A 57671-nucleotide genomic window follows, 5' to 3' on the forward strand; every position below is an offset into this window, starting at 1 on the left:
AAGGGGCTTGTCATCTCCTTCCGGAAGACTGGCAATCATCATGTTCAGGTGTGCGCCTGTGTCAAATTCTGCAGGGCAGACAAGGTTGCCAACATTTTCAATAAAAATAATATTCAGCTTTTCAAGATTCATTTCATCCAGACCGGATATCACCATGGAAGCATCCAGATGACAGAAACCACCAGTACGGAGCTGTATCACAGGGAGACCTGCAGCAGCCATTTTTTCTCCGTCCACACTCGATTCTATGTCAGCCTCAAGAACGCCCATTTCAAACTTTTCAGAAAGCAGGGCCGCCGTTTTAAGGAGAAAACTGGTTTTTCCTGCTCCCGGTGAAGCCATCAGGTTGACAAGAAAAAGGCCCTGTTTTTTTAAACGGGAGCGAAGTTCATCGGCCATGGCCCCATTGTCTGCCAGAATATCCTCTTTTACATCAATGATACGTACCTGATCCATAGGTCTCCTCTTAATTTCAGGAATTGTTATCTGTTTTTCATGGTAAAACATCAAAAACATGACATAATAACAAAGTAATGTCGATAAAAGAAGTATACAAACTATTATGGAGAATTATTTTTGAGACTGCGTCGAAGCCTTCAAAACACCATGCTTGTCATGCTTGTTTCCGTAACAGCTCTGGTGATTTCTTTTTTTCTTTACATCCGCTGGTTCATGGAAGTCAGGGCAGGGCTGATGGATCTGGCAGGTAACCTGAATCTTGATCTGGACCGGGTTATGGCCCCTGAAACCTTCAGTGTCATCCTGACACTTTCTGTATTGGTGGGGCTTATTCTTGTGGGCTTAAGTGTGATTTATCTCTATTACAGGCGAGCCATGTCTCTGTATCGTATGCAGCGCCGTTTTATCCGCAGCTTCACCCATGAGCTGAAAACACCCGTGGCATCTATCCGGCTTTATCTGGATACTTTTTTAAGGCATGAGCTCCCTAGGAGTGAAGAACTTAAATATCTTACATTCATGAAAAAAGATGCCGAACGTCTTTCTGAGCAGATTGAAAGAATCTTAAACCTTGCCCGAATAGAGGGGGGAATGACACCGCTCTCTTTGGAATGTACCGACCTTGGAGCAAAAATTCTATCCGTTTACCATGCAAATCCTCAGGTGGCAAAACTTGCCCTCGAGCTTCACCCTGAAGATAAAAAAATTTATTATCCGCTGGATCCGGGACTTTTTTCCATGGTTCTGGGCAATCTTATGGAAAATGCTTTTAAATATAATGATTCAGAGAAACCTTCCATGACCGTTCATATGGAAAAAACAAAAAATAAACTGATTTTAAGTTTTCGTGATAATGGCCACGGTCTGGATAAAAAAAACAGGAAACGGATTTTCAGAAGATTTTTCAGGATAAACCCCAGGGGGCCAGTGCCGGGTACAGGGCTTGGTCTGCACCTTGTCCACCATGTGGTTCGTATGCACAAAGGACGCATATGGGCTGAAAGCGAGGGGCCCGGAAAGGGCAGTACCTTCATTATCAACCTGCCCCTGCGGACTGGAGAGCTTTGCTATGACAAATAAAATTTTAGTAATAGAAGATGATCCCCACCTTCTTGAGGGTATTCGCCTGAACCTTTACCTTGGAGGTTATGAGATTCTCTGTGCGGTTTCAGGAAAAGAAGGTATTGCTATATGGGAAGAAGGTTCTGTGGATTTTGTGATCCTTGACCGAATGCTTCCGGACATGGACGGGCTTAAAGTCCTTGAGCGGATAAGAAAAACCGACAACAATCTGCCAGTTCTGATTTTATCGGCCAAAGGGGAGGTGGAAGACCGCAAAGCAGGTCTCAGGCGAGGGTGTGATGATTACATGGCCAAGCCCTTTGATCTGCAGGAACTTGAATTGCGCATGGAAAGGCTTCTTCTGCGGGGGAAAAACATAAAGCAGACAGGTTCCGGGGATTTTTTTTTCGGAGATCACCGCATCGACTGGGAACGGAGGGTTGCGGTTGTTGACGGTGAGGATGTCCCCCTGACGGATCAGGAATTCCGCATTTTAAAATATTTTGCGGAAAACCCCGGCAAACCCGTCAGCAGAGAAGCCATCCTTACCCGAGCCCTTGGATACGCAGCCCCCGTTGCCACCCGCACTGTAGATAATTTTCTTGTGCGTTTTCGTCGCTATTTTGAAAAGAACCCCAGAAAGCCAAAATTTTTTAAAAGCATACGCTCCGTAGGATATCTGTTTGATCCTTCGGGTCAAACAAAGGAAAGCAGACAGAAAAAAGATGAAGAAAACAGTGATACCTGATCAGATCTATCCGTGAAGCCCCTGACCTATACCCTTGAATGCCATTTCTGAAAAAATTTCACTGAATGTAGGATGAGCATGAATGGTTTCTGCTATATCCTTTAACAGAAGCTTTCTGTTTACGGCCAGGGTGGCTTCGGCCAGAAGCTCCGTAGCATGTCCTCCCACTATATGGCATCCCAGTATTCTGTCACTTTTTTCTTCCGTTACAAAAACAGCCTCGCCACCAAGCAGACCTGTGGCATGGGCTTTTCCGAGGCTTCGCATCAATACGGTTGTGGTTTTAACTAAAAAACCCTTTTCCCTTGCCTTTTCAGCACTCAAACCCACAAAGGCCACTTCAGGTTCAGTAAAAATTGCCGAAGGGATGGCATTATAGTACATGGTCTTCTTCTGGCCCATGGCGTTTGCCGCTGCCACCTCTGCTTCTGCTGAAGCCACATGGGCCAGCATGATTCTTTCAGGACCTGTGACATCACCTATGGCAAAAACGCCGGAACAGGCAGTTTCCATGGCATCATTAACTGCCAGATAACCCCGGTCATCCGTTTTCAGGCCCAGCTTATCAAGGCCCAGATGCATGGTATTCGGGCTGCGGCCCACACAGAGAATAAGGCAGGTGGCCTTGAGGGATTCCGGTTTTTCCAGGCATTGTGTTCCTGAAGGTATCTTTTCAAGCTTCACAAGAATACCATCTTCATCTTTTTCCAGATGTACGATTTTTCTGGATGTATGGATGCCGATTTTCTGTTTTTTAAATTCCCTTGCAAGAAGCTTCGATGCCGAAACATCCAGATCCGGCAGGGGAAGAATCCTGTCTGCCATCTCAACAAGATCTATCTTTGCACCAAAGCCTGAAAGGATGGAGGCAAACTCACATCCAACAACGCCCGCTCCAATGATAAGGGCCGATGATGGCAGAGATTCCATGCGCAGAAAATCGTTGGAAGAAAGGCAGCTTATTCCATCGGGGAAAATACCGGGAAGACTTGCAGGGGCTGTGCCTGTGGCAATGATCAGACGATCCCATTTTAAGGAGGTTTTTTCTTCATCCGGAGTTGTTACTGAAAGAAGGCCTTTTTCTTCAATGCGGGCTGATCCGCAAATTACCTTAACCCTGTTTTGCCTGAGCAGAGCATCAATGCCTTTTTGCTGGGTGGCAATCACAGTCTGTTGTCTTTTCTGCAAAGTCTTCATATCTAAAACAGGTGGAGAGTCCAGATGAATACCGGATAATGAAGCATGGCGTATCTGGCGCATGGTTGCGGCTGCACTGACCATGACTTTCGATGGAATGCACCCCCAGTTAAGACAGGTGCCACCCAAAGCTTCTTTTTCCACAAGGGTAACCTCTGCCCCCAGCTGAGCAGCACGGATGGCAGCCACATAACCACCGGGGCCTGCACCAATAACGGATATTTTAAGGGACATAAGGACTCCGTAAAAAGATTTAAGAATTTTGATGGCAACTTTATTTTCAGTTATGAATGCAGGGGCAGGCCCTGTGTCTGCCCATAGAATCGGCAATAAGAATAGGTTCTGATGGCAAGGAATATCAAGCCCCTTTTATGAAAACCAGCAATAAAAATATAAACTGATCTTTTTATGGAAAAGATATGGCTGCCTTTTTAAAAAGAACATGGTAAAAGGATCCGGGCAGAAGTTGAAAACATTCAAACGGATTGAAGGAGTAAAATAATCATGGATCAGGCTAAAAACTTTTTTATGTCCCGCAAGGACATTGCCATTCGTCTTCTTTACACCATTTTCTTTTTTATAGTTTTAGAATTTCTGAAAACCATCCAGATTTTTCTTTCCTGTGTACAATATATCTGGGTTCTGGTTACGCTCAACCATCTGGAGCCCCTGCGCAGCCTGACGGACCGTCTTGCCGTTTTGAGCTACCGCATTCTGAGGTATATCTCCCTCAATGAAAATAAAAAACCATTTCCTTTTACTGAATTTCCCGAATCCGTAGACGTTTCCGAGTCCGTTCGTTTTTCTGAAAAGGACTGATTTTTTGGTAAAATTGCCGGTCTGATATCACAAATATGATATTCTTCCGGATTCCTTATCCGCTGTTAAAAAAATGTTAATGGACAAGACCGGTTCCGCATGAATTTTTTAGCGGAAATGGTCTTGTCCTTTTTAGTGTATGGATATGAGAAAAGGCCAGTTCCTGCTGAATGCTGTTTCGGGGGAATATCTGGAAAAAAGAGGGGTTATGATGCGTCTTTCCACCTTCGGTGAAAAATTCAGTTCCAAAAGTGGTATACTACAGTTAATGGATGATCTGGGCAATACACTGTCCGGTAAAGGGGATATGGTCATGATGGGAGGCGGCAATCCAGCCCATATTCCAGAAGTGGAAGAAGCCATGGCCAGACGCTTAAAAAAAATCCATGGAGACAGCGAAGAAATCCGTCGGATGATCGGTATTTATGATCCACCCCAGGGAGAAAAAAATTTTATAGCAGGTCTTACAGATCTCCTGAACAAGGAATTCGGATGGAATCTTAGCCCGAAGAATATTGCTCTGACCAATGGATCTCAGTCCGCATTTTTTCTTCTCTTCAACATGTTTGCAGGCCCATGCCCGGACGGCAAAAAAAGAAAAATTCTGCTGCCCCTGGCACCTGAATACATAGGTTATGCCGATGCAGGCCTTGTTCCGGATTTTTTCATTTCCTTCAAACCTAAGATAGATTTCCTTGAAAGGCCATTTTTTAAATACCGGATAGATTTTGAAAATCTCCATATGTCCGATGAAACCGCAGCCATCTGCGTATCCAGACCCACCAATCCCACAGGTAATGTGCTCACCGATGAAGAGGTGATCACTCTGGATCTGATGGCAAAAAAAGCAGGTATTCCACTTATTCTGGACAGTGCCTATGGAACTCCTTTTCCAGATATTATTTTTACCCAAGCCAGACCTTTCTGGAATGAAAACATAGTTTTATGCATGAGTCTTTCCAAACTGGGACTGCCTGCGGCAAGGACGGGTATTGTCATTGCAAGGCAGGAAATTGTCCGTGCCCTTTCCCGGATGAATGCTGTTATGAATCTTGCGACAGGAAGTTTCGGAGCCATGATGGCCATGGATCTTGTCAGAAGCGGTGAGATTATTTCCTTAAGCCGGAATGTCATTAAGCCCTACTACAGAAAGCGGGCCGAAGAAGCTGTGAAACTATTTGAAAAGGCATTGGAAGGTACGGATTTTTTTATCCATAAGCCAGAAGGTGCCATATTTCTCTGGCTCTGGTTCCGCAACCTTCCCATCAGCAGTCAAAAACTTTATGAAAGGCTCAAGGAAAAAGGCGTCCTGGTGGTGCCAGGCCATTATTTTTTCCCCGGAATTGAAGATGAAAACTGGCCCCACCGTCAGGAATGCATACGGGTGAATTACAGCCAGCCTGAAGAGGTGGTAAAAAAGGGAATTGCTATCATTGGTGAAGAGGTAAGGCGGGCATTCAGTCGAGGGATTGAATAAAATCCATAATATCCGGGGAAGGAAAGCCTCTGGAAATAAGAAAACGGTAAAGTTTTGCTTTTTTTTTCAAAGGATTCTTTTCCTGTACCGTGGCAAGTTTACGCAGGGCGGTTCTGGCAAGAATGTTTACGTCTGACTCTTTGAGGGTATTTTCAAGCATTCTTTCTCCGAGATTATCGGGGATACCGCCTTTGCGTAAATCCACATGGATGCGCAAGGGACCATATCCGGATCGCAGTCCGGATTGAATTATCTGAAAAGCCCTTTCCTCTTCATCAATATAGCCCTTTTCCATACAGATTTTAAGGGCTGCTTCAGCAGCATGAACCGCAACACCTTTTTTCAAAAGGCGACGGTGAAGTTCCATGCGACTGAGATTTCTTCTGCTGAGCATGGACAGGGCCATGGCAAGGGCTTTTTTCTGTTCACCCGATAATTCTTCATTCACGGTTTTTTATTGTTCTCAAATAATTCCATATAATAATCAAACTGGGCATTGATGAGTTTTTTTCCTGCACTGCGGCAGGCATTCATGCGAAGACCCAGGTCCTGAACCATATCCTTTACCTCCACGGGAATGGAATTAAAATCCGTGTAGATCAGGGCAAGATTTTTTTCCATTTCCGCCTGCATCATGACAAGGGAATCAATGTATCTGCCATAAATGTTCTTCTGCTGTCGGATGGATGCATGCATACACTGGGCAATGAGTGGGTGAAGCACGGAAACCTCCTTTGGGCGGAGCCCTGAAAATACAGGACTCCTTCTCTGTTTATGCAGAAGCAATATAGTGCTCGATACTTTCCTTCAGAGTTTTCCAGATCCAGGGACGTTTCACATCATCGGTTTCAAGGAGTGTAAACCGAAATCCCTGTTTTTTACAGCAAAAACCAGTAAGAGGTACCACACATATTCCCGTAGCCCCCAGCAGATAGTAGACAAAACGCTTGTCCACCTCTACATTTTTTACCTTTGCTTCCACATAGGCTTTGACTTCAGAATTTTCAATGGGAAGGGTCTGGCCTGCATTCAATACATTATCATCGAAAAGAACGGTCATGTAAAAGGCACCATGGGCAGGTACAAGAGAAATTCCTTTGACACATTTTAAGGCATCATAGGCTTCATTGGCACGCATCTCAAAGGTTTTTGCCCGTGTTGCCAGATGTTCCTTGTAACGGGGATCTCCCATGACAAGGGGAATGGAGAATTGCGGCAGACTGGTTGAACAGACTTCCAGCATCTTCGCGTCCCGTATGGTTTTGATATAGGTGGCAAACATGGGAAAGCGATCCTGATTAAACACTTCAATCCAGCCACACCGGCTGCCCGGCCAAGGATATTCCTTGGAAATACCACGAAGGGCCATCCCTGGAACATCCCGGATAACCTCGCTGAGGTGACAGGTTTCTGAACCATTGTACACAATATGGGCATAAATTTCATCACATATGACAAACAGATCATATCGGTATGCAATATCTACTATTTTTTCAAGAATTTCTCTGGGATAGACAGCGCCCGTGGGATTATCAGGATTGATCAGCAGAATGCCGGCAATGGAATCATTGTATTTGACCTTGTTTTCCAGATCTACCAAGTCCGGCATCCAGCCATTGGATGGGTCCAGCTCATAGGTCAGGTGTTCATATCCTGAGTGGGCGGCTTCCGCCGAAGAGTGCGTTGAATAGGCAGGGGAAGGCCCTATCACACGGGCTTCTCTTTTGAGAAAACCGAAAATCTTGGCAACCGCATCACCAAGGCCGTTAAAAAACAGAATGTCTTTGGCACAGATCTGATATCCGCCCCTTGCATTCACCTGGGCTGCAAGGAACTCACGGGTTTCTTCAACTCCGGGCGTTGCAACATACCCGTATGTGACATCGTCCTTGGTCAGATCATGAACAATGTCCTTGATCCACTGGGGTACCTTTTCCCCCTTCTGAATAGGATCTCCGATATTTTCCCATGTTATTTCAACACCCATCTGCCGAAGCTCATGGGCTACGGCCACAATTTCCCGAATTTCATAGGTGAGTTTCCCCGAACCCACATGAACGATATCTCTGCGCATACTTCCTTCCTTCAAAACTTATAACCTGAAATGATTGTAAACGGATCTGCAACCCAGCCCCCCGCGGGATCAGCCGAAATCCGTTATGGATATATCCCCCGTCCTCCGGTCAGAACATAACAGAGTCCCAGAGTAAAAAAGGCAATTAATTGAATGAGCTTCGTAGCAGAGCAGCAGAATATTGTAAAGAAAAAGGCTTGCGCCTTATTCTTTTTAAGAAAACTTCCTTTAAAAAGAAAGAGGCACAAGCCGGCTTAAATACTATGCCGCTGCTTCCTGCCTTGCGGCATCAATGATTTTCTGGGCAATTTCTCCGGGTACTTCTTCATAGTGTGAGAACTCTGAAGTGAAAGTACCGCGGCCACCGGTCATGGAAGTCAGATCCGGTGCATATTTCTGAATTTCCGCCAGAGGAATCTGGGCATTGATGGTGCCGGATTTACCTTCGGTATCCATGCCCATAACCCGGCCCCTGCGGGAGTTCAGATCTCCCATTATATCTCCCATGTAATCACTGGGAGCCTTGACAAAAACATTGTATATGGGCTCAAGGAGAACAGGCTTTGCTTCTTCCATGCCTTTTTTGTAGGCAAGAGATGCTGCAATTTTAAAGGCCATCTCCGATGAATCCACGGCATGAAAAGAACCGTCATCGGCTATGGCCTTAAAATCCACACAGGGGAAACCAGCCAGCACACCTTTGCTGGTGGCTTCAATAAGACCCTTTTCCACAGCAGGGATATACTGTTTCGGAATCGAACCACCCACAATTTCATCGCCGAACTGGAACCCTTCTCCCCTGGGCAGTGGTTCAAATCGTATCCAGCAGTCACCAAACTGCCCGTGCCCGCCGGTCTGCTTTTTATGGCGACCCTGAACCCGCACCTTGCGGGTAATGGTTTCCTTATAAGGAATCTTAGGTGTTTTAAGATCCACTTCTACCTTAAATTTTCGTTTGAGCTTTTCCACAATGGTTTCTATATGAACCTGTCCCACACCATACACAAGAATTTCACTGGTGGTGGCATTGCGTTCCAGACGTATGGCCTTGTCCTCTTCGGCCAGTCTTGCAAGGGAAGCAAATACTTTATCTTCATCACCTTTTTTTGCAGCATATGCTGCAAAACCCATACAGGGCGCAAGGGGAGATACCTGCGGAAAAATAAGGGGCAGGGATTCATCAGATAAAGAATCAAAGGTGCCTGTGCTTTTCAGCTTGGCAAATGCCACAATATCACCGGGAAATGCTTCTGTAATGGGTTTCTGCTGCTTGCCTGCCATTTGATAAAGCTGGGAATAACGTTCTTTTTCATCCTTGGAAACATTTAAAAATACACCGTCTTTACCCAGAGAACCGGAAACCACCTTGCAGATATTAAGAAGACCTGCAAAGGGGTCCACCACGGTTTTGAATACAAAACCGGAAAAAGGAGCATTTTCATCATAGGAAACAAGAATTTCCTCATTGCCTTTCATGGCCTTGCGAGGCGAATTGTCAAGGGGGCAGGGGGTGGATTGTATAATAAAGTCCATTAGATAATCCATGGCAGCACCGGTAAGGGCAGATCCCATGAGAACCGGAACAAAAATACGATCTGTAACCGCTTTTTTCAAGCCTCCAGCCAGCTCTTCTCCACTTAGCTCATCCCCTTCAAGATATCTTTCAAGGAGCGAATCATCGGCTTCGGCAATGGCTTCCACCAGTGCCATTCTCTCCATTTCCACATCATCCTGAAGATCTGCGGGAATATCTGATTTTTGAGATTTACCGTCTTCTTGGAAAATGTAAGCCTGAAGAGTCATAAGATCCACAAAACCCGTGCAGAGCTCATCACTCATAATGGGTAGCTGTACCTTTACCGGACGGATATTGAGGAGGGATTCGGCCACCTGTATAATATCATTAAAAACAGTTCGTTCCTTATCCATTTTATTGATAAAAAGAACTGTCGGTTTCTGCTGCTCAGCAGCACTTTCCATGGCTTCTTCGGTTTTCACCCGAATACCGTCCACAGCATCTACAACAAGAAAAACGGTTTCTGCAGCCTGCATACAGAGGAGGGTTTCGGAAAAAAAGTTCGCATTCCCCGGAGTATCCAAAAGCATGATTTCATGCTTTTTCCATGAAAAGGCATGAAGTCCTGTAGAAACACTGCCTCCGCGGGCAATTTCTTCAGGCTCAAAATCCATTACGGTATTACCGTCCTCCACACGCCCCATGCGGGACAGGAGTCCGTTATCAAAGAGAAGGCGTTCCGCAAGAACTGTCTTCCCAGATCCGCTATGGCCGACCAGCGCAATATTCCGTTTGAATTTGGCTTTTTCGCTCATTCATTTCCTCCTGAAAATAAAAAGGCTGTTTTCGTTTAAACGTCTCCCTCATGCGAACCGGAAGGAAGGGAGGCTGCAGAGGCTTCACAGAAATTGAAACCTGACACATACTCCATAATATCCGGGTTTTCTTCTTTTTGTTTTGTTTCGGCTTTAGTCCACAAAGGAAGAATAAATTCCTGATTCCCCTTGGGACCCTGTATGGATGAGGCAATTGCTCCTCCCACAAAAAAACCTTCTGAAATGAAAAAATTTTCCAGCTCTTTTAGAACTTTTGCATGAACATCAGGGTTTCTTACCACACCTCCTTTACCCACCTCTCCTTTGCCCACTTCAAACTGCGGTTTAACAAGGGCCAGAATTCGGGCATCTTCCTTTAAAAATTTTCTGCAGGCAGGAATGACCAGCCGCAGGGATATAAAACTTGTATCAATAGTTACAAGATCCACTTTGATATCCATGGCCTCTTCGGAAAGATGGCGGATATTGGTTCTTTCCAATACCTTCACCCTGCTGTCCTGACGAAGGGACCATGCCAGCTGACCATAGCCCACATCCACGGCAACAACCAGGCTGGCACCCTGACGAAGGAGAAGATCCGTAAATCCTCCGGTGGATGCACCTACATCCATACAGACCATACCTTCAGGATTCAGAGAAAGCTGATCCAGAGCAGCTTTAAGTTTCAAGGCACCCCGACTGACATAGGGAAAATCAGGAATATCTGTTTCGATATGCGCATCCTCTGTAATCTGAGCCCCCGCCTTATCCACGCGCAAGCCATTAACCTGAACCTTTCCCGCAAGAATCAGGGCTCTGGCACGCTCCCGGCTTAAAACCAGCCCCTTGTCCACCATAATGGCATCCAGTCTTTTTTTAAGCTTGCCTGCCATTATGACGCCGCCTTTTCCATCAACATCTGAGCCGTTTCAGCAATACTCTGGGCATCCAGACCGCAGGCTTTCCTTAAATCATCTGGATTACCATGGCTCATGAAACGATCCGGAACTCCAAGACGCCGTAGGGGGCATGAAATCCCCTCATCCCCATAAAATTCAAGAACTGCGGAACCAAAACCTCCGGTAAGAATACCTTCTTCAAGGGTAATGACGGGTTTACCTTCCATTCCTATTTCCCGGAGAAGGGATGTATCCAGAGGTTTCAGGAACCGGGCATCCACCACTTGGGCATCAATACCTTGTTCAGCAAGAATTTCTGCGGCACGCAGGGCCTCATACACGGGTCTGCCCAAGGCCAGCAGTGTCAAATTTCTGCCTTTTCGGAGTATTTCTCCTTTTCCCATGGAAAGTGCAGGGCAGTTTATGTCCACATTAACGCCAGTTCCTGCCCCTCTGGGATAGCGGATGGCAGAGGGGCCAGAGTGACTTTCTGCTGTTTTCATCATAGCCGCCAGTTGCGCTTCATCCCTCGGTGCCATAATTGTCATGCCGGGAAGTGTACGTAAGAATGCCAGATCAAAGAGACCATGGTGGGTAGGGCCATCGTCGCCCACAAAACCGCCGCGGTCAATGGCAAAAATGACGGGATGCCCGTCCAGACAGACATCATGGAGAAGCTGATCGTAGGCTCGCTGCAAAAAAGTGGAGTATATGGCCACCACAGGCCTGAAACCTTCCGTGGACATGCCAGCTGCAAAGGTAACAGCATGCTGCTCTGCAATGCCCACATCAAAAAAACGATCTTTAAACTTTTCGGCAAAGGGAGAAAGTCCGGTGCCTTCGGGCATGGCTGCCGTTACGGCCAGAATCTTCTCATTTTTTTCTGCCATGTGACAGAGGGTTCTGCCAAAAATTTCCGTATAGGAAGGTGGGGCAGGGGGGGGGGGAATTTTTTCTCCGCTTCTGATATCAAAGGGAGGCACACCATGGAAGAAAGTGGGATTCTTTTCCGCTGGTGGGTAACCCATGCCTTTTTTTGTAGTAACATGGAGAAGCACAGGCTCTTTAAGCTCCCTGATATTCTGAAGAATATCGATAAGATGATTAAGCCTGTGTCCATTGATGGGACCAAAATAATCAAAATTAAAGGCCTCAAAGAGCATACCCGGCGTAACAAAGGCCTTGAAGGATTCTTCGGAACGCTTGGCCAGCTGATATACATCATCTCCTATTTTAGGAAGAGATTTTAAGAATCTGCCGAATTCCGCCCGCAAATCCTGCAGGTATCTGGCGGAAAAGGTCCGGCTGAGAAAGGATGAAAGGGCTCCCACATTAGGGGATATGGACATGTCGTTATCATTTAAGATCACAAGGAGATTACCCCTGGAATCTCCGGCATGATTTAACCCCTCATAAGCAAGGCCTGCTGTCATGGAACCATCCCCGATGACCGCCACAACCTTATGGGAATCTCCGGCAAGTTTTTTCCCGTGGGCCATCCCCAGACCCGCTGAAATGGATGTGCTGGAGTGACCGGTACTGAAGGCATCAAAGGGGCTTTCACCGATGCGCGGAAAACCTGAAATCCCGCCGGGTTTTCTTAAAGTATCAAAGGCCTGACTGCGACCGGTAATGAGTTTGTGGGCATAGGACTGATGACCCACATCCCATATGAGTTTATCCTGAGGTGTATCAAACACATAATGAATGGCAAGGGTCAGCTCCACAGCCCCGAGACTTGAGGCCAGATGGCCGCCATTGCGGGAGGTGACATCAATAATTCTTGCACGGATTTCACTGGCAAGCCTTGGAAGATCAGACCTGTCCAGTTTTTTCAGATCCGCCGGAGAATGGATGGTATCCAGTAAAGACAAGGCAACAACTCCTTTATCAAAACAAAAAGGTATAAGACTCATTTTTTACGCTCCAGCACATAGGCTGCAAGACTTCGCAGGGGATCTGCCCCGTGGCCAAAATCATCAAGACTGTCAATGGCATTTTTCACAAGACTTTCAGCCAGCTCCGTGGCAGCCTCCACCCCCAGAAGGGAAGGGTAGGTTGCTTTCCCGCTCTGGGCATCGGAGCCTGCGGCTTTTCCCATGACAGCAGGATCTCCTGTTACATCCAGAAGATCATCGGTAACCTGAAAAGCCAGCCCCAGATGACTGCCATAAACGGACAGGGCGACCTGCTGTTTATCATCGGCACCAGCCAGAAGGGCACCGCAGTATATGGAAACTTCTATCAGGGCTCCGGTTTTGAGTCTGTGAAGCCTTTCAAGCATTACATAATCAATGTTTTTGCCTTCGGATACAAGATCAAGCATCTGGCCGCCAACCATACCCGCCGGACCTGCGGCCTTTGCAATGGCACGGATGATATTCAGCCACAGCCCGGGATGCAAAACAGATTTTTGTGATGAAGCAAGACAGTCAAAGGCAAGAGTCAGTAAGGCATCTCCGGCCAGAATAGCCGTTCCTTCATCAAAGGCCTTGTGGCAGGTGGGAATACCCCTGCGGAGATCATCATCATCCATGGCGGGCAGATCGTCGTGGATGAGGGAGTAGGTATGGATCAGCTCCAGAGCACAGGCCACGTCCTGACATAGTTCCATGGCCTGTTCAAGGTTTTCTGATATGGCCTGTGCAGCACCGAGGCAGAGGATTGGACGCAGCCGCTTGCCTCCGGCCATCAAAGAATGGGACATGGCTTCATGAAGAAGGGGGGAAGGGCAGGAGAGGGAATTCAGGCATTCCTTAAGACAGAGATCCACCCAGCGGCGACATACTTCAAGGTGGTCTGCAAGTACAAAGGTCATTTCAGCCTGTCCTCCTTTAAAACTGTCTCCGCTTGAAAGGGTTGCTCTTCGCCTGATTCCGTAAGTTTTGTCAGACGGGCTTCCGCCTCATCAAGGCAGTCATTGCAGTATTTTGAAAGCTTCATTCCTTCTTCAAATCTGCGGATAGCTTTTTCCAGCGGAAGTTCACCGCTTTCCAGTTCTTCCACAATGGCCTGCATTTGCGCAAGTCCTTCTTCAAAGCTTTTTTTTGCCATGATCCATTTCCTCTATGCGACAGCGTATAAAACCTCTTGCCAGCTGAATTTCTATGCTGTCCCCAAGGCTGAGATTTTCAGTTTCTTTGATAATATATTTTTCAGGGAGTTTTCTTGCCACGGCATAGCCCCTTTCCAGAACAGCAAAGGGGCTGAGATTTAGAAGCCGATGCTTCATATTTTCAGAAGCAATCCGTTTTCTGAGAATATCTTCTGACTGGTAAAAATGAAGCATTTTATGCACCTGTGCATGGTAGATGCGTTTTTGCTCCAATCTGTAAAACAGCGGGGCAGGGGAGATGGCTTTTTCCGTCCAGCCCAGTTGCTGCTTTTTCCATGAAATAAGGCGTTTGAAACGACGCATCAATTTTTCTTCCGTCTCATCCAGCCTCATCCGGCTCAAAACCAGACTGCGGCGGGGATGCAGAAGTTTTTCCTGCATATTTTGATTTTTGCTGCGAAGCCGGTTCAGGTGGTTTTTAAATGCAGCACAAAGATGGCTCCGGCTATTGATTATTTCAGTTTTAAGCCTTTCTTTAACCGGTACAGCGGATTCTGCCGCAGCCGTAGGCGTAGATGCCCGGTAATCTGCTGTAAAATCCGCTATGGTAAAATCTGTCTCATGGCCAATTCCTGTAATAACAGGTATTTCTGAATCAAAGACAGCCCTTGCCACATCTTCACTGTTAAAGGCAGCCAGATCTTCCAGGGAACCGCCACCCCTTGCAAGAATAATCAGGTCACTTCTGTTCAAACCATTGATTTTTCTTAAGGCAGCTGCAATCTGCCCCTCAGCACCTTCACCCTGAACAGGTACAGGAGCCACCTCTATATGAAGGTTGGGATATCTGTGTTTAAAAACCTTGAGCATATCATGAAGAGCAGCACCATCTGGAGAAGTAACAAGGGAAATGCGTTGAGGAAGAAAGGGCAGGGGTTTTTTATGAACAGGATCAAAAAGACCTTCGACCTCAAGACGCCGTTTCAGCTGTTCAAAGGCCAACTGAAGGGAGCCAGCACCGGCAGGTTCAAGATATTCCAGTATAATCTGATAGCTGCCCCTGGGAGGATAAACAGTAATGCGGCCAAACCCCGTAACCTTAAGGCCGTTTTCCGGCTGAAAACGAAGCTGACGATTTTGTCCCCGGAACATCAGGGCAGCAATCTGAGAGGTATTGTCTTTGAGGGAGAAATATAGATGCCCGGATGAGGGTCTTGAAAGGTTGGAAATTTCACCTACAATCCAGACAAAGGGATAGGCAGATTCCAGGCGGGACCGGATATCAGAGGTCAACTCGGAAATGGTGTGGATTTTACGGACATCTTTTCCGGAAAATTCTGTCCCCATGGAATTCGCTGTTGCCTTTCCTTAAGGTTAACAGGTGGGATCATAAAAAATTAAAATCCTGATTGTTCAGTTATCCGTCATTGTTTTTTCAGTATTGACGGAAAATGGGCAGATCCTATGCTTTTTTGCAGACTTTGACAAGCGTTTCGCATGAACCTGACAAATATAGAAATATCATAAAGCCCTCATAATGTGCATTATGTAAACTTTTGTGCTGGATAAATATGCAGGGATAAAAAAACACTGCCCCTCTTACGGACTTTACTTGATTATCGCGTCAGCCTTTCTTATAGTACCAAATTGCAGAGACCGCATCTATTGCGGCAGTTTTTCTGAAAATGGGAACGCCTCTTTCAGGAGTTTCCGCTCAGTCAGGCTTTTCATAAACTTGAAAAAATAATTTTAGGGAGGAAAAAACAGCATGGAAATGGAAAAAGTCCTTGCATCCAAAGCAAAAACTCAGGCCCACGTCAATGGTTTTATCCAGAGCGTGTATAACTGGATGGCCATAGGCCTTGCTGTCACTGGCGTACTGGCTTATCTGGTATCGGAAATGTTTATCGTACCAAGGGGACTCTTTTTTCTGCTGGTCATTGCCCAGTTGGGTATGGTTTTTGTTCTGGCCAGTAAAATTCAGTCCCTTTCCGCACCTATGGCTACAGGGCTTTTTGTACTTTATGCGGCCCTCAACGGTGTAACTCTATCCTGGATTTTTCTGGTTTATACCAGCGCATCCATTACTTCCACCTTCTTTATCTGTGCTCTGACCTTTGCAGCTGCCAGCGCCTACGGTATGGTCACAAAAAAGGATCTGACCAGTGTTGGTGGTTTTCTGATGATGGGCCTTATTGGCATAATCATTGCCACTGTTGTCAATATCTTTTTCAGAAGCCCCATGGTCACAATGATTGTCAGTTATATTGGTGTCTTTGTATTCATAGGACTTACGGCATGGGATACCCAGAAAATTAAACAGATGGCCCTTTCCCAGCCTGCGGATCTGGATAACGCCACCCTTAGAAAAGGTGCTATTTTCGGAGCCTTATCCCTTTATCTTGATTTTATTAATCTCTTTATCATGATGCTGCACATCTTTGGAGACAGGGATTAAGCATCTGGTTTTAGTCAGAATTATTTCAATATAATATAAGTATTGACGAGGCGGTCTCCGGATTAAAACAGGACCGCCTCACTTTTTTTTAATGCTCAGGAAACTTCAGGCACCCTTCCATAAACATCGTCAAAACGCACGATATCATCTTCCCCGAGGTAACTGCCAGACTGCACCTCAATGAGATCCAAAGGAATTTTTCCTGGGTTTTCAAGTCTGTGGGTTGCGCCCAGAGGGATATAGATGGATTCATCTTCCCTAAGAAGAATGCTTTCTCCATTCCTTTCCACCACCGCTGTCCCGCTTACCACCACCCAGTGTTCCGCCCTGTGGTAGTGTTTTTGTGCAGAAAGCTTGGCACCGGGTTTCACGGTAATTCTTTTCACCTGAAAACGCTTATCCATGGCAACGGTTTCATAACTCCCCCATGGACGGTAGACCCGTCTGTGGGAAATGGCTTCTTGCCTACCGACCAGACGCATATACTCAACCATCTTGCGGACGTCCTGCACCCGGTCTCTGGGAGAAACCAGCACCGCATCGGGGGTTTCCACCACAATATGATTTTCAAGACCAACGGCTGCAATCATACGGCTTTCAGCATGCAAAAATGAATTATGCACGTCATGGGTAAGTACATCCCCATGGGTTACATTGGATTTAAGATCCTTTTCTCCCACCTGCCAGAGAGCTTCCCATGATCCAAGATCACTCCATCCGGCTTCCATGGGAACCATAAGCCCTTTTTCTGTTTTTTCCATTATGGCGTAATCAATGGAATCCGATGGAGAGACATGAAAGCTTTGTGCGTCCAGACGAATAAAATCTAAATCCACACTGGCCTTTTTTCGGGCTGCTTCACAGGCAGACAGAATTTCCGGTACAAGGGAGTGGAATTCTTTTAAAATTGCCGATGCTTTAAATAAAAACATACCGGAATTCCAAAGATAATCTTTGGATGCCACATAACTTTCTGCCGTTTCAAGATCAGGCTTTTCCACAAATCTTTTAATTTCAAAGGCTCCGGAATCAAGGGCATTACCTTTTTGAATATATCCATAGCCGGTTTCCGGTCCGTCCGGCACAATTCCAAAGGTAATGAGTTTATCCATCTCAGCCTCCCCTGCCCCTTTTCTTACCGCTTCTATAAAAGCTGCAGGGTCTGCTATAAAATGATCTGCCGGAAGTATTAGTAAAATCGGATCAGCATATCTGGAAGCTGCTTCTATGCTGCATACACCTATGGCAGGTGCTGTATTGCGACCTTCCGGTTCAAGAAGAATGGCACCAGGTTTTACACCCACTTCCCGAAGTTGTTCAGCAACCATAAATCGATGATCGTCATTGCAGATAACTATAGGGTCTGCGGCCTCGGAAAGACGGCTTAAGCGCAGTACCGTCTCCTGAAGCATGGTATGGGAACTGTTCAGGGCAATTAGCTGTTTCGGATGCAACTGCCGGGAAAGGGGCCAGAGCCTGGACCCGGATCCCCCCGCAAGAATCACGGGAACAATGATATTTTTTTTCATCATAAACTCCATATTTTAAAAACATTATAATTATTAATACATGCTGTTATCTGATTCGATTGCCAATTGAACCCTCCTGCAGACCTCTTTGGCCTCTTCATCAGATGCAGCCTCCACCATGATGCGGCAAAGAAGTTCCGTTCCGGAATATCGTACAAGAATACGGCCCCTATTCCCGAGGTTTTTCTCGGCGAGCTCAATTTCCCTCTTAACTCCGGGCATTTTTTCAAGGGGATTTTTTTTCTTTACGGGGACATTCACGAGAACCTGAGGGTATGTGCGCATACATTCAGCCAGTTCATGCAGGGGCCTGATTTTACAAAGCCTTGCCAGCATAACTGCAGCAAAGAGACCATCTCCCGTACAATGGGGACCAAGGAAAATAAGATGACCTGAATCCTCGCCTCCGATGGTAGCACCCTTTTCATACATGCACTGCAATACCTGCCTGTCCCCTACTCCGGTTACTTCATGGACAATGCCTGCCTGTTCAAGACTCTCCCTCAGTCCCATATTACTCATGACGGTACTGACCAGCACAGGTGGGTTCAGCTGTCCTTTCTCCATGGCTGACCTTGCAAAAATGGCAAGCAGGGCATCTCCGCTGATTTTTTTGCCGAAAGCATCCACAGCAATCAGGCGGTCACCATCTCCGTCAAAGGCAAGGCCTGCATGGGCTTTTTTTTCAATCACATGATTTGAAAGCAGTTCCGTATGCTGGGACCCAACGCTTGAATTGATATTCATACCATCGGGTTCTGCTGCAAGGACATGAACTTCTGCACCAAGGGCACGAAAAACCTCTGGTGCCGCCTGATACATGGAACCATGGGCTGTGTCCAGTACCAGTTTCATCCCATTAAGAGAATCGCCCTCGCCTGCTTTTGTAAGAATAAAGCTGATGTAATCCTTTAAAATATCAGATGCTGGAAGCATGCTTCCCATGATATTTTTATCTTCATCTTCCCACTTGTGCCTGAAAATAGCGGATATGGTTTTTTCTTCATCATCACTTAGCTTCATTCCACCTTTGGCAAAAAATTTTACACCATTATCATAAAAGGGATTGTGGGATGCGGATATAACAGCACCAGCATCCGCTATTTCACTGCGTACGGCCTGAGCAACCGCAGGTGTCGGGAGAATCCCCCCATCCATTACATCCACCCCGGATTCCATGAGACCGGCAGCCAGGGCAGCACTAAGCATGTCTCCGGAGTTTCTTGTATCCTTTCCAATCAGCACGGAGGGCCGCCCTTTTGTATTTATAACACCGGAGCAGAGCCAGAGACCAAAGGCCTTTCCAAGGCGCAGAACACTGAGGGTATCCATGGGTGATACACCCGCACGGCCACGGATACCGTCGGTTCCAAAAATATTGTCCATCATTTTTCCTTTCAGGATTCATGGTGATGAAGCAGTCAACCTTCAAGCACTGCCCATACCTCCCCTGCCCTTTTTCCCGTAATGGAATAAAGCCATCTGCGCCCAGCATTCCTTTGATCCGAATTCAGTGCGGCAAGGGTTGAAAGATAGTCTTTTTCAAATATAATTGTGTCAAAAAACTGTTTTTTTAAATGAAGCGCTGTCTCATTTCTGCTCTCTATTTCATCTTCTGAAAGAAGAAAACAGATATCTTCACATTTTTTTATCCACAAGCTGTGCAGGCTCTCTTTTTCAAAGGATGAAGCAAGAGATGCTGCTGCAAGCTTTTCTTTAAGCTGTCGAAGGCGTTTTATCCTCTCGGAAATGGCAGACTTCACCTGCTGAAGTAAGGCCTGGTGGAGTTTTTCAGGAAAACTAGGGGAAATATGCTGGCCTCTGAAATAGGTATACCACTGTTCAAGGGCATGTAGATTGGCTATATAGTTAAAATTATGATCAAGAATACGACGCAGCCCCGGATAGTTACCCACAGATCTTTCAACGTTACCTCCCCTAAGACTGGATCCGAAGATAAGACGGTTTTCCCGTAGCTCATCTTTGCGTTGCAGGGTTCCTGCAGCTACTACGGTTCCAAAGGCAAGGCGACATGGGCCCACAAGCCCGCCCTGCCCTCCCAGAAATATGGGAGACTTATCCAGCATGACACCGGAAGGCACATCACCAAGCATGGAAGCCGTTGCCTTGTCCTGATCCGGTGTAAAGTTAAAATGAATATAACTGCTTCCCACCTCTGAATGGTTTTGCGGACCTGTACCACCGCTCATTAAAATATCACAAAAATTGATCAGGCTGCCGAGGGTTACCCATGGAAAGAGGATGGTCTGTTTGAGTCCAACGCTATGGGCAATGGATGCGGATTCTTCCAGAATGCTTCCTTCACGCACATGGCTTCCATTACCTGCTTTGGCACCTTCAAGAAAAACAGCATCTTTAAAAAAGCCACCTTTCAGATACACATGGCGGCCTGTACAAACATTTTCCAGAACCACCGGGCCTTCTTCTCCCATCCTGCTTCCTGAAAGCAAAAGGGTTTTTGAGCCGTAAATCCTGCACCCAGGATAAAGTATAACATCATTTTCTATATTGTCGGGGTTAACATCTTCTGCAATGAAGATCTGGGCCGGGTCGGGTATTCTGACCCCTTTTTCCAAAAGTCTTGCATGAATAGTTTTCATTCTGATATGCTCCGGATTCTTGAAACTTCGGACTTGCATTACTGTTATAAGCTTCTGGGCATTTTCATTCATCCTTCAAAACAGAGGATGATTCTGGCTCAGCAATCCTTTAGCACAAAATCAGGCAGGACGTACAGACCATGCAATTTTCCCATGATTTGTCTTTAAAAGAGCTCGCAGGAAAAATATTAACGGAACCTTCCCTGCATATGCGTTTTCTCCTTGAAGACAAAACCCGCTGTCAGCAGCTTTTTTACCAGGGAGGGGGCATTTCACTGGACCTTTCCCGCCAGCATCTATGGGAAGATGTTATAAATCTACTGCTGAAGAAAGCAAATCAGGCCGGAGTTCAGGAAAAATTTGCAGCAATGATGGCTGGAAAAAGGGTGAATAAGAGTGAAAATCGTGCTGCTCTTCACAGCGCTGCAAGAAATCCCGATATCCCATTGCTGGTAAATAATCAGAACATTGCCCGCATACTTGGCGATATCCACGAAAAGGCCTTTGAATTTTCCAATAAAGTACATGAAAAAAAAATATGCGGATCAAAGGGAGAGCCTTTCAGCGATGTCCTTCTGCTGGGAATCGGAGGTTCCCGCTTAGGTACACAAGCGGTTTATGAAGCCTTAAGTTCGCGACACAAAAACCTTCTTCCTTTACATTTTTTATCCACAGTAGATCCCAATGCCTTTATCGCCCAGACCAGAAAACTGAACCCAGACACTACCCTTGTGCTGGTGGTATCCAAAAGCTTTACAACCCGTGAAGTGGTTGATATTAATTTGAGCCAGATACGCAATTGGCTGGAAAATGCAGGACTCAGAGCCTCTGAGCATATTGTTCATATCACAGGTAAAGGCAGTCCAGGAGACAGGATTTCAGAATCTTTTTGCCTTGAAGTTTTTAATATTTTTGATTTTATTGGCGGCAGGTACAGTGTGACTTCGGCTGTGGGAAGTCTTCCCTTAAGTCTTGCCTTTGGCCCTGATGTGGTTAAAAAGCTGCTTGCGGGTTGCAGGGAGATGGATATCCATGCAGCCAGATCTCCAGCAGACCAAAACCTTCCTCTACTGGCGGCCCTGTGTGATATCTGGAATGGTGATTATCTTGGTTTTCCTGCCTTTGCAATGATTCCCTATTCAGCTCCCCTTCGATACTTTCCTGCACATATGCAGCAGCTTTATATGGAGAGTCTCGGTAAAAGCCTCACGATAACAGGTGAAACCCTTCCCCATGACAAGCTGGCCATGTTCTGTTTTGGAGATACGGGAACCGATGCCCAGCATTCCTTTTTTCAGATGCTTCATCAGGGAAGAGCTTTAGCCATGGACCTTATTGGTGTTCTACAGCCGCCACCTGAATGCAGGCAGTCCGCTGAAGGGCACAAGGCCCACGAAGAGCTGTGGACACATCTTCTGGCCCAGGCCGATGCCTTTGCACTGGGAAGATCTGAGGGACGGCCTGAGCAGCTCTGCTCCGGAAACCGTCCCGTCAGTATCATAACCCTTAAAAACCTGATGGCAGAAGATATTGGACGCCTGCTGGCATTTCTTGAAGCCAGAACCGTCTATGCTGGCTTTCTGAAAAACCTGAACCCCTTTGACCAGTTCGGCGTTGAAAACGGCAAGTTGATGGCCACAGAGCTGCGCAGAAATTTTTCAAAATCCAGCTTTTCATCCACGGGGACAACGGGTTTTTACCTGAAGGCCCTTAAAGACGGATACCTTACTTTTCCGAACCAAAACGGTACACAAGACCCGCCCATGTAAGTCCTGCACCCAGGGCCGTGAGAAGAAGGGTGTCTTTATTCGGATCAAGCCTTCCCAGTTCAATGGCTTCATCCATGGCTATGGGAATACTGCCTGCTGTAGTATTTCCGTACCTCATGATATTGTGAAACATTTTTTCATCAGGAACCCCAAGAGATCTCTGATAAAACTGATTAATACGAAGGTTGGCCTGATGGGGAATGATCAGGTCTATATCATCAAGACCCAGTCCTGCCTTTTCCAGCACTTCATAGGTAACTTCAGGAAGACGGCGCACGGCATGTTTGAAAACCGTCTTCCCTTCCATGGTGGGATAATGACGGCCCTGCTCCAGCATTTCCGCGGTAATACGTTCCGTATATCTGGATGCGGGTGCTTCCAGCATAAGGCTTGAGGCATGGCGTCCCTGAGCGTGCAGGGAAGTGGCAAGAATACCAATTTCCTTGTCCGTTTCAACGCCTTCCACACAAGCAACCCCTGCACCATCTCCGAAAAGAACCGCCACATCCCTGCCACGGGTGCTGATGTCAAGGCCTGAACTGTGAACCTCGGCCCCCACCACCAGTACACGATTGACCATACCCGCTTTAATATAGGCATCAGCCGTGGCAAGGCCGTAAATAAAGCCAGTACACTGCTGGCGTATATCCAGTGCCGGGGTTGTGTCCAGCCCTAGCTTATCCTGAAGCAAACAGCCGGATCCCGGAAAAAAAATATCCGGACTCAAGGTGGCAAAGATTATCAGATCAATATCTTCGGCCTTCCATCCAGCACGATCCAATGCTATGCGGGAAGCTTCCAGTGCCAGATCAGAAGCACCCACACCGCCCTCTTCCGGTATCCAGTAGCGCTGCTCTATTCCAGTCCGCTGTTGAATCCATTCATCCGTTGTATCCATGAAGCGGGTCAGATCTTCATTGGTGACAAGGCGGGGCGGAATATAACGTCCGGTACTGCGTATCAGGCTGCGCTTCATGGATATCTCCTTATGCTTATTCATAGGATTAAAAAAATCAGCATTGTAAGCTTATGATTACAAAATGCCAGCCCTTAGGCTTTTCCGGCAAGATAGCAAATGCCTTTTCAAATGAGAAGCAAAAGCTTTGTTCAATCTTCCCCACTTTTATCCCATATACATGGCACCATGGCTAGATATATGATAAGGATATAGGAAGATGAACAATTTATGTAATTTTAAATTCAGCAACAGCTAAGGGAGGAAAAGTGGAAGAACAGATGAAGGCAATTGCCGAATCACTTGTAGCCTATGCCACCCAAAGTAGTGACATTCTTCCTCTGGTGGAGGCACTTCCAGAGGAAAGTTCCATAGCCGGTCCCACCATGGAATATGAAATGCGGATGCTCAAAATACTTTCCGTTGGCTGGGGACTGGCCTTTTTTCTGGCAGAGCATCCGGCTAAAACACCCCTCAGCGAGCTTTTCTGGCAACGCATATCCCTGCTTTCCAAAGAAATTGACGAAATATGTAAAAGTTCCGGCACAGAAATTGATTATTTTGCTGCTCTGCGAAAAAGATTGGACATGTACGTTGCCGCCCTTTCCGGTGCAACTAATCCGGAAGATCCGGGCAGAGAGGTGGGAGTTTGTTATGCTGGTCTCTGTGGAGACTCAGAAGACAGTTATGCACTGGTTACAGGGAGGCGCGTTTTTACGGGTGTATTGTCCAGCCTTCAGAACTACCTGAAAGAAAATCTGGATTCTGCATAATATTACAGCATATATTTTTTTACGGGCATATGGGATCGGGCAGACAGTTGCGGGCCGGTGCATAACCTGCTGCAAATGCCTCTTCAGCAGAAGCAAAATAAATCCGGTTTCGGGTGTTTATTTTTTTAGCAAATGTGCAGTTTTCCAGATGAAAACGGTAAGACCGCCTGTTAGCAATAACAGGCGATGATTTTTTCATAAGTTTCCAGATACCTTTTTTTTGCAATATCGCTTTTTTTTGTAAATCAATCCATTTTTTCTGATCTTCATCAGGCTTCCCATGGATATATACCCAAGCCATTCCCAAACGTATAAGTTCGGTATTGATACAAAGCCCGTTTTCAAGATAAATTTTTCCAAGGGTACGACCATGACGGTCTTTTCCCTCTGTTTTCAAATTTACAGACTTCTTCCCTATGAGATTAACAAGGGCCTGTCTGGCCATATCTCCACCGCAGCTTCCTCTCTGGTTTCCATGCCCCATTTCCGGAGCATCAATGCCCATTAGCCTGATCCATCTCCCATCACTGAGGCGTAGAGTATCTCCGTCAGGAATAAAACCCACAGTTACCCTTTCCATGGCATGGGCACTTATGAAATGGCTAATCAAAAAGACAAAAAGCAAAAAAATCCATAAGCTCTTCGTTTTAAACTGTTTCATTCCTATCCTATGCATCAATCATCTGCCTTTTCATAAAAAAGCCAGGTATGGACCTAATGCGTCTGTGTGAGTTGAAGACGAGAATTCAAGACCAATAATCTTTTTACCGAGAATGTTTTTGACAATGGCTTCCCTTTGAATAACTGGACAGGAGCCACGATCAAGGCGAAACTCCAGTTCAAGGATATCCCCTGCAGAAAACATCTGTGGAATTAAGATCTGCATCTTTAAGCCAGACCTTGAAATATCAAGAACCGTCATAACACCCTGATGTTGATTGTTATTTCTGGCTTTATACCGTCCTGTAAAGGAAGTGTTTTTTCTTACAAAGGAACGCCGTTCCAGCAATACTCTGTATTGATGACCGCAGTTTTTGCAGAGGCAGCGGATATGGATAGAGGTTTGTATATGGAGAAAACGGCTGACATCTCTGAGGGCTGAGAAACCACAGGCCGGACAAATAAAAGTTGCCTGCTTATTTTTAACAAAAAGTTTTTCCATGTTGCCCTCCTTTATTTTTGAGAGGATCAACTGACACAAACACGCCGTACTTCTTCAATATCGGTAATACCTTGGAAAACTTTTGCAATTCCATCCTGCATCAGGGTCGTCATGCCTTCTGATGCACCCTGCAAAAAAATTTCTTCGGTAGGGGCAGCCCTTTTAATCAGCTGTTTGACAGTTGGACTGCCCAGAAGAAGTTCATGAATCCCCAGACGACCCCTATATCCGGTATTGCTGCATTCTGGACACCCCACGGAACGATAAATGGTCAAATCATCAGAATAAACAAGTCCTGCTTCCTTCATTCCTTTCCCATAATATGTCCGGATTTCTTCAAATTCTTCTTTATTGGGATGAAAAGCTTCCTTACAGTCTGTACACAGTCTTCTTACAAGACGCTGGGCCATAACACCCAGAAAAGCATCGGAAAAATTTAATGGATTCAATCCCATATCCAAAAGACGTGTAATGGTTTCCGGTGCGCTGTTGGTATGCAGTGTAGAAAAAACAAGATGACCCGTTAAAGAGGCTTCAATACCGGTGGAAGCCGTTTCATGGTCCCTCATCTCACCAATCATTATGACATCGGGATCCGCACGGAGAAAGGCACGCATGACTCTGGCAAAATCCAGCCCAATTTTTGCCTGACATTCCACTTGACGAAGACCTTCCTGGGAAATTTCCACAGGATCTTCTGCTGTCCAGATTTTAATCCCCGGCTTATTGATTTCACCCAGTGCAGCATGAAGGGTTGTGGTTTTACCACTGCCCGTTGGTCCCACAACAAGGACAAGACCATAGGGCTGTCGGATGATTTTTTGAAGACAATCAAGGTTGCGTTTACTCATTCCCATTTTTTCAAGGGGCATGGCACCGGATTCTGCAAGGATACGGAGGACCGCATCCTCAAATCCTCCTGCAGTGGGAAGTGTTGCAAGCCGAAGTTCAAAAGGTTTAATCCCCTTTCTTTTAAACTTAATTTTACCGTCCTGGGGCATGCGCCGTTCTGCAATATCAAGTCGCCCCATAATCTTGATTCTGGATATCAAAGGTTTTGCTACATGGTTGGGCAGTTGAAGCACTTCCTGACATACTCCGTCAATACGGTAACGGATGCGGGTTTTTTTTGTAAGGGGTGAAGGTTCAATGTGGATATCCGATGCGCCTTTTCTATAGGCTGTGACGAGTATCTGGTCCACCATTTTAACAATATGACCGGAATTTTCTTCTCCGGTATCCTCCTGTCCCTTTTCATTATCATCATCAAGCTCTTCAAAGACAATATCCTGCATATCAAAACCACTGGAAGCAGCCTGATTTTCCGCTACATCATCTCCTTCATGTTTTTCTTTATAAAACAAATGAATATATGCATCAATATCTTCTTTGAATCCCACCAAAAGGCGTATATGGGAGGCATTAAGAAGGGTCTGGGCCTGATCAGTTTTGATAATGTTTTTAGGATCATCAATGAGAATATCCACAGCATTCAGGTCCCATGAGAGGGGAACCCATTTGTTTTCAAGCAAAAATGTTTTTTTCAGCTTCTTAACCAGTTCGTTGGGAACGGGAATTTTTGGGTCAAAATCTCTAAAAGGTACATTATAAAACAGTTTTAAAGATTCACTAACGTTTGCCTTTGAGATGCGGAATTCTTCCATAAGAATAGATTCCACACTTTTTTTTCTGGTTTTGGCTATGGCCAGAGCCTGCTGAAGTTTTTCCGTTGTAACAAGGTTTTTTTCAAGCAGATATGCATATCTTGATGAATATTTCTGTGCAGCTCCAAATTTAGAAAGTTCAAGGCTTAGTCCCGGATAGAATGGCTTTTCTGTTTTTATTAAAACAAAAAAATCCTCTGCTATTTCTAGCATTTGTCTTTTTAAAAGATTCTGGCCACAGGCAAAGAGAACTTCCAGCCTCTCTTTATCCGAAAGATCAGATTCCTTAAGAAAGCTGTTCAGTGGTTCAAGAATACGACCTCCGGGATGGACAACCATAAGACAGTCCACCATAAGATGGGCTGTTTCCTGTATGTGAGTATCTTTTTTTCCCACAAACTTTATAAATTCACCCAACGCTTCTTTATAAAGTCCCAGTTCAGAAAAGGCCTTTCCGCTTTGAATTATATCCGAAGGTTTTTCCTGACTCCCCCAGGTACTACGGATACAGTCCAGATCCTGTGATGAAAGAACCTGCCTGTCGATACTTTCCATTTCCTTAATTTTAGCTTCTGTCTCCCGGATTCTTTCCGCAATACTATCCGCTGTTTCAGTATCCAGATAAGATTCTGAAATAAGTTTTTCATAAATCTGACTTGCTTCTGCATACAGACCATGACGATAGTATTCTTCTGCTTCACGAATACGAATTTCTATCTCTGAAAGCCCGTGGCTGATGGTCATTTTTTCTCCTCAATATTAAATTTGCGCAGGCAAAGCATAAAAGCTATTAAACTTAAAAATCAAAAGCCTTTAAAAAACCCAATGCTTTTTTACCTTTTTTTGCTTTTCTTAGATGAGGCGTAAGGGTATCAGAGACCAGACGAACCATATCGGTGGAAGCATTCCGTCCCATAACAATAAGCATAAAATTAGGAGAAATATTACGAACCATTATTTTTTTGTCTGTGTAAAAAAATTCCAGCTCCTGCATTCCTTCAAAACTTTGAACTATTTTTCGAAGTTCTTCGGGATTACTCAATAAAGAACTCCAATCTTTCTTTTCCATCTTTGACCTGATATCCGAAGAAAAAACCCAGGAAATAAGTTCTCCTTTTGAAGAAAGCAGAACAACTCCTTCGACATCGTCAATGGATAAAATTTCTGAAAAAAGTTTCATTTGTTTCTCGCGGTAAAAAAAGTATTATAAATTTAAAAGACTGAAACTACAGAACAAAACATATCATATGTCAAACTTGATACACCATAAAAACTGGAGCGGTTTATCTGAAGAGAATCTTAAAATCATCTGAATTTCTTCTCTGGTAATGGTAGCCTTACTAATTTAGACGAATTACAATGGTATGCTCAGACTGATTGGTATCAGACAGTTTATTTCTTTCAAATAACAATTTAATTTCATAAAATAAAAAAGGTTCAAATCAGATTTCCTGGGGGATTGGAAACCAGAAGTTTAATCATCAGTTCTCTTTTGCAAGCTGGCCTCACTGCTATAACGGTATCCTTACCATCTGGAAGTATGATAGATTCAGAAGCTTCTTCCATATTAACGTAACAGGCTTCCAAAGGACCTGCCTCAAAAATATCTCCTATAAAATGAGCATGAAGAAGAAGGTCTCTCCATGAAGCATCTTTATACACGCTTTCAATACCAGGCGATTGATCTTCCATATAATTCAGCCAATTCTGAAGTGGATCAATTTCTTTATAGTCAGAAATAAGCTCCTCTTCAGAATGCAACTCAGGCAGAGCAGATTCTATGGCTATGGAAAGATCATCTTCTTCCTGATCCATTTCATCTTTAAGACGCATGGCTTCCATAAGGATGGCCTGTAAATCAGAGTGGATGGTCTGGTTGATTGCTTTACATTGATTTTCTATCATAAGGGAAACAGGCTGCCATGCCAGTACCTTGTATGCTGCAGAAATACCATCAATGGCCACTTCCCCAGGGATCCTTGAATGAATAATTTCTCCATCTTTAAAAAATAAAATCCCATATCCATTACTGGGAGGATGCATCACACGAAGCGTACAGGTCTTTTGCTCCATTTCAATCATCTGTGCAAAGGTATCAAGGGATGCACCATTGAGGGAACCACCGTCTTGAATACGGCGAAACATATTTTCAAATGCAGCAAGAAAGTCTTTGCTCTGAAGTGGTTTTTCAAGAAAATCTTCAGCCCCTTTTCGCAACAGTATTTCACGGGTTTTAGGTTTGCCATGGGCAGAAATAACAATGGAAGGTATTTCAGGAAATTCTGCCTGGATTGTGTCCAGCAGGCTAAAACCATCAAGGTCAGGTAAAATAAGTTCCGTAATGAGAATATTAACAGCACTGTTCTTCAGGATCTCGATGGCTTCCATACCAGTACCAACGATCATGCATTTAAATCTCTCACCATGATTTTCTATCCAGCCAGCCATACGTTTTGCAATTTCAGTATCCGGGTCTGCTATTAAAACATGCAGATGCATTGAACCTCCCACAGCACATTCCAGCAATATTTGTGAATGCCTGCATTGTTGTAGTAAAAAGTCTAAGGAAGTAATTTCAGTGAGACAATACCAATAAGTTTGTTACTGATATTCAAGACCCTGGATTTTTTAAAGTAATTAAAACGATTATCCCGCTAAAATTTTATGCATGGTCCTGAAAATTATCTGTACTGTTCGTAAAAGAAAAAAAGATACTACTACTCAGGGAAACGCACCTCCAGAGTTGCAAGATATTCCCGGTATTTTTCCTGCCAGTCATGGAAAACAGAATGATATTGTTTTTCTACATTCGATTCTTTCATTATTTCAAAAAGAACACGGGTAACACCTTCAATCAATTCACGATTTCCTGCATTACTCTCAAAGAAAAGAGACTGGTCTTTATAACTTAGTTCTGCTGCAAAGGGGTCAAGAAAATAATAGATATCAGCCCATTTTATACACATTTTTCTGAATAGAATCTGAAAATCTGTTTTGTTTCTTTTCATACCATGCACAATGTTTTCCGTGTGCCTAACAAGTTCTTCCAGCAGGGCAAGGGTTTTATTTGATTCTGTTGTTTGGGGCTGAGACTCTTTTTTCTTTTTAACCTCACCCAACAGCACCTCTATTTTTAAAGAACCTTTAAATTTTTCCATAAAATCAGGCAGATCTTCAGGACCCAGCCATGGTGCCCTGTCTCCGGGAAGACGGAAACCATAAATCCGTTTATTCTGAAAAAAAACCCATCCAATCTGTCTCTTCTTATCACCCTTTATTCGAAAATAACCGGTATCCGGACGACTTTCATTTTCTTTATCAAGAACATCAATCAACTTGTCAAATCTAAGGCTAACAGGTTTAGACATGGGGATGGCATGAATCATGGATATCCAGTATTCCAAGGCTTTTGCATCAATTCCATAAACTGAAACCCTGTACTTTTGGACAGCAATACTGGCTTTTAAAAGCTCTACAGCAGCAGGGCCCGTTGATCTGCCATTCCCATCGGAAAATACAGAATCCATAATTTTCTTTTCATCAAAGAACAAAAGGGCTTCCGCAGAAGTTGAGCGGAAGTGCAAACAACCGCACCCTGCCTCACCCTGATAATGTTCGATGAGACGTTTAAGGGAGATATAATAGCTATTCATCCCCGTAACCAGGGCCGTATCATTGGGAAAAAGAAATTCAGCCATAAAAATAAAAACCCCCGGTTTGATTTTTTAAGGCTAACGCCTTCTTCTGAGACGTTCAATGGAAAGTTTCAAGCTGTCCTGCATACGGGAAATAGCATCGGCAAGGTTACCTATTTCATCCTTGGAGCTAACATAAATCTGCATATCCAGCTCACCGACACTTATTCGGTCAGCGGCATCCGTGAGGTACTTAATGCTGCGTGTAATCCGATATCCATAGATGGATATGGAAAGACCGATGACAATCAGGGAAAGAATCAGAATACCAAAGGTAATGTTTCTGGTCTGCGTGGCCATGAACCGGGCTTCTGTCTCCAGTAGTCTTACCGGCTCTGTAAAGTCGTCGATGTAGGCCGTTGCCATAACGTGGTAGCGGGTTCCTTCTACAGGACTTATAACAGCAAACTTCTGGCGGAGCTGACCATCCCGCTCTACCCATGTATAATAGCCTCTGGCTTCCCGTCCACTGGCAGCAACCTCAATAATTCTGCGAAACTCAGGGAAATACTGAGGACCAAGAGTCTGCTGAAGTACACCAAGGATTTGAACACCTATGAGCCTGGCATCGGGATGAGCCCAGATTCTAAAAGCCTGATCTGTCTCATCAATACCAGGACGTTCAAATAAAACTGTGTATCCGGAATTAGCGACCCTCTGCACAGCAATCCGGCTGAACTCAGGATCATAATTAAAATCCATTCTTCCAAGTTCAGGATGGCTGCGAAGATAAATATTTGTTTGTAAGCTTACGGATCTGGCTTTTTCAGCAATAATCTCTTCGGCCATGCTTTGCACAACCCTAGTACTTTCACCTGTGATGCGACTTGAAAGTTCATTTAACTGATAATGGGAAAAAAGTCCTGAAGCCGTCATGAGCAGAAGGGGAATAAAAAGAAAAAGAAAGAACATCTTTGCCCGGAGTCCAAGTCCCTGATGTTGTCCCTTTTTTTCTTTCTTCTTTTCTTCAAACTTTTTCTTTTGTCTATTCTCTTTAGGGGGGGGTGGTGCTGATGCTTTTTCAGGTCCTTCAACAAGCTTTTTTTCTTCGGGCTTAACAGGCTCTGCTTCCAGCTGTTCTCTGGTAATACGCATCACATGACCGCACTCCCGGCAACGGGTTCTGGCTTCATCTCCGGAAAGCTTTTCTTTAAGTTTCTCAGGGTCAAGATGATAAATTTTACCACACTCTTCGCAAATCAGCGTTGTCATAGATTTCTCCTCCGGATGCCTTAATGCGACATGTCTTTTAGAAACTGAATCATTGACTGTTGAAAAGAAACCCGTTTTTCTTCCCTGGGGATTTGTTTTGCTACCATATTAACAAGTTCCGGTGCACGATCCATAGGAAAGCTGTTCCATGATTCATTCATGAGTTCAATCTCATCCTCAATAATCACTGAAGCAATGGGACCAATGGCAATGGATAGATTTTCTTCCAGAAAATCCATAAAAATTGAGGAACCTGTATCTTTTTCGTCTTTAGTGAGCTCTATAACTTCTGAATCCAGAAGACGTTGAGCCACACTAAGGGAAATATCTGTAGAGATACCCGCTTGAGAAGCAATATCTGAAAGATTACGTTTACCATCGATTAGTGAAAAAACCTTGAGCATATCCCGATCCATGGAAATCTCACGGTTATAACCGTCATCTTTCTGCCTGAAAATGATTGTAGCAGGGTTCCCTGAAAAGGTCATTTTCTCTGTTCTGGACCCCCGCCACAGTAATCCTTGTTTTTGATGATCCGGTGGATTTCCTGAAAAGGTTGCCATGCTTATCCCTCATTTTAAAGCGTCATTTATTCTCACTGCACATTTTTACTTTTTTCAACATCTTTTGTTTTCTCGAATATTTTCTTTAAAATAGTATTATGGCTTATTTGGACTGAATACTGCGAATCTCTTCCATCAGCTCATTGCGCAGCACTGCAAACTCTTTGCGGACAATCTCACGTATAAAGACAACAAGCTCTGTGTTTTTATTTGAAGATTTTTTACTGGCGGCCGCTGATTTACCCGTAATCTGTTTACGGAAAACCTGAAACCGCTCATAGGTCTGGCTGAAATAAATATTTTTTTCCTTGTCAGACAAGCTATCCTGCATGTCCACAAGAAGACCAAGACCTGCCTGTATTTCCTGAAGTATTTTCAATGTATCCTGATGGGCATGAACCTTGTGGCGCTTCAGATAAAGACCAATGGATTCCAACATTTTTGTAAAATTGAAAAAAAAAGCATCTTTTTTATTTGTAGTCTGAAGGCGTTGAATTTCAGTCAGATATTTTGATATAACACTGTCATCAATTTCCCATTCCATAGAAAGCAAAAGAGCATTGAGCCCCCTAAGGGTCTCTCCTCCCGGCTGCTGTGACTCTGTTGCTTTAAAATCATTGGGTTTGGAGCTTTGCTTTTTGTCTCCCTTAGCAAAAGGCTTTTCATCTGCTTGTATTTTAGGTTCTTCAACGTCAAGACTGTCCTCATCAAAGAGATCTTCAAGACGTTGGTCCAATGCCATTGAAAGGGCATCCTTTTTATCCGTCACTTATTTTTCCTCCAGCTTCTTTTTGAGGGATCCAATCGTGAGGGAGATAATCTTTTTCATGGTCAGGGCAACATTGTCTCCGGTGATGGCGCTGGCTTCCAGATAAGGGGCATTCAGCTTTGCATTTAAATCATGCTGCATGGTCTCCAGAGGAAGAAGAGCAATATTGTGTGCTGCAAGATCCCTTTTATTATATTGAAATACGAGGGGAATACGGGATAAATCTTTATTAAAAGAACGAAGATTTTCTTCAAGGTTCTGTAGAGAACGGATATTCATTTCACGTCTGAGTCCCATAGAATCTGCTACAAAAACAATACCATCTACTCCCCTTAGCACAAGCTTACGGGTTGCATTATATTTCACCTGTCCAGGAACGGTATAAAACTGAATTTTTATATCATAACCATTGATACTGCCGATATCGAGTGGAAGAAAGTCAAAAAAGAGAGTTCGGTCACCATAGGTTTTTACAGTTACCATCTCTGCCTTGATACGGGATTTGAATTTTTGATTAATATATTCAAGGTTGGTTGTTTTTCCACCTCGTCCAGGTCCGTAATAAACTATTTTTACCTGAACTTCTTTTTTTTTGGGATTAATCAGCGCCAAAGCAAGCCTCCGATTTTTTTATCCGAAGAGAGATTCGATTTTTCTTACAGCCTCACTGACTTTCAAACGAAGAAAACCCAGGGAAACTTCCTTTCCAAAAATCGATAGTAAAAGAAGGTCATCGGTTACTTTACTGAAGTGGATACTATCATTCTCACCTTTATGAAAAAGAAGGGAAAACTCCTGTTCTCCAATGAGGTTTGCCATCGCACTGACAGCACCGAAATTACCCGCTGCCAGGGCAGCAAGGGAGTAAACATCGTGATGGGTATTACCATTATCAAGATTGATAATAACATTGCCTGCAAGATCAAGAAGAATAACGCTGATAACGCCAAGCTCGATCAATTCTTCTTCCAGAACTTTTTCTATGTTTTCAATTTGCTGCCTGTCTAAATCCAGAGTAAACTCCATAGTCCCTTCCTCAAAAGATTCTTTGGGTAATTAAGTAACAATGCACACTCTGAAAAAATATTACTCAGATTTTGTTTCTGAACTAATATAATGATATTCCTGCCATGCTAAAATTTCTTACACAGGTGAATCAGTGTTCTTACTCTTGCTCTCTGAATCCAGCAGTTCCAGGAAAACATTATTTTAAACAGTTAGAAACCGGGCATTGGAAGCCATCCGATGCTTTTTAATTCAAAAAACACTTAAATTTTATGCACCTAATTAAGAATGCAGAAGCACTTATTAAAAGTATATATCCTAAAAATTCTTTACTGGCAAACCCTAAGTTCAGGACATTGTTATTGTTGCATGACTAAAGTTTATTGGATAGAACATCTTTATGGATTTTAAATTCTGGTTTCCTTGACAAGGTCTTTGGGCAACCGTATTTATTGAAGTTAAAAATTAAATTAAACTAAAACAAGGTAAAATGGTGACGGCAATGGTACTTAAAAAAATTTATGGTTCGGAAAAAAAATATTTTTCAGTTCTTCTGTACTTTTTAGCATTTTTCATCATATCAGCCCCCGCATGGTCAGAAGAAAAAAAATCTCTTCTTAGCTTAGGGGTAAGCCTTCCCCTGACAGGCCAGGATAGTACACAGGCTGTCAAATGGCTTCATGGCATGGAAGCTGCAATTTCAGTCGTTAATCATGAAGGTGGAATCCACCAGAAACAATTACGCATTATTACAATTGATGATGGTGGAGACGCAGTTGTTCGCCATAACAACCTTATTCAACTGACAGAAAATGAAGATATTTTCGGCCTCATAGCCGCCTTCGGTTATAATGGAACAAAAGATACACTGCGTATAGCCGAAAAAAATTCAACACTTTTTTTTGGCTCCAATACAAGCATGAAATCCTCTGGTCCCCATGTCAAATCTAATATCTTCACCTTAAGACCCGATGCAGATCTGGAAATGGATCTGCTTGTTAGTCGTTTTATCCAGGATACGGGTAAGAGGCGTATTTCTGTTGTATACATTGAAAATGAAAAAGGGATTGAATATATAAACGGGGTACGCAAAGCACTGGAAAAAAGACAGCAGGAACTGCTGCTTGCTGTCCCTGTTTCAATGGAAAACCCAAAAATAACATCTGCCATCGACAATATTTTGGTCAGCAGCCCTGATGCCATAATCATTGCAGCGGATCTTAATATAACAAATGATTTTATAAAAGAAATCAGACAAAACCGCAGTGATATCAATCTTATTGCTGTCGGCCACACAGATCCCCTTGAGCTGTCAGAAAAACTCATGAACACAGGGTTGGGTGTTGTTATCAGCCAGGCCGTACCCTTTCCTTTTTACAGAAGAATCCCTATTGTAAACGCCTATGCTGCCGCTGTAGAAGCCTTCAAAGATCAGGACTCTTCAATTGAAATGACCTTCCCAGGCTTTGAAGCCTACTTGAATTTACAGGCCTTTATCTATATTCTAAAACAAAGCCCTTCTTTAGATAAAGCATCCTTTATATATACGGCGCAACAACAGTTTGAAACTGATCTGGGCGGTTTTCGTTTTTCATTTTCTAAAAATAGTCATACTGGTTCCAATCAGATTTTTCTGACACAAATTGCTCCTGGTGGCTTTGTAACCCCTATCCGAAATTTCTCTGAGGTCTATGAATATCATCCCTGATTCAAGCTTCAAATTCAGTTTCGATTTTACCTTGCTGCGGTATAACCAACTTAAAAACCTACTTGCATGAATCGTATTTAATCGTTTTCAGAATACAAATAAAATTTAAAAATAATTTAACGAAAACAGGGGCTTTAAGCCCCTGTTTTTTGACAAAGATAAAAATATAAGCTTTACGGTCTGATCACAAGCCTGAAACCAATATTGGCATAAGCTGCTGAGGGAGGCATACTGTAACGATTGGCAACACGGATAGAATCCATATCCGTATCCCATCCCCCTCCACGAAGAATACGTCTTTCTCCGGAATCAGGACCGGATGGGTTCTGAATAGGAATATTGTTTTCCAGATATTTTCCATACCAGTCCCTGCACCATTCCCACATGTTACCATGCATGTCCAGCAATCCCCAGGCATTGGGTTTCAGTGAGCCTGCGGCCATTGGTTTTTGACGAAAAACACCAACAGCACAACCTGCCCGAAAAGAATTTGCCGCAAAATTGGCCTGATCGTCGGAAAGACAATTTCCATATGCATAGGTAGCGCTGCTTCCCGCCCTTGCTGCATACTCCCATTCTGCTTCTGTGGGGAGGTCGTAATACAGCCCTTCTTTTTCACGAAGCCATACTATGTAGTTTTGAACATCATTATAAGATACTGCACTGACAGGAAGTTCATCTGATATTTTATACCCGGGATTCTGCCAATTATAATGACGGTCCTGAACCCATCGAAAACCTCTCTCCAGGGCATAGGCACCAGCACTGGTTTCAGCCTCACTTTTATATCCTGTATCCTCAACAAAACTTTTCCATTGCCCCACAGTCACTTCATGGACCTGCATCATAAAAGGTTTTGTTATTTCAACTAAAATCTTTTTTTCATCTGTATTTCTACGAACTTCATTTTCAGGGCTTCCCATTTCAAAAACTCCGGCTTCTATTGCAAGAAAACGCATAGCCAAGCTGTTTTCATAGGATGACTTAAGCTTTAAATCAATTTTTTCCTGGGTTATTTCACCCGCTTTAATATGAAGATCATGAATGGCAGACTGGTAAAGGGGAGCTTCTATACGAAGACTGTAATTTCCCGGGGCCAGTGCCATGCCCGGGCTATAGGATAATTTTTGATCCTCAAACTGGATGGACGCATTTTCCGGAAAAACCTGCAACATAAGACGTCCATTTTCAGGTCTTCGGATAGCAAGGATAAGGTCAAGCCCCCTTTCTTCACCAGGTAAAAGTCGAAATTCTTCAGAAAAATTTTCATATCCGGCAGCCCTTGCTTCCACCCTATACCTTCCTGCTTCCAGAGCAAGTCCCTGTAAGGGTGCTATGCCCTGCTCCTGCCCGTTGATCCGGATGATTGTCCCATCAGCATTGGAAGCTATGCTAAGCTGTGCTTTTGACTCTGCTTTCACAAGAACAGGTTCCGGGATGCTTTTTTCTTTAACAGGAAGTGTAAATACAAAATCACCGGAAAAATCTTTTCCTGTCTTCAAGCTCCGGTATTCAAAAGTAGCACTGCTTTCCTGTGTCTTTGAAAGAACTTCTGAAAACAACTGAACGCCGGTCCACTCCTTACCCATAGAAGATAAACTCTGCATTAGTGCAGATACCAGTAAGCCATTTTTAATCCCGGGCTCTGGGGGATCTGTCTCGTTTCCTTTTTTATAGAGAACAGCGTGGGAAAAGCCCTGCTGGTTTTCAGAACTTTTTTGAATAGCTTTTTCTTTGACAGGAAAACCGCTGGCCGCATCCGGAAAAGGGGCATCAGAAATCAAAAGCAGCCTTCTTGCTTCTGTATTACGCAGAATTTTCTGAATACTGCGAACTTCAAGGTAGCTTTGCAAATCACCTTTGATAGCATCAGATCCCAGCCACCATCCATAACCATAAAGAGTTTCCACCTCAGCTGCCCCGGAAAAGTATATAAGCAGAGTATCGTCCGAACCCGCACTTGCACTCAGATTTTGGATGGCCTTTAGGATGGCCGCCCTGTCCGCTGCCTTGCCAGAAAGCAAGGTGACCTGAAAATCCATATTTGATTTCAGAAATCCGGCAAGTACCCTTGCATCCTCAGCAGCTGTTGCAGGAAAAGGTATGGTTTTATCCTGATATGCATCTATCCCTATGAACAGAGCTTTGTTCTGTCCAGCAGCTGCAGCAATACCATGGTTAACCATCCATAAGCATAAAAATATCAGTATGCCTGAAATGATGGAACTGTAACTTGGCTTTGATTTCATTTTTTCCTCACATTTTTTCCCGGAAGCTTATCAGGTAATCATACAGGTTCCGGTACAGCGGTCATGGTAAAACGAAAAAGGAAGATTTAAAGGTAAATTTCATTTTTTTCCCCTTCTCAAATTTAAAAGACCTTCCTATTCCGCTGTAAAGTGGGGATTAGCATCCATAACAGACCGGTTTTCCCCCCCGGTTATGATGGAATTTTTTCCACCGGCTCTGTTTTTACGTCCACCCACAGTTGCAGAAAAATCACCTTCTGCACGATTTCCTTCACCGCCAATGGCAGAAGATGCCCTCCCGGAAACAATATTATCTGTTCCTGAAACCGCAGCACCATAGGAGCCTGTTACCTTATGTCCTCTTCCGGAAATAAGGTTCCCATAAGATGTGCAGGTATGACCTTCTCCAAGGACTAGGTTATGGGAACCTGAAACTTTTGCAGGATCTGTGTAACCTATTATCAGATTGCCATTGCCATTGTTTGATGCCGTTTGACCTTCTCCATTTGTGAGAACAAGATTAATACCCTGAAACTCAATATTCTGCCCCTTTCTCTGAACACCCTCAAGGATACGGGTCAGACGTGCCACCTGAGCTTCCAGAGCAGCTATCCGCTGCTGCAACTGGGCATTTTCTCCATCAGGCATTGCAATTCCTCCAATAAGCAGAGGTTTTACAAGGGTAATATCTGCTTTGGCTTCAAGGGCTGCCTGAAGCTCGGAGTGGCGAACCAGGGAGGGATCTATGCGCTCTACGGGAATGATACCCTGAATATCAGCTATATTGTGGGTATGATTTTTATCTGCCTTTTCGGACAGCATCTGGTTCCATCTTCTCTGGGTAAAAACAGGGACGCAGTCAGAAACACCCATTTCTCTAAAATACCCACATATTTCAGCATCATCTATGCGTTCATAATCTGCTATTTTCTCAGGTCCTACAAAAAAAAGATAAGGAAAATTTCTCGGCATTTCAAGGCTTGTGTCGCTTCGCTCAAAAAGGACCATGGCAATGGCAGGAGTATTAGGAAGAATCGTAGCCATATATGAAACAGCAACATATTTATCACTGAGGTCATACAACTCACGGATACCTTCCATGCGAACATTTCTGTTACGTCTGGCCTGACGCTGTACAATCTGCTCATTGGCCTGATTTAGAACCTGAGCTGCGTCCTCTGTATTTTTAAGCTGAAGGCGCATGGCTGTTTCTTTTTCTGTCATCACATTGGCTGCCAGAGCAGGCAGGTTGCAAAGTGTCCATGACAGCAATATAAAACCTGCAATTTTAAAAAAGGCCCTGTTCATCTTCCCTCCCCCTTATAAAAATAAGTCATGCCCTGCTTACTTTAATAGAAAGCAGAGCACAACAGATCCTGCATGAACACAAAATAACAAAGGATCAGAAACTTACCGTCATTTTAGCAGCAAAGAGAAACCAGTTTTCAGAGGTATTGAGATTACCATCATCCCCGGAATTGATGTCTTTCATGAGAATGGCCGCACCGTTCATGGCGTGGCCTTCCAGCTTGAACACCCAGTTAGGGGTAAGGTCAAAGCGGGCTGTCATGGCAATATCCTTCAGCCAGGCATCATGATCTTTATAACCGGCATCTTTACGCGGATTATCTACTCCTGGGACATTTATAAAACTTGGATGTTGTTCTATGATATTCAGTTTTCCGTTCCTGTCATCCTTGTCCGCATAGTACTCAGAATATGAAATGCCCAGCTCCATCCAGTCCGTAAAACGGTAGGCTATGGCAGCGTAATAGCCTTCGGTGTTCAGGGTTTTAGTACCAGCTGCGTTAATGAAATTTGCAAATGGAGAATCTCCCTTTGCATGGTTGGTAAACTCATAACGGTTACCCATATATTCCGCTGCAAAGGTGAATGGTCCTCTAAGATATTCCAAAGAAGCAGTATATGCCCTGGAAACAGTATTTGCTTTAACGTTCGCAGAACCTGGAAAAGGTAAAAAAGCAGCTGCTGTAGCTTCTGTTTCCATATCAAATTCCACAGCCCATGCCGTGGTGCTGAGACGCAGACCATTAAGGGGGGTATACCATACAAGGCCACCGGCCATGGAATGTTTGGTATGGGTGGATTGGGGGTCAGATAGGACGCCAGCAAGTCTGGACTGATCTGTAAGGGATGTCACAACACCGCCATCCAATGCAAATTCAGTTTCCCCTCCCTGAAACTGGTAGGAAAGGGTACCGGCATTGCCCATGTAGAGGTCACCGTATATCTCAGCACCACTGATGGCAGATACTGTATCCCTCCAGGCTTCGTTATAGACACTCTGGGGAAGGAAAATACTGTTTCTGAGCATATCAATATCACGGGTGGTATTGTAAAGCCCATGAACCATTTTCATTTTACCAACACGGATACCCATCCAGTCTCTCCAGCGGTAATCAGCAAAGCCCCAGTCAATTTCAGGCTCTCCCTCACCAAATTCCCCGAGATTTCTCGCAAAAATCTGAAGTCCCACACGTAAGTTGTCGCTGACCTGGCTGCTGATATTCACCCCAAATTCGTTGAATCGGGCACTGCCATCCTCGGTTTTGGCAAAAAAGTTATTATTGTCACTTGCCAGATATCCTTGGGAAATGAAACCATGAACAGTAACACCACCATAAAGGTCATCACCAAATTCCACAGCCATTGCCGGTAACCCCATACAGAGCAGGCCCAGACCCAGCATCAGTCCTTTTAAGCTTTTCATGCAAATCTCCTTATGTGAATATGCATTTAAAAGTAAAATAAATAAAAAACTATGGCGTGATACCCAGAACCTTCACTTCATCTGTGATTGTCCCTTCCGGAACAAAACCCACAGCTCCCTGGGTGTTGGCTACATAGGTTACCATATCCGCAGGCCTGTTCATGGCAGGCGGCATCTGTCCCCGTCCCGTAAAAACCTGCCTTTTCCAGTGCTGATCAAACTGAGCAGAAGACATTTTTACATAATCAGAAAGAAAACTGTCCATGGTTTCTCCCCTGAGAACAGCAAAATTAACACGGCTGCCATCCTCCCAGCGGCTCAGTTGTCCTTTGTAGATACGTTCCAGATCACTCTTTGAAACGCTGGCCACCGGTACACCACGGTTGGCAATAATCAGAACATCCGCAAGGGCATGTCCCACAAGACCCGCTACCATAACAAGTATAAGGGCCCCTAATTTTACATGCTTCATCATTCTCTCCCATTGATAAAGTATGAGTTATGCCACCCCCCATGAGCAGCTTTTTTCATAAACGGTGTTTATGCATAAAAATTACAAAAAAGGTGATCCTCAAGGATCACCCCTTGCTTTTTCTACTTTTTAATATCGGTCAGAAGTTGCAGAACTTCTTCGTATTTATTTGCTGTTTTAAGAATAATTTCTTCCGGAAGCCGGGGACCTGGGGGCTGTTTGTTCCAATCCAGTGTTTCGAGATAATCCCGAACAATCTGTTTGTCAAAACTCTGGGGAGAAGAGCCGGGCGCATAGCTGTCTACGGGCCAGAATCTTGAAGAATCCGGTGTCAGTACCTCATCAATGAGAATAATTTCTCCATCTACCATACCGAATTCAAATTTGGTATCTGCAATAATAATCCCCCGCTCACGGGCATATTCCGCAGCTTCAGTATAAATTGCCAGACTCAGATCCCTTACCTTTTCGGCTGTTTCTCTACCCACAAGGTTCACTGCTTCCTCAAAGGAAATATTAATATCATGGTCCCCCACTTCGGCTTTGGTGGACGGGGTAAAAAGGGGTTCAGGCAGTTTTTCAGATTCCTGCAGTCCGGATGGCAGAGAAATTCCGCAAACGGTCTGATCTTTTTTATAGGATTTCCAACCTGAACCTGAAATATAACCCCTTACAATGCACTCAATGCTTAAGGGTTCTGCTTTTTTCACCCACATGCTCCGGTCACGGAGATAATCCACATGGGCACGACATGCTTCAGGAAAATCCTCCGCGTTGCCACTGATGATATGATTTCCCACAAGCCGTTTCATACGTTCAAACCAGAATAGAGAAAGTCTTGTTAAAACCCGTCCTTTTCCAGGAATGGCATCGGGCAGGACCACATCAAAAGCAGACAGTCGATCCGATGTTACCATGAGATAAGAATCACTCAGATCATAAATATCCCGAACCTTACCACTTCGAAGCCGCTTTAGACCTTCAAGTTCCATATTTTCAGAAGATACAGTCATAACTTTCACTTAAATCCTTTCAGATAAATAATATTTAAAATAAAAAAATCTTTTTTCTTAATAACCTGAGAAGTTATTTCATGAAAAGATGCCGCAATACGGCGAGCGTTGCTATAAAGAAACAGGCACTATTTCTCCGCTGATATCCCCATTGGAAAAAATTGTCAATATCCCCACAGTATGGGGCCACGGGCCTTTCCGGTTATCTGTATAACTGCCGGGGTTGAACATCAGAACACCATCAAAATTGTGGCACTCCGGAACATGGGTGTGACCGAAAACAACAGCATCCACCCCTTCAAAGGCATTTTTTGCCCGCATCATCACACCACTTCGCTCACCCCAGCCGTGGATAAGCCCTACACGTACAGGCCCTATGGTCACAATCCGGGAAACAGGGTGCTGTTCCCTGACATCCGGACCATCACAATTACCGCATACAGCAAAAACATCCACATCATAAAAAGCATTCAGGACAGAGAGATGAATCATATCTCCTGCATGGAGGATCATGGAAACATCTGAAAACACACCATGTCTGAGGGAGAACAATGTATCATCCGCTGTCTGCATATGGGTATCAGACAAAACCCCTACCCGGATGCCCTCTTTTTGTCTGTTGCTCATGGAATACTTTTCCGTTTTTCTATTCGGATTCAAATCGTTCAATGAAAAGGGAAAGAAGTTTTGCCTTGGGACCTGTCATGGGCAAAAAAGAAAGTCCTGCATAAAGGGTGTTATTTCCCGAAGGACGGACATGGGCCACAACAGCGTCCAGATCCAGCACATCATCTTCAATACCCATGGATACCTGCACCCTTTTTCCTTCAGGAACAGGCCTGTGAATTTCAAGAAGCACGCCTCCGAGGCTTATGTTCAGAGTTTTTCCCATTCCCTGTATGGCAATTAAGCCATCTTCCCCCAGAACGGTAAAATGAATCAGGTTACAGGTCTCAGGACGAAAGGGAAATCGTCTTTTTTCAGCAGGGTTCTTCGTCTGTATCATTTTTTCTCCCCTTAACGTCTATGGCTTCCTGGATCAGTGCCAGTGTTGTCTGTATGGAGCTTAGGGAAAAACCAAGCATTTTCCGGAAAGTAGGTGAAAGTCTGTCCCAGAGCATACCCGCCTCTCCATTATTCAGAGGTTCCAGACTGCTTTCATTTTCCCCCAGAAAAATCAATCCTCTGTCATCGGAAGGTTTTTCCTGCATGGGATGGGCAAAAACACTTCCGTCAGGAAAGGATGCCAGCTCCAGAAATTCTTCCTCATTTTGCCATGCAAGCAGAATTCTGCCACCACTTGCTGAAAAAAAAGTGGCTGAAAGATGCTCTTCCGGAACAGTGATTATTTTGTATGATGCAGGAGCTTTTGCAGGCAGTCCAGCAGATGCCCTGAGAAGGGCAAGGGTTTCCCCAAGCTTTGTCAGTTGCCTGTCCACCCCCAGAACAACTTCCTGAAGAGAGGTGGAAAAAGTCGTAAACTCCCTTGCCAGCCGCTGAGCATCCAGCACACCCAGCAGAGCTTCACCCACAACCTCAACGGAAGCACTTCGGGGACGATTCATCATGACAAAACTTGCCGCACTTCCGATATAAGCCCCTTTGCCAAGACAGAAAAGGGGAATACTGCGTCCCCCAACCTCCTTATGCAAACGTACCTGCCCTTCCAGAATCACCCACAACCATGATCCAAAACGACCCTGTCGCACCACAATGCTACCATCTTTGTGAAACTCTTCATCCACCACATCGCTGTACTCAATGGCGGGTCCTTTCAGGCAGGGTTCCCTGAGCAGCGCAGGACCTTTTTCTCTCTGGTCTGCACGAAGTTCATCCATCTGCCGCAAAGCATCCAGAAGAAGCCCTGTCAAATTCCTGTGAATCCTGCGGGGACCGCTTCCTTCTCCAGGAATAAAAAGAAAGCGCCCTTCCTGCCATGTAAAAAGCTCATGGAAAGCATCTTCCCCGGTTCTTTCTTCCAGCTTTGCATCAAGAATCTCTCCATTTTTCATGGAAATGGTACCTTCTGCACCATTTTCCGCAAAAATACGTACATTTCCAGTCGCTGCAGCTCCCCCAAGAAACTGAAGCAGTTCTGCAAGACCCACAAAGGATAATCTCCCCGAAAGAACCTCGGCTATATCCATACTATTTATTCCAGAACTATACAGGTTAAAAAGAATGCCGGACATCTAATCATTTCTGCACCCAGCCCAGCTCTTTCTGCAGATGTTTTAATGTACTCTCAATACAGGCTTTAAGGGTCTTTCCAACACCTTCACCCGTTACAGCACTGCCTGGAAAAGAAGGTACCTTCAGCTGTCTGTTCAGATCCCGATCCATCTGCTCTATGGACATGACAGGCAAGCCCTCTTTGGCCAGATCCCTTTTATTGTACTGCAACACCAGAGGAATTTTTGCAATGCTGAGACCATAGGATTTAAGGTTTTCATGCAGATCTTTTAATGAAAGCATATTTTTTTCTCTGCGCACAGCCAGAGAATCTGCCACAAAAACAATACCATCAGCCCCTTTTAAAACAAGTTTACGGGTAGAAGCATACTGGGGCTGACCTGGTACGGTAAAAAGCTGTACCTTCACATCACAACCGTGAATTTTACCTAAACCCATGGGCAGAAAATCAAAAAAAAGAGTTCTGTCACCTTCGGTATCAATGGAAACAAGGTCGCCGCTCATATTTTTCCGAAAAAGCTTATGTATGGTTTCAAGATTGGTTGTTTTGCCACAGCGGCCCGGACCGTAATAAACAATTTTACATTCAATGACCCGCTGCTGAATATTAAAAACGGCCATGAAGCCCTCCAGAATTTCAATTTCACTGCTTTTCCCCCGGCGTTAAACCATCCAAAGGAAAAATATCAGCCCTTGATTTCTATATTCAGACACCAGTCCCCTTTTTTGGGTCCTGCATTAATCTGATGTTTGGATGCCACAACTCCGGAACTTCTGAATACCGCCACAGGAGAATAACAACGCATGTCATTTAAGCGTAAACCTACCTTAAGATCATCTATAAGTTTTTTATCTTTACTGGAAATAATAAGACTCACAAGATTTCCGGACTGAAAACTGACATCCAGATCTACCTGATCATTCAACTCTTCTGGAACATTTTCAAGGCGGATACCCACAGAGCTGACAGGAAGTAAATCCATACTGCTGTCTTCTGCGGCTTCCATACCGGAGGTCATACCCGGAATCAGGCTCTGAAAACGGGTCAGTTCCTTTTCGGAAAAAAGACCGGAAGCTTGCCATTGTCGTAAAAGATCAGCTGCTTCTTCTTCCCTTTTATCCTTAACCATGGCGGTAATTAAACCGTGACCTGCATCTTCACCAAACTTTTTATCCTTCAGAATTGCTGAAAAAAGAGCTATGGCCGCAGGATAAGAACCATACCTTGCAAGAAGCCTGCCCTTTTCCAGCCGCATTTCAGCAGGTGTTTCTTCTGTGTCAGGGAGTAGGGTATTAACCAGCTTCGATTCTCTGGCAGTAAAAGTCCGTTTTTCATTTTTTTCCGATGCAGCAGATATTTTTTCATGAAGCTCGGAAATACGCTGCCGAATATCACTGATAAGTGCTTCCTTATTTTTCAGTCCGGCTATTGGTTCCACAAGCTTTTCAAGGGATTCAAAACGGGTCAGAGCCTCATCATAAAGACCCTGAGATGAATAAAGTCGAGCTTCCTTGAGAATAACCTGAAATTTATCTTTAACGGACATGGAATCTCCCACAAAAATGACCTGGCAATGGGTAATTTAAAAGGATTTTACATTATCAGAAGCTGTATGGCAGTACAATCATTTCCATTATGTTTTTTTAAAACTCTATTTTAGACAACATTTTTCAGCAAAGACCACCACGATATTCTAAGATACTCTGAAAAACTTACAATTTCACATGTAAACCAAAACATATACTAACCATGGTAATCATCATAAAGTTTCAATTCAGACGGATTGTATCAAAAATGATCTTTTATAATTTAAATTTTTATAAGCCTTAAAAAAAACGGGCACAGAAAAACCTGCACCCGATCATTGTAAATGCCTAAAAAACAAAACTCAGTTTATTACATTGGTTAAAAGACCCTTCACACCATGAATAAAATCCCTATCATCCGATATTCATGGCATTACGTAAACGCTCCAACAGCTGCTGCTCCGGCTCCGGAAAATTCTCATCTGCATGGGCAATCTGCTCTGCAATCTGTAAAGCTTCTTCCCGGTCCTTTTTTAAATGGATCAGTTTGGGGAGGGTATTGAGCGCTTCTTCACGGTCCACTTGCAGAATACGGGACTGCTCTATTACCATTTTTCTGAATTTATCCGGCTTTATTATGCCTAGCTTAGGATGTTTTCTTATGATCTGCTGGGCCGTTATCATCTCACTTTTATCATAAATGGCATCCGCACTGACCATGGCAACCATAATACGAATAAGACCCTCTTCAAAACCACCATCCCCGGTTTTAGAAATCCATAGTTCACGGTCACTTTCCCTCCGCAAAGCCTTAGCCTGCATTTCATCTTCAGGCTTTTTCCCATGAACAAGTCCTTCAATGGCAGGACCAAAAAAAAGCTTCATGGCAGGATTGTCATAGGTAAGCTTAAAAAGAAACTCATCTTTTCTATCCCTTGCGTCCCTGTAGCGGTTCAGGCTGTCCTCAATCAGGCTGGATGTATATTTTTCAATACGTGCAAAGTAATTATTTTCTCTGTCTACGGGACTGCGTTTTTTTGCAACAATACGTCCCATTGTTTTAAAGGGAAGCATCATGGGATTCAGATCAGAAAAAACATAACGCTGCACCCTAAGAGGATGCATTTGCTTGGCAAGCTCCGCTGTATAACGGTTACTGCATTTCTGTACAATGGGACTTAAAAAAACTTTATAAAGGTAATCGTTAGCCTGGGATAATGTGGAAACCGGAACAAAGGCCTCTTCATCTTCAATGCCGTCATCATATGCAAGAATCTGCTCCACACTCCGTTCTTCAAAACGGACTTTATAATCATTCATCCAAGGCTTTGAGGGCTCTTCTTCAATCACCATCTCATAAAGCCCCGGTGCAAGGTAAGGAATCATATCAACAGAGCCAATGATCTGATTGTGTTCCTTTTTGGCAATAGCGCCCGATACAAAAATACCAAGATGACCTATATCTTTATGAACAATATAAATTATCACCTGTTTATGGCGCTTAAGATCTTCCGTTGTTTCATAAACCCTTGGAATCCAGTTCAGAGCCTGTTGGGGCGGCGTGATATTATCCCCGTTGGAAGTAAAAATAACAATGGGATCTTCCAGCTTTTTCAGATCAAGCTCTTGCCCTTCCTGCAACCAGAGCCGCCCCCGCTCCAGTCGGTTTCCCACAAAAAGATTTTCGACAATAAAGTGAATTTCCTCACGGGTCATCATGAAAAAACCACCCCACCACTTTTCAAAATCGAGAAAGCGCTCTTCTTCCGTATCCACCTGGTCATAAACATTGTACAGCTTGGTCCAGTAGGTATTAGCAGGGTTCAGACCCTCAAAATTAGCAACAAGATTGGCTCCGTCAAAAAAACCATTGCCAAGATCACTTAAAAGGGAATTGACCCATACACCACCCAGCAGACCTCCGCGATAGCGCATGGGGTTGGCCCCCTCCACTCCTGACCAGTAGGACAGAGGAGACCCGTTCAGCACAAGGGGCCCTGAAATATCAGGCCTGTCAGCAGCCACCAGGGCTGCTGCCCAACCTGCCTGACAATTGCCTATGATGGCAGGTTTTTCCGAATCAGGATGCCTTTTGTGCACCTCTTCCAGAAAAAGAACCTGGGCACGCTGTACATCTACGAGGGTCTGCCCCCTGAAAGGATCCGTATAAAACAGCATGAAATACACAGGATGTCCATTTTGAAGGGCCATGCCAATCTCAGAGTCCTGCTTTGAACCACCAATGCCAGGACCATGCCCTGCACGGGGGTCAATTATAAGAATCGGTCTTTTAGGTCTCTTATTTTTTACCTTCACATCAGGATCCTGCCTGCGCTCTACACCTTCAGGCAGATTTTCTGAAGGCTTTTCACGGCTGTCCAGAATACGAACCAGAGAAAAATTAACAGGTCTTTCAAAGGTACGACCATCCATTATCATTTCATAATCAAAGACAAGGACAGGAGGTTGCCCTTTTTCAAGGTGCTCCAGATAAATATTCCCACGCTTGCGCAAAGTATCCCAGAAAAGAATCTGCCTCTGGATAGTGTCAACCATATAGTCAGTGATCTCTCCTGGATTGGCAGACTCTTTAAACAGAGATGCTTTTATAAATGTTTCCATATGTCCCTCTTTATTTATATCCTTTAATAGTTTTTTTATCAGCTATCATTTTTGAAAAAGTCTGATAAAGCCATTCTTTTGAATGGAGGTATAATTTCTGAGAATTTACAAACACCATATTTTAAATAACTCTCCTTATACTTAAGAACGATCTTTATATAAACAGTCATAAAACAGACTTTGATAAATATAAGAAATCTTTGCTGCAATGCAAATTTTATTTTCAGACAATCCTGTTGACAAACTCAATTTAAAGGTGTTATCAGGCTGCCTTAATGACCATGGGTCAAAAAATGAATAAGGGTCACAATGCCAACAAAACAACAGTTAAAGTCAAGACAGACCCAGGAAGAACTGATGGCTGCTGCCATCCGTATTTTCGGAGAAAAGGGCTATTCTGCTGCTACCATAGCTGAAATAACTGATTATGCAGGCTACGCTAAAGGTAATTTCTACAGATACTGGAAAAGCAAGGATGAGCTTTTTCTTGATATCATGCAGGCAAGGATGCAACAGCACAGAGAAGAACGACAAAACCGCCTGCAGGAAACCAGGGACGGAGAAAGTGCCCTCGAAGTGCTGGTAGATTTCCTTGAAGCCCTGATAGCCGATGATGAATGGCCCAAGGTTTTTCTTGAATTTACGGTTCAGGGTTCCTGTGATCCTGAAATAAGGGAGCGCCTAAACAACAGCATATACAGACTTTCCAGTGATCTCTTCGCAGATATTCTGTCACCCTACTCTGAAAACTATGAAGAACTCCGTAAGCTGGGAGCTTTGGTAACGGCCATTTTTGAAGGATATCTGATCCAAAGGCGCATGGGCAGCGAAGTACTGTCACTACAAGATCTTCGCAGGGCCATACTTACTCTGGGATCCCCCCTGTTCAAACAGCCACAGAAACCAGTCAAAACAACATAGCAGAAAGGAGGGGCCATGCCCCGGATTTTGAAAGGGATTCTTACAGGCATTGCCATATTGTCCATAAGCCACACAGTATCAGCAAGCAGTGCGCTGGATGCCTTTAACCCGGATTTTGATCCTTCGGGAGCACCCTATCGCTGCATTGTGTCCAATGTGTCCCATCCGGTGATCAAAGGGGGTTCCGCAGGTTTTGTTCTGCGGGACCGCATCTGGGAAAAAAGTGGAGGCCAGATTTATGTGGATTTCAAGCCCCTTTCCATGCTCGGCGGTGAAGTGGAAGTCCTCAACCTTCTTCAGATGGGTGCCATACAGGGAATGGGTGTCAGCTCAGTTGCGGCAACGAACCTTGGTCCCCGTTTCGGTATTGTCAATCTCCCCTTTCTTGTAGATTCCTTTGAAAAACTTGAACAATTTGTAAACTCAGGCCCCCTATTTGACCACTTCCTGAAGGCCATGGAACATCAAGGGATTACAGGCCTTGATATCACAGCCTATGGCACCTACGGATGGGCCAGCGTGGAGCCCATCACCACCCTTGCAGAGGCTAGAAGTGCCAGATTCCGCATTGCAGAAGCTGCTGTAAACCAGCTTATTTACCGTGAATGGGGACTCAGGCCCGTTGTCATGCCATGGCCAGATGTGCCTGTTGCCCTGCGGCAGGGCGTCATCAATGCCCTGGACCACACACCAACGGTCTGCAATATCACAAGAAAGTTCGAAGTAGCAAAGCACTTTACAGAGGTCAGCTATGCTCAGGGCCTTTTCATATGGATCTTTAATACTGCATGGCTGAACAGTCTCCCCGAAGATCTTAGAAAATTATTTGAAGAAACCGTAAGAGAAGTAGCCTCTGAAATCAGAAAAGAGGCCGAATCCCAGGAAAAAGAACAGATTCAGAGGGCAAAGGATGCGGGAATAGAGTTCCACAGACTGCCAGAAAAGGATATGGCAGAAATGAGAACCCGTTCCGTAAAAGTTCATGACCGCTATAAGAGGGAAATCAACCGTCTTTACAGCCATGACGACTACCGCCCTGATGACTATCTCCTTGAGGTGCAGACTTACCTGGAATATACTCCATGAAATCTTTTGGCCGCGCCCTTGATCTTCTGGAAGAATGGACCCTTTTTACCGCCGTCATGGCGGCCCTTCTGGGACTGCTCTTATCTGTTATTCTGCGCTACGGTTTTCATATCACCTTTGCAGGAGCAGACGAACTGGTACGCAATACCATTATATATACAAGCTTTGTGGGCTTATCCGTCGCCATACGTAAAGACAGGCTGATCAGGGTGGATGCCCTGGCCCAGATTTTTCCAAGACTGAAAAGACTTCTGGCCCTGATAAGTCTCATGGCTGTTATATTCTTTGCCCTGCTGATGATCCGCTTTGGCGGTGAACTCATGATGATGATGCTCAGGACCGGACAATCCACCATAATTTGGAATATGCCCCTCTGGATACTCTATGCCATTCTCCCCTTTTCCGGTTTTCTCATGATAATCCGTTCCGGAGAGCAGATATGGAAATTATGGCATGATGACGGCATTGAAAGCATGGGACAGAAAAATACATGAGTACACCGGATTTTATTCTTCTCCTGATACTTCTGGGCGCCATGGCTGCCTATATTCCCGTATTCATCTGTCTTGTTTTTGCAGCCCTTACAGGCTTTCTCCTTTTCACGGACATGCCTGTTCTTCTTGTTTTTCAGACCCTTCTCCGAAGTCTGGATAATTTTGCCCTCGTTGTGGTCCTTTTTTTCATCCTCTGCGGCAACGTAATGACTTCCGGAAAAATTGTAGAGAAACTAATCCGGATAGCCCAGGCCTTTGTTGGTTTTCTACCCGGAGGACTGGGTATGGCTGGAATTCTTGCCTGTGCTTTTTTCGGGGCCATTTCCGGATCCACGGTTGCCACGGTGGTGGCCATAGGTGGCTTTATGATTCCCGCCCTCAAAGCCCACGGATATCCGGACAGTTACAGTGCCGGTGTCATGACCACAGCGCCAAACCTTGGTGTGATCATCCCGCCAAGCATAGGCATGATCCTTTACAGCATGATCAGCAATGTTTCCCTGGAAGGGCTTTTTCTCACAGGTTTTCTTCCGGGCATCCTCATCACTGTAGCCACCTGTGTTTATACGGCTTGGATTTTCCGCAATAATAAAGATCTGCATACCACAAGTCTGGATACATCTGAGATGCTGGCATCTTTAAAGGATGGTATCTGGGCGCTGCTTCTGCCTGTGATTATTTTCGGCGGGATTTTTTCAGGTATTTTCACAGCCAACGAAGCCGCAGTGGTGGCTTCTGCCTATGCCATTATTGTGGAAATCTTCATTCACAAGGCCATGGATATGAAGCGCCTGAAGGATGTGGTTGTGGATTCGGCCGTCACCTCCGCCGCACTTCTGATTATCGTAGCGGGTGCCACGGTTTTCGGAAGATACATGACTTTACAGAATATACCGGGCCGCATCACAGAAGCCGTACTCGCTGGCATTACCTCCCCTGAGGTGCTCCTGCTTCTTCTGAATGTACTGCTGCTCTTTGTGGGTATGTTCATGGATATCATTTCAGCCACCCTAATCCTGGGACCTGTACTGCTGCCCATCATAGCCCATTACGGCATTGATCCCATGCATTTTGGTCTTATAATGACGGTCAATCTGGCCCTGGGCTACTGCACCCCCCCTGTGGGCGTCAGTCTGTTCATTGCAGGATCTGTAGCCAACAAAAATCTTATGTTCATGTCAAAGGCTGTCATGCCTTTTCTCATCATACAGATTCTCGTGCTCCTGCTTCTCACCTACTTTCCTTCGCTGGTGCTTCTGCTTCCGAGATTCTTTGGATATCATTCCTGATGAACGCATATCGAAATCATTCATTATAATAAAAAATGTAATTATTCAGAATATTTTCATTCAAGACTGTGTATTAATTTCAAAGCATTGGTTCCAGCAAAAGACAATCGGATTGTTTGTGAGTGACATTGCAATCGTTTCGGATTGCGTCACAAACAAAAGGTCCGATTGTCTATGCACCTGATTACAGGCATTCGATTTACCAAAGGAAAATTGTGCTGAATAGCAACCCACGCCGTGTTACGGCGTTTTGTCATAAAGTAACTTTTGAAGTTACTCAGAAGTTACAATACAGGCAGACTTGTTTTCAGGACATGACAGGGCAAGGAATACAGATTACCAGCAGAAATATGGAAGGGGAAAATTTGGGGCATCCCAACGGCTGTGCCTGGGACTGTATTCACGGATACCTGTAAGGGATTTAGCGGTATTTCTGGGAATGATCAAGGTAAGATGTGAGCTGTTGGACGGCAGAGAATAATGAGGAGTCCATGGATAGTGATAAGTATGATCCATGGATAAAGAAGATGTTTTTGCCTTCATATCAACTTCCTGACTCAGACGATGACCTTAAACTTCATGACCATTCGTTCTAAATTTTTTTCATAAAAAAAACCGGTTTGATTTTTGAATAACCCAAGTTTTTATCATCTTAAAAAATGACAAACCGGCGTAAACACCAGACCTGAATCAACTAAAATCAATTCCAGTTTTAAAAATCCGCATGAATTATATCTACTCAAGCGGATGGTACCGAAGGGGAGACTCGAACTCCCACGGACTTAAGTCCACTAGACCCTGAACCTAGCGTGTCTACCAATTCCACCACTTCGGCACAAAAAAGAACACAATGTACTTTGACCAAATACCTTTTAGTGAAGAGACTGTCAATGCTTTTCTATGGTACCGAAGGGGAGACTCGAACTCCCACGGACTTAAGTCCACTAGACCCTGAACCTAGCGTGTCTACCAATTCCACCACTTCGGCATTTCACTAAAATTTCAAAGACTTTTATATAAAAATAAAGCCTATTGACCTCAGCAACGCGAAGTTTTATATAGCCCGCAGCTTGTGGTGTCAAGAAGAAAAAATTTCAAAGTCTGTACCGGATATATCAAAAGATCCGGACTGCCTATGAATCCTTTCAGAACAGGAATTAAGGGTATCATGCAACTCATTGAGCATATTTCAGAAATCCCCCATCCTTTTAAAAATGCCGTTGTTACCATCGGAAACTTTGATGGTGTTCACAAAGGACATACAGCCCTTTTCAGACAGGTCCGTGACAGGGCAGAGACCCTTCAGGGAACAGCCGTTGCCATAACCTTTGATCCCCACCCCCTTATAGTTGTCAGACCGGAACGCCGGCCTCCCCTCATAACCCTGAGGGAGCAGAAAATAGAACTCTTTGCAGCCTCTGATCTTCTGGATATTCTTATGGTTCTTCCCTTTGACAAGGAATTTGCCAGTATACCCGCAGAAAATTTTATAAGGGATTTTCTTATAAAAACCATCGGTATGAAGGCCATAGTGGTAGGACCGGACTATGCCTTTGGCCGCAACCGTGAAGGAAATATCCATCTCCTTAAAAAAATGGGCAGAGAGCTGAACTTTGAAGTAATCGTTCCCGGATGGATCACCCCGGATAACATGGAAGACCGCATCAGCAGTACAAGAATCCGTCAGGTGGTGGCCAGTGGCGATGTGGAAGCAGCTGTTCCCATGCTGGGCAGGTATTATCAGGTACGTGGAGAAGTAGAGGCCGGACGCCAGAGGGGTGGACGCCTGCTGGGTTTTCCCACGGCAAATATCCGGCTTCAGGATGAGCTCTGCCCTGCCTCGGGCGTATATGCCGTAACCGTTGAAACACCCGGCGGCAGACATACCGGTGTAGCCAACATAGGCTACAGTCCCACCTTTGATGACAATATCTTTACCGTGGAAGTTCACATACTGGACTTTTCAGAAGATCTTTACGGAAAACAGATACGAATCAACTTCATTGAAAGACTAAGGGGAGAAAAAAAATTTTCCGGCATTGAAGAACTATCTGAACAGATCCGAAAAGACATAATCAGGGCCAAAGAAATTTTTTATGAGAAACAACTGGTATAAACCATGAAAAAATCAAAAGGGATTGGTCTTTTAATAGCCTTTCCCATATCCATTGCGGCCCTGTGGCTGGCCTTCAGAAATGTTCCCATAGCAGAGCTTGGTGCCTATTTTAGAAATCTTGATTATATATGGCTTCTGCCGGCCATTTTTTTTTGTCTCATGGGTTATGTGTTCAGGGCATGGCGCTGGCAGCACCTGCTGGCCCGTACCCGCAAGGTATCTTTTTTTTCAGCCTTTCATCCCATGATGATCGGCTTTATGCTCAACTGTATTCTGCCGGGCCGTGTCGGGGAACTGATACGTCCGGCCCTGCTTGCCAGAAAGGAAAAAATTCCCTTTGTCACGAGCTTTTCCACCATTGCTGCAGAACGGGTTCTGGATCTAACGGTTCTTCTGGCCTTTCTCAGCATTATCTTCAGTTTTACCGATATGGGGGCAGCAAAAACCCAGACCATCGGCGGTTTTGAGCTAAGCGGAGAAACCCTCACCCGGATTGCCGGAAACATGGCATGGATATGCTTTGTCCTTATAGGAATCATCGTATTTATGCAGGTTCCATGCATGATGGAAAAGGGGAAAAAGGTAATAAGAGGTCTTGCGCTTTCTTTCCCAGGGCTTCCTGCGGGCTTCAGACAAAGCCTTTCAAGCCGTATTTTGCCTGCACTGGAAAAGCTTTTGGATCAGATATCTTCAGGTTTTGACGGACTGAGGAGTCCACCAAAACTTTTTATCTGTATATTGCTTTCCCTTTGTGTCTGGGGAATACAGGTGCTGCCCTTCTGGTTTCTCTCCCAGGCCAGTGCCGGAATATCCCCAAACCTCATTCAGCTGGCGGCAGTCATGGTACTGGTCAACTTTTTCATTGCCATTCCATCCGTTCCGGGTTTCTGGGGTATATGGGAAGCTGGTGTTGTATTCAGCCTTGCCTTTTTTGGCATCCGGGGTGCCGATGCAGCAGGTTACGCCCTGCTCAGCCATGCGGTACTGATGTTCCCCGTTATTTTTGTTGGCATGGGTTCAGCCTTCATGACAGGCTTCAGGATTTCATCGGGCAAAAGCAAATCTGCCAGAGAGTCTCTGGAGTCCGAGGGCTAAGGCACAACTTCAGGAGTAACTACAGCTTACTCCTAGACAAAACGCTGCTGTGTGCCCTCCGTTGCTATTCAGTAGAATTCTCTCTTATATACAAGTTTTTCTTTCCATTTACAGATCATCAACTATAATTAAGGTGTTTCATACAGGGTATGTAAACGCCTTGTATTTTTTTATTAACAACCCCAAGGCTTTTTAGAGGCTGCCCAAGCAGCTTTTTTGTTTCCTGAGAAAGGTGTACCATGGCCATACGTTCCATTCTGACTTACCCGGATCCTTTTTTAAAAAAAATTCCCGCCAGAGTAAAAGACTTTGGCCCTGAGCTGCAGCGCCTCATTCAGGACATGGCCGACACCATGTACGAAGCCCCAGGCGTGGGGCTGGCCGCCAATCAGATCGGTGAAGATTATTCTCTTCTGATTTTTGATGCGGAACCGGACCCTGAAGTGCGAAATTTTAAGGTGCTGGCCAACCCGGAACTCCTTGAAGCCGAAGGTTCTTTCATCTCCGAAGACGAGGGATGCCTCAGTGTTCCCGATTTCAGGGCCAATGTGAAACGTCATGTCAGGATAAAAGTATCGGCCATGGATGAAAGGGGCGAAGCCCTTGTTCTGAACCTTGAAGGCTTTGAAGCCGTTATTGTCCAGCATGAAATGGATCACCTCAGGGGCATTCTCTTTATTGATCACATAAGCGCACTGAAGCGCAGTTTGTACGTCAAGCGAATTGCCAAACAGCTCCGTAGAGAGGCCGTATGAAACCGCTGAGTCTTGTTTTCATGGGCACCCCGGATTTTGCCCTGCCTCCCTTACAGGCCCTTGCAGAGGCAGGCCACAATATACTTGCCGTATACACCCAGCCGGATAAACCTAAAGGACGGGGGAAAATAATACAGGCTCCCCATGTCAAGGAAGCCGCTCTAGCCCTTGGCATCCCAGTATTTCAGCCCTCTTCCATGAAAGATGAAAAAATATACCATGAGTTATCCGCCCTGAGCCCCGATGTTTTTGTGGTGGTGGCTTACGGACATATTCTTCCGGCACGGCTTCTGGAGATTCCCCGCTTAGGCGCTGTGAATATCCATGCCTCCCTCCTTCCCCGTTACAGAGGCGCAGCTCCCATCCAGTGGGCCATTACCCATGGAGAATCCCACACTGGTGTTACCACCATGCTCATGGATGCGGGGATGGACACAGGGGATATACTACTGCAGCGAAGTCTTGCAATTGAGCCGCAGGATACCTCCGTTGAAGTCCATGACAGGCTTTCCATGCTAGGAGCAGAACTCATTCTGGAAACCCTTGAGGGACTTGGGGAAGGCAGCATTCAGCCCCTGCCCCAGAACTCTGAAGAAGCCACTTATGCCCCCCTGTTAAAAAAATCCCATGGTCGCATCAACTGGAATCTTCCAGCCCATGACATTGATACCCATGTGCGGGGCATGAACCCATGGCCCGGAGCCTTTACCCGGCTTAAAGAGACCGACTATAAAATTTTTAAAGTTCAGCCCCTTACCATGGTACATGAGGCCTTGCCCGGTACTGTCCTGCCATCTCCTTCAGGAAGCCTTATCATTGCTGCCGCAAAAGATGCCGTTGCCATAAACGAACTTCAGGGACCATCGGGAAAACGAATGGGTATTGCAGATTTTTTAAGGGGAAATCCCATTACTGCAGGTATGTTTTTTTCATAATTTTTAATAAGACCAAGGAACCGCATGCAAAGCGACGCCAGAAAAACCGCCCTACAGATTCTCATCAAAATCCAGGCCAAAAGACTCCCTCTGGATCTTGTGATTGAAGATTTTCAGAACACCATCAATACCATGGATCCCAAAGACCGCCGCCTGATGAATGCCATTG

General features: G+C 44.7%; 54 protein-coding genes and 2 tRNA genes (2 of these 56 cut by a window edge). 17 read left to right on the forward strand and 39 right to left on the reverse strand.

Going from position 1 to position 57671, the window contains the following annotated elements; all coding sequences use genetic code 11:
• On the reverse strand, positions 1 to 456 hold the 5' portion of the coding sequence (gene hypB / locus FIM25_RS04625; RefSeq protein ID WP_139446802.1) for a hydrogenase nickel incorporation protein HypB. The gene continues 213 nt to the left of window position 1, outside the view; the window shows 456 of its 669 coding nt (coding positions 1–456); its start codon is at positions 454 to 456; its stop codon lies off the left edge, out of view.
• A 120-nt stretch (positions 457 to 576) separates the two neighbouring features.
• Here hypB and FIM25_RS04630 point away from each other — a divergent pair, with 120 nt between their 5' ends.
• Positions 577 to 1539 (forward strand): sensor histidine kinase, encoded by a 963-nt coding sequence (locus FIM25_RS04630; RefSeq protein WP_139446804.1) that lies wholly within the window; start codon positions 577 to 579, stop codon positions 1537 to 1539.
• The gene (locus tag FIM25_RS04635) at positions 1529 to 2269 is read left to right on the forward strand and encodes a response regulator transcription factor (protein ID WP_139446806.1); all 741 of its coding nucleotides are present in this window, start codon (positions 1529 to 1531) and stop codon (positions 2267 to 2269) included. The genes FIM25_RS04630 and FIM25_RS04635 overlap by 11 nt, the downstream gene beginning before the upstream one ends.
• Positions 2270 to 2275: 6 nt before the next feature.
• On the opposite strand, the gene lpdA is transcribed toward FIM25_RS04635, so the two are convergent.
• Positions 2276 to 3700 carry a dihydrolipoyl dehydrogenase gene (lpdA, locus tag FIM25_RS04640; RefSeq protein WP_139446808.1) on the reverse strand — a complete coding sequence of 475 codons (1425 nt, stop codon included), beginning with the start codon at positions 3698 to 3700 and terminating at the stop codon, positions 2276 to 2278.
• A gap of 270 nt (positions 3701 to 3970) precedes the next feature.
• Here lpdA and FIM25_RS04645 point away from each other — a divergent pair, with 270 nt between their 5' ends.
• Both FIM25_RS04645 and FIM25_RS04650 read left to right on the forward strand, forming a co-directional pair.
• Positions 3971 to 4285 (forward strand): DUF4389 domain-containing protein, encoded by a 315-nt coding sequence (locus FIM25_RS04645; protein WP_139446810.1) that lies wholly within the window; start codon positions 3971 to 3973, stop codon positions 4283 to 4285.
• Positions 4286 to 4493: 208 nt separating this feature from the next.
• A complete protein-coding gene (locus FIM25_RS04650; RefSeq protein ID WP_246052021.1) occupies positions 4494 to 5762 on the forward strand; it encodes a valine--pyruvate transaminase in 1269 nt (422 codons plus the stop codon).
• On the opposite strand, the gene FIM25_RS04655 is transcribed toward FIM25_RS04650, so the two are convergent.
• From FIM25_RS04655 to xseA, 9 genes are all read right to left on the reverse strand, one after another.
• Complete coding sequence (locus FIM25_RS04655) at positions 5743 to 6210, reverse strand: regulatory protein RecX (RefSeq protein WP_139446812.1); 468 nt, start codon at positions 6208 to 6210, stop codon at positions 5743 to 5745. The two genes, FIM25_RS04650 and FIM25_RS04655, sit on opposite strands and share 20 nt — an antisense overlap.
• Positions 6207 to 6485: a hypothetical protein gene (locus FIM25_RS04660; protein ID WP_139446814.1), complete on the reverse strand. Its 279-nt coding sequence runs from the start codon at positions 6483 to 6485 to the stop codon at positions 6207 to 6209. Before FIM25_RS04660 ends, FIM25_RS04655 begins: the two co-directional genes overlap by 4 nt.
• Before the next feature lie 49 nt (positions 6486 to 6534).
• Positions 6535 to 7836 (reverse strand): pyridoxal phosphate-dependent aminotransferase, encoded by a 1302-nt coding sequence (locus FIM25_RS04665; protein ID WP_139446815.1) that lies wholly within the window; start codon positions 7834 to 7836, stop codon positions 6535 to 6537.
• Positions 7837 to 8097: 261 nt separating this feature from the next.
• Entirely contained in the window at positions 8098 to 10167 is a 2070-nt protein-coding gene (gene fusA / locus FIM25_RS04670) for an elongation factor G (RefSeq protein ID WP_139446818.1), read from the reverse strand.
• Positions 10168 to 10202: 35 nt separating this feature from the next.
• A complete protein-coding gene (locus tag FIM25_RS04675) occupies positions 10203 to 11060 on the reverse strand; it encodes a TlyA family RNA methyltransferase (protein WP_139446820.1) in 858 nt (285 codons plus the stop codon).
• A complete protein-coding gene (dxs, locus tag FIM25_RS04680) occupies positions 11060 to 12940 on the reverse strand; it encodes a 1-deoxy-D-xylulose-5-phosphate synthase (protein WP_139446822.1) in 1881 nt (626 codons plus the stop codon). The genes FIM25_RS04675 and dxs overlap by 1 nt, the downstream gene beginning before the upstream one ends.
• 38 nt (positions 12941 to 12978) lie before the next feature.
• Positions 12979 to 13884 carry a polyprenyl synthetase family protein gene (locus FIM25_RS04685; protein WP_139446824.1) on the reverse strand — a complete coding sequence of 302 codons (906 nt, stop codon included), beginning with the start codon at positions 13882 to 13884 and terminating at the stop codon, positions 12979 to 12981.
• Positions 13881 to 14120, reverse strand: a complete 240-nt coding sequence (xseB, locus tag FIM25_RS04690; RefSeq protein ID WP_139446826.1) for an exodeoxyribonuclease VII small subunit — start codon at positions 14118 to 14120, stop codon at positions 13881 to 13883. Before xseB ends, FIM25_RS04685 begins: the two co-directional genes overlap by 4 nt.
• The gene (xseA, locus tag FIM25_RS04695; RefSeq protein ID WP_139446828.1) at positions 14101 to 15468 is read right to left on the reverse strand and encodes an exodeoxyribonuclease VII large subunit; all 1368 of its coding nucleotides are present in this window, start codon (positions 15466 to 15468) and stop codon (positions 14101 to 14103) included. Before xseA ends, xseB begins: the two co-directional genes overlap by 20 nt.
• Positions 15469 to 15889: 421 nt before the next feature.
• Here xseA and FIM25_RS04700 point away from each other — a divergent pair, with 421 nt between their 5' ends.
• The gene (locus FIM25_RS04700; RefSeq protein WP_342774324.1) at positions 15890 to 16579 is read left to right on the forward strand and encodes a Bax inhibitor-1/YccA family protein; all 690 of its coding nucleotides are present in this window, start codon (positions 15890 to 15892) and stop codon (positions 16577 to 16579) included.
• 95 nt (positions 16580 to 16674) lie between these two features.
• Here FIM25_RS04700 and FIM25_RS04705 read toward each other — a convergent pair whose 3' ends face one another.
• From FIM25_RS04705 to FIM25_RS04715, 3 genes are read right to left on the reverse strand one after another with little or no spacing between them, the layout of a single operon-like run.
• Complete coding sequence (locus FIM25_RS04705; protein WP_342774325.1) at positions 16675 to 18108, reverse strand: mannose-1-phosphate guanylyltransferase/mannose-6-phosphate isomerase; 1434 nt, start codon at positions 18106 to 18108, stop codon at positions 16675 to 16677.
• A 33-nt stretch (positions 18109 to 18141) separates the two neighbouring features.
• Positions 18142 to 19494, reverse strand: coding sequence for a phosphoglucosamine mutase (gene glmM, locus FIM25_RS04710; RefSeq protein WP_139446832.1), 1353 nt, complete (start codon positions 19492 to 19494; stop codon positions 18142 to 18144).
• Between the two features lie 35 nt (positions 19495 to 19529).
• Positions 19530 to 20729: a hypothetical protein gene (locus tag FIM25_RS04715; protein ID WP_139446834.1), complete on the reverse strand. Its 1200-nt coding sequence runs from the start codon at positions 20727 to 20729 to the stop codon at positions 19530 to 19532.
• Positions 20730 to 20869: 140 nt separating this feature from the next.
• Between FIM25_RS04715 and FIM25_RS04720 the strand changes: the two genes are divergently transcribed.
• Entirely contained in the window at positions 20870 to 22498 is a 1629-nt protein-coding gene (locus tag FIM25_RS04720; protein WP_139446836.1) for a glucose-6-phosphate isomerase, read from the forward strand.
• Here the strand turns inward: FIM25_RS04720 and FIM25_RS04725 are convergent.
• Positions 22455 to 23474: a 3-oxoacyl-ACP synthase III family protein gene (locus tag FIM25_RS04725; RefSeq protein ID WP_139446838.1), complete on the reverse strand. Its 1020-nt coding sequence runs from the start codon at positions 23472 to 23474 to the stop codon at positions 22455 to 22457. The two genes, FIM25_RS04720 and FIM25_RS04725, sit on opposite strands and share 44 nt — an antisense overlap.
• Before the next feature lie 248 nt (positions 23475 to 23722).
• Here FIM25_RS04725 and FIM25_RS04730 point away from each other — a divergent pair, with 248 nt between their 5' ends.
• On the forward strand, positions 23723 to 24226 hold the full coding sequence (locus FIM25_RS04730) for a hypothetical protein (protein ID WP_139446840.1): 504 nt from the start codon (positions 23723 to 23725) through the stop codon (positions 24224 to 24226).
• A 19-nt stretch (positions 24227 to 24245) separates the two neighbouring features.
• Here the strand turns inward: FIM25_RS04730 and FIM25_RS04735 are convergent, their stop codons facing one another.
• The 11 genes from FIM25_RS04735 to FIM25_RS04785 form a co-directional block, all read right to left on the reverse strand.
• A complete protein-coding gene (locus tag FIM25_RS04735; RefSeq protein ID WP_179953164.1) occupies positions 24246 to 24887 on the reverse strand; it encodes a thermonuclease family protein in 642 nt (213 codons plus the stop codon).
• Positions 24888 to 24917: 30 nt separating this feature from the next.
• Positions 24918 to 25388 (reverse strand): PilZ domain-containing protein, encoded by a 471-nt coding sequence (locus FIM25_RS04740; protein WP_139446844.1) that lies wholly within the window; start codon positions 25386 to 25388, stop codon positions 24918 to 24920.
• 26 nt (positions 25389 to 25414) lie between these two features.
• Entirely contained in the window at positions 25415 to 27796 is a 2382-nt protein-coding gene (locus FIM25_RS04745; RefSeq protein ID WP_139446846.1) for a GspE/PulE family protein, read from the reverse strand.
• A gap of 52 nt (positions 27797 to 27848) precedes the next feature.
• Complete coding sequence (locus FIM25_RS04750) at positions 27849 to 28232, reverse strand: hypothetical protein (RefSeq protein WP_139446848.1); 384 nt, start codon at positions 28230 to 28232, stop codon at positions 27849 to 27851.
• Positions 28233 to 28489: 257 nt separating this feature from the next.
• A complete protein-coding gene (locus FIM25_RS04755) occupies positions 28490 to 29551 on the reverse strand; it encodes a response regulator (protein ID WP_139446850.1) in 1062 nt (353 codons plus the stop codon).
• Positions 29552 to 29769: 218 nt separating this feature from the next.
• Positions 29770 to 30750, reverse strand: coding sequence for a hypothetical protein (locus FIM25_RS04760; protein WP_139446852.1), 981 nt, complete (start codon positions 30748 to 30750; stop codon positions 29770 to 29772).
• Positions 30751 to 30783: 33 nt separating this feature from the next.
• Positions 30784 to 31959 carry a HAMP domain-containing protein gene (locus FIM25_RS04765; protein WP_139446854.1) on the reverse strand — a complete coding sequence of 392 codons (1176 nt, stop codon included), beginning with the start codon at positions 31957 to 31959 and terminating at the stop codon, positions 30784 to 30786.
• Positions 31960 to 31979: 20 nt separating this feature from the next.
• The gene (locus FIM25_RS04770) at positions 31980 to 32522 is read right to left on the reverse strand and encodes a DUF8082 domain-containing protein (RefSeq protein WP_139446856.1); all 543 of its coding nucleotides are present in this window, start codon (positions 32520 to 32522) and stop codon (positions 31980 to 31982) included.
• 103 nt (positions 32523 to 32625) lie between these two features.
• On the reverse strand, positions 32626 to 33291 hold the full coding sequence (locus FIM25_RS04775; protein WP_139446859.1) for a hypothetical protein: 666 nt from the start codon (positions 33289 to 33291) through the stop codon (positions 32626 to 32628).
• Positions 33292 to 33903, reverse strand: coding sequence for a GTP-binding protein (locus FIM25_RS04780; RefSeq protein ID WP_139446861.1), 612 nt, complete (start codon positions 33901 to 33903; stop codon positions 33292 to 33294). It abuts the gene before it with no gap.
• Positions 33904 to 33921: 18 nt separating this feature from the next.
• Entirely contained in the window at positions 33922 to 34317 is a 396-nt protein-coding gene (locus tag FIM25_RS04785; RefSeq protein ID WP_139446863.1) for a roadblock/LC7 domain-containing protein, read from the reverse strand.
• A 481-nt stretch (positions 34318 to 34798) separates the two neighbouring features.
• On the opposite strand from FIM25_RS04785, the gene FIM25_RS04790 reads away from it, so the two are divergent.
• Positions 34799 to 36004: an ABC transporter substrate-binding protein gene (locus FIM25_RS04790; protein WP_179953165.1), complete on the forward strand. Its 1206-nt coding sequence runs from the start codon at positions 34799 to 34801 to the stop codon at positions 36002 to 36004.
• 173 nt (positions 36005 to 36177) lie between these two features.
• Here FIM25_RS04790 and FIM25_RS04795 read toward each other — a convergent pair whose 3' ends face one another.
• From FIM25_RS04795 to FIM25_RS04845, 11 genes are all read right to left on the reverse strand, one after another.
• Positions 36178 to 38253 carry an SUMF1/EgtB/PvdO family nonheme iron enzyme gene (locus FIM25_RS04795; protein ID WP_139446867.1) on the reverse strand — a complete coding sequence of 692 codons (2076 nt, stop codon included), beginning with the start codon at positions 38251 to 38253 and terminating at the stop codon, positions 36178 to 36180.
• A gap of 135 nt (positions 38254 to 38388) precedes the next feature.
• Positions 38389 to 39561: a hypothetical protein gene (locus tag FIM25_RS04800; RefSeq protein WP_139446869.1), complete on the reverse strand. Its 1173-nt coding sequence runs from the start codon at positions 39559 to 39561 to the stop codon at positions 38389 to 38391.
• Positions 39562 to 39655: 94 nt separating this feature from the next.
• Positions 39656 to 40984, reverse strand: a complete 1329-nt coding sequence (locus tag FIM25_RS04805) for a hypothetical protein (protein ID WP_139446871.1) — start codon at positions 40982 to 40984, stop codon at positions 39656 to 39658.
• Positions 40985 to 41033: 49 nt separating this feature from the next.
• Positions 41034 to 41456 (reverse strand): type 2 periplasmic-binding domain-containing protein, encoded by a 423-nt coding sequence (locus FIM25_RS04810; protein WP_139446873.1) that lies wholly within the window; start codon positions 41454 to 41456, stop codon positions 41034 to 41036.
• A 122-nt stretch (positions 41457 to 41578) separates the two neighbouring features.
• A complete protein-coding gene (locus FIM25_RS04815; protein ID WP_139446875.1) occupies positions 41579 to 42469 on the reverse strand; it encodes a phosphoribosylaminoimidazolesuccinocarboxamide synthase in 891 nt (296 codons plus the stop codon).
• 111 nt (positions 42470 to 42580) lie between these two features.
• On the reverse strand, positions 42581 to 43096 hold the full coding sequence (locus FIM25_RS04820) for a metallophosphoesterase family protein (protein WP_139446877.1): 516 nt from the start codon (positions 43094 to 43096) through the stop codon (positions 42581 to 42583).
• Positions 43097 to 43115: 19 nt separating this feature from the next.
• Positions 43116 to 43475 carry a PilZ domain-containing protein gene (locus FIM25_RS04825; protein ID WP_139446880.1) on the reverse strand — a complete coding sequence of 120 codons (360 nt, stop codon included), beginning with the start codon at positions 43473 to 43475 and terminating at the stop codon, positions 43116 to 43118.
• Positions 43450 to 44616, reverse strand: a complete 1167-nt coding sequence (locus FIM25_RS04830; RefSeq protein ID WP_179953166.1) for a DUF4388 domain-containing protein — start codon at positions 44614 to 44616, stop codon at positions 43450 to 43452. The genes FIM25_RS04825 and FIM25_RS04830 overlap by 26 nt, the downstream gene beginning before the upstream one ends.
• 49 nt (positions 44617 to 44665) lie before the next feature.
• The gene (locus FIM25_RS04835; RefSeq protein WP_139446884.1) at positions 44666 to 45283 is read right to left on the reverse strand and encodes a GTP-binding protein; all 618 of its coding nucleotides are present in this window, start codon (positions 45281 to 45283) and stop codon (positions 44666 to 44668) included.
• Between the two features lie 65 nt (positions 45284 to 45348).
• On the reverse strand, positions 45349 to 46209 hold the full coding sequence (locus FIM25_RS04840; protein WP_139446886.1) for a tetratricopeptide repeat protein: 861 nt from the start codon (positions 46207 to 46209) through the stop codon (positions 45349 to 45351).
• A gap of 394 nt (positions 46210 to 46603) precedes the next feature.
• Positions 46604 to 48811: a DUF3141 domain-containing protein gene (locus tag FIM25_RS04845; RefSeq protein ID WP_139446888.1), complete on the reverse strand. Its 2208-nt coding sequence runs from the start codon at positions 48809 to 48811 to the stop codon at positions 46604 to 46606.
• Positions 48812 to 49120: 309 nt separating this feature from the next.
• Here FIM25_RS04845 and FIM25_RS04850 point away from each other — a divergent pair, with 309 nt between their 5' ends.
• From FIM25_RS04850 to FIM25_RS04865, 4 genes are read left to right on the forward strand one after another with little or no spacing between them, the layout of a single operon-like run.
• Entirely contained in the window at positions 49121 to 49732 is a 612-nt protein-coding gene (locus FIM25_RS04850; RefSeq protein WP_139446890.1) for a TetR/AcrR family transcriptional regulator, read from the forward strand.
• A 15-nt stretch (positions 49733 to 49747) separates the two neighbouring features.
• A complete protein-coding gene (locus tag FIM25_RS04855; RefSeq protein WP_139446892.1) occupies positions 49748 to 50818 on the forward strand; it encodes a TRAP transporter substrate-binding protein in 1071 nt (356 codons plus the stop codon).
• The gene (locus tag FIM25_RS04860) at positions 50815 to 51312 is read left to right on the forward strand and encodes a TRAP transporter small permease (RefSeq protein ID WP_139446894.1); all 498 of its coding nucleotides are present in this window, start codon (positions 50815 to 50817) and stop codon (positions 51310 to 51312) included. Before FIM25_RS04855 ends, FIM25_RS04860 begins: the two co-directional genes overlap by 4 nt.
• Positions 51309 to 52601, forward strand: coding sequence for a TRAP transporter large permease (locus tag FIM25_RS04865; protein ID WP_139446895.1), 1293 nt, complete (start codon positions 51309 to 51311; stop codon positions 52599 to 52601). Before FIM25_RS04860 ends, FIM25_RS04865 begins: the two co-directional genes overlap by 4 nt.
• A 748-nt stretch (positions 52602 to 53349) precedes the next feature.
• Here FIM25_RS04865 and FIM25_RS04870 read toward each other — a convergent pair.
• A tRNA-Leu gene (locus FIM25_RS04870) sits at positions 53350 to 53436 on the reverse strand.
• Positions 53437 to 53502: 66 nt separating this feature from the next.
• Positions 53503 to 53589: transfer RNA gene (locus FIM25_RS04875), tRNA-Leu, on the reverse strand.
• Positions 53590 to 53769: 180 nt separating this feature from the next.
• Here FIM25_RS04875 and FIM25_RS04880 point away from each other — a divergent pair.
• The 5 genes from FIM25_RS04880 to rsmB all read left to right on the forward strand — a co-directional run.
• Entirely contained in the window at positions 53770 to 54717 is a 948-nt protein-coding gene (locus FIM25_RS04880; RefSeq protein WP_139447068.1) for a bifunctional riboflavin kinase/FAD synthetase, read from the forward strand.
• 3 nt (positions 54718 to 54720) lie between these two features.
• Positions 54721 to 55812: a lysylphosphatidylglycerol synthase transmembrane domain-containing protein gene (locus FIM25_RS04885; RefSeq protein WP_139446897.1), complete on the forward strand. Its 1092-nt coding sequence runs from the start codon at positions 54721 to 54723 to the stop codon at positions 55810 to 55812.
• A 239-nt stretch (positions 55813 to 56051) separates the two neighbouring features.
• Positions 56052 to 56567, forward strand: coding sequence for a peptide deformylase (gene def, locus FIM25_RS04890; RefSeq protein WP_139446899.1), 516 nt, complete (start codon positions 56052 to 56054; stop codon positions 56565 to 56567).
• Positions 56564 to 57502 (forward strand): methionyl-tRNA formyltransferase, encoded by a 939-nt coding sequence (fmt, locus tag FIM25_RS04895; protein ID WP_179953167.1) that lies wholly within the window; start codon positions 56564 to 56566, stop codon positions 57500 to 57502. The genes def and fmt overlap by 4 nt, the downstream gene beginning before the upstream one ends.
• Before the next feature lie 24 nt (positions 57503 to 57526).
• Positions 57527 to 57671 carry the start of a 16S rRNA (cytosine(967)-C(5))-methyltransferase RsmB gene (gene rsmB / locus FIM25_RS04900; RefSeq protein WP_139446901.1) on the forward strand. Its footprint extends 1238 nt past the window's final position, so the window shows 145 of its 1383 coding nt (coding positions 1–145); it begins with the start codon at positions 57527 to 57529; its stop codon lies off the right edge, out of view.

This window comes from Desulfobotulus mexicanus (assembly GCF_006175995.1).
Classification (GTDB): Bacteria; Desulfobacterota; Desulfobacteria; order Desulfobacterales; family ASO4-4; genus Desulfobotulus; species Desulfobotulus mexicanus.

Bases quoted from the DNA above. Each gene is read 5' to 3' on its own strand.
- FIM25_RS04650 (WP_246052021.1), top strand. From the start codon at position 4,494: ATGATGCGTCTTTCCACCTTCGGTGAAAAATTCAGTTCCAAAAGTGGT.
- FIM25_RS04760 (WP_139446852.1), bottom strand. From the start codon at position 30,750: ATGGCTGAATTTCTTTTTCCCAATGATACGGCCCTGGTTACGGGGATG.
- FIM25_RS04705 (WP_342774325.1), bottom strand. From the start codon at position 18,108: ATGAAAAAAAATATCATTGTTCCCGTGATTCTTGCGGGGGGATCCGGG.
- FIM25_RS04820 (WP_139446877.1), bottom strand. From the start codon at position 43,096: ATGAGCAACAGACAAAAAGAGGGCATCCGGGTAGGGGTTTTGTCTGAT.
- FIM25_RS04735 (WP_179953164.1), bottom strand. From the start codon at position 24,887: ATGAAACAGTTTAAAACGAAGAGCTTATGGATTTTTTTGCTTTTTGTC.
- FIM25_RS04815 (WP_139446875.1), bottom strand. From the start codon at position 42,469: ATGACTGTATCTTCTGAAAATATGGAACTTGAAGGTCTAAAGCGGCTT.
- FIM25_RS04770 (WP_139446856.1), bottom strand. From the start codon at position 32,522: ATGGCAACCTTTTCAGGAAATCCACCGGATCATCAAAAACAAGGATTA.
- FIM25_RS04745 (WP_139446846.1), bottom strand. From the start codon at position 27,796: ATGACCATCAGCCACGGGCTTTCAGAGATAGAAATTCGTATTCGTGAA.
- FIM25_RS04665 (WP_139446815.1), bottom strand. From the start codon at position 7,836: ATGCGCAGAGATATCGTTCATGTGGGTTCGGGGAAACTCACCTATGAA.
- FIM25_RS04635 (WP_139446806.1), top strand. From the start codon at position 1,529: ATGACAAATAAAATTTTAGTAATAGAAGATGATCCCCACCTTCTTGAG.
- FIM25_RS04715 (WP_139446834.1), bottom strand. From the start codon at position 20,729: ATGAAAACTATTCATGCAAGACTTTTGGAAAAAGGGGTCAGAATACCC.
- FIM25_RS04845 (WP_139446888.1), bottom strand. From the start codon at position 48,811: ATGGAAACATTTATAAAAGCATCTCTGTTTAAAGAGTCTGCCAATCCA.
- FIM25_RS04675 (WP_139446820.1), bottom strand. From the start codon at position 11,060: ATGGCAGGCAAGCTTAAAAAAAGACTGGATGCCATTATGGTGGACAAG.
- lpdA (WP_139446808.1), bottom strand. From the start codon at position 3,700: ATGTCCCTTAAAATATCCGTTATTGGTGCAGGCCCCGGTGGTTATGTG.
- FIM25_RS04740 (WP_139446844.1), bottom strand. From the start codon at position 25,388: ATGGAAAAACTTTTTGTTAAAAATAAGCAGGCAACTTTTATTTGTCCG.
- fusA (WP_139446818.1), bottom strand. From the start codon at position 10,167: ATGAGCGAAAAAGCCAAATTCAAACGGAATATTGCGCTGGTCGGCCAT.
- FIM25_RS04645 (WP_139446810.1), top strand. From the start codon at position 3,971: ATGGATCAGGCTAAAAACTTTTTTATGTCCCGCAAGGACATTGCCATT.
- FIM25_RS04750 (WP_139446848.1), bottom strand. From the start codon at position 28,232: ATGAAACTTTTTTCAGAAATTTTATCCATTGACGATGTCGAAGGAGTT.
- FIM25_RS04700 (WP_342774324.1), top strand. From the start codon at position 15,890: ATGGAAATGGAAAAAGTCCTTGCATCCAAAGCAAAAACTCAGGCCCAC.
- xseA (WP_139446828.1), bottom strand. From the start codon at position 15,468: ATGGGGACAGAATTTTCCGGAAAAGATGTCCGTAAAATCCACACCATT.
- FIM25_RS04790 (WP_179953165.1), top strand. From the start codon at position 34,799: ATGGTACTTAAAAAAATTTATGGTTCGGAAAAAAAATATTTTTCAGTT.
- FIM25_RS04885 (WP_139446897.1), top strand. From the start codon at position 54,721: ATGAAAAAATCAAAAGGGATTGGTCTTTTAATAGCCTTTCCCATATCC.
- FIM25_RS04855 (WP_139446892.1), top strand. From the start codon at position 49,748: ATGCCCCGGATTTTGAAAGGGATTCTTACAGGCATTGCCATATTGTCC.
- FIM25_RS04755 (WP_139446850.1), bottom strand. From the start codon at position 29,551: ATGCATCTGCATGTTTTAATAGCAGACCCGGATACTGAAATTGCAAAA.
- FIM25_RS04765 (WP_139446854.1), bottom strand. From the start codon at position 31,959: ATGACAACGCTGATTTGCGAAGAGTGTGGTAAAATTTATCATCTTGAC.
- FIM25_RS04805 (WP_139446871.1), bottom strand. From the start codon at position 40,984: ATGAAAAGCTTAAAAGGACTGATGCTGGGTCTGGGCCTGCTCTGTATG.
- FIM25_RS04840 (WP_139446886.1), bottom strand. From the start codon at position 46,209: ATGTCCGTTAAAGATAAATTTCAGGTTATTCTCAAGGAAGCTCGACTT.
- fmt (WP_179953167.1), top strand. From the start codon at position 56,564: ATGAAACCGCTGAGTCTTGTTTTCATGGGCACCCCGGATTTTGCCCTG.
- FIM25_RS04835 (WP_139446884.1), bottom strand. From the start codon at position 45,283: ATGGCCGTTTTTAATATTCAGCAGCGGGTCATTGAATGTAAAATTGTT.
- FIM25_RS04850 (WP_139446890.1), top strand. From the start codon at position 49,121: ATGCCAACAAAACAACAGTTAAAGTCAAGACAGACCCAGGAAGAACTG.
- FIM25_RS04720 (WP_139446836.1), top strand. From the start codon at position 20,870: ATGCAATTTTCCCATGATTTGTCTTTAAAAGAGCTCGCAGGAAAAATA.
- FIM25_RS04685 (WP_139446824.1), bottom strand. From the start codon at position 13,884: ATGACCTTTGTACTTGCAGACCACCTTGAAGTATGTCGCCGCTGGGTG.
- FIM25_RS04830 (WP_179953166.1), bottom strand. From the start codon at position 44,616: ATGGATATAGCCGAGGTTCTTTCGGGGAGATTATCCTTTGTGGGTCTT.
- FIM25_RS04725 (WP_139446838.1), bottom strand. From the start codon at position 23,474: ATGAAGCGCAGCCTGATACGCAGTACCGGACGTTATATTCCGCCCCGC.
- FIM25_RS04785 (WP_139446863.1), bottom strand. From the start codon at position 34,317: ATGGAGTTTACTCTGGATTTAGACAGGCAGCAAATTGAAAACATAGAA.
- glmM (WP_139446832.1), bottom strand. From the start codon at position 19,494: ATGGACAATATTTTTGGAACCGACGGTATCCGTGGCCGTGCGGGTGTA.
- FIM25_RS04860 (WP_139446894.1), top strand. From the start codon at position 50,815: ATGAAATCTTTTGGCCGCGCCCTTGATCTTCTGGAAGAATGGACCCTT.
- FIM25_RS04800 (WP_139446869.1), bottom strand. From the start codon at position 39,561: ATGAACAGGGCCTTTTTTAAAATTGCAGGTTTTATATTGCTGTCATGG.
- def (WP_139446899.1), top strand. From the start codon at position 56,052: ATGGCCATACGTTCCATTCTGACTTACCCGGATCCTTTTTTAAAAAAA.
- FIM25_RS04825 (WP_139446880.1), bottom strand. From the start codon at position 43,475: ATGATACAGACGAAGAACCCTGCTGAAAAAAGACGATTTCCCTTTCGT.
- FIM25_RS04865 (WP_139446895.1), top strand. From the start codon at position 51,309: ATGAGTACACCGGATTTTATTCTTCTCCTGATACTTCTGGGCGCCATG.
- FIM25_RS04795 (WP_139446867.1), bottom strand. From the start codon at position 38,253: ATGAAATCAAAGCCAAGTTACAGTTCCATCATTTCAGGCATACTGATA.
- FIM25_RS04810 (WP_139446873.1), bottom strand. From the start codon at position 41,456: ATGAAGCATGTAAAATTAGGGGCCCTTATACTTGTTATGGTAGCGGGT.
- xseB (WP_139446826.1), bottom strand. From the start codon at position 14,120: ATGGCAAAAAAAAGCTTTGAAGAAGGACTTGCGCAAATGCAGGCCATT.
- FIM25_RS04880 (WP_139447068.1), top strand. From the start codon at position 53,770: ATGCAACTCATTGAGCATATTTCAGAAATCCCCCATCCTTTTAAAAAT.